Annotated in this window: 50 protein-coding genes (2 of these 50 running past the window's edge); 29 read left to right on the forward strand and 21 right to left on the reverse strand. The window is 71.9% G+C overall.

Annotation, left to right across the window (positions count from 1 at the left end; all coding sequences use genetic code 11):
* The 12 genes from ACFYX0_RS24005 to cobC all read left to right on the forward strand — a co-directional run.
* Positions 1-1,410, forward strand: the 3' portion of a protein-coding gene (locus ACFYX0_RS24005) for a cobyric acid synthase (protein WP_388972967.1). Its footprint begins 99 nt before the window's first position; the window shows 1,410 of its 1,509 coding nt (coding positions 100-1,509); its start codon lies off the left edge, out of view; its stop codon occupies positions 1,408-1,410.
* Positions 1,407-5,111: a cobaltochelatase subunit CobN gene (gene cobN / locus ACFYX0_RS24010; protein WP_388972969.1), complete on the forward strand. Its 3,705-nt coding sequence runs from the start codon at positions 1,407-1,409 to the stop codon at positions 5,109-5,111. The genes ACFYX0_RS24005 and cobN overlap by 4 nt, the downstream gene beginning before the upstream one ends.
* Positions 5,108-7,114, forward strand: coding sequence for a putative cobaltochelatase (locus ACFYX0_RS24015; RefSeq protein WP_388972971.1), 2,007 nt, complete (start codon positions 5,108-5,110; stop codon positions 7,112-7,114). Before cobN ends, ACFYX0_RS24015 begins: the two co-directional genes overlap by 4 nt.
* Positions 7,114-7,713 (forward strand): cob(I)yrinic acid a,c-diamide adenosyltransferase, encoded by a 600-nt coding sequence (gene cobO, locus ACFYX0_RS24020; protein ID WP_388972973.1) that lies wholly within the window; start codon positions 7,114-7,116, stop codon positions 7,711-7,713. Before ACFYX0_RS24015 ends, cobO begins: the two co-directional genes overlap by 1 nt.
* On the forward strand, positions 7,713-9,068 hold the full coding sequence (locus tag ACFYX0_RS24025; RefSeq protein ID WP_388972975.1) for a cobyrinate a,c-diamide synthase: 1,356 nt from the start codon (positions 7,713-7,715) through the stop codon (positions 9,066-9,068). Before cobO ends, ACFYX0_RS24025 begins: the two co-directional genes overlap by 1 nt.
* A complete protein-coding gene (gene cobI, locus ACFYX0_RS24030) occupies positions 9,065-9,814 on the forward strand; it encodes a precorrin-2 C(20)-methyltransferase (RefSeq protein WP_388972977.1) in 750 nt (249 codons plus the stop codon). The genes ACFYX0_RS24025 and cobI overlap by 4 nt, the downstream gene beginning before the upstream one ends.
* 177 nt (positions 9,815-9,991) lie before the next feature.
* Positions 9,992-10,810, forward strand: a complete 819-nt coding sequence (gene cobM / locus ACFYX0_RS24035) for a precorrin-4 C(11)-methyltransferase (RefSeq protein WP_311698138.1) — start codon at positions 9,992-9,994, stop codon at positions 10,808-10,810.
* On the forward strand, positions 10,807-12,048 hold the full coding sequence (cbiE, locus tag ACFYX0_RS24040; RefSeq protein ID WP_388972979.1) for a precorrin-6y C5,15-methyltransferase (decarboxylating) subunit CbiE: 1,242 nt from the start codon (positions 10,807-10,809) through the stop codon (positions 12,046-12,048). The genes cobM and cbiE overlap by 4 nt, the downstream gene beginning before the upstream one ends.
* Positions 12,045-13,727: a precorrin-3B C(17)-methyltransferase gene (gene cobJ / locus ACFYX0_RS24045; RefSeq protein WP_388972981.1), complete on the forward strand. Its 1,683-nt coding sequence runs from the start codon at positions 12,045-12,047 to the stop codon at positions 13,725-13,727. Before cbiE ends, cobJ begins: the two co-directional genes overlap by 4 nt.
* Positions 13,724-14,308: a precorrin-8X methylmutase gene (locus tag ACFYX0_RS24050; RefSeq protein ID WP_355903307.1), complete on the forward strand. Its 585-nt coding sequence runs from the start codon at positions 13,724-13,726 to the stop codon at positions 14,306-14,308. The genes cobJ and ACFYX0_RS24050 overlap by 4 nt, the downstream gene beginning before the upstream one ends.
* Positions 14,305-15,243 carry a sirohydrochlorin chelatase gene (locus ACFYX0_RS24055; RefSeq protein WP_388972983.1) on the forward strand — a complete coding sequence of 313 codons (939 nt, stop codon included), beginning with the start codon at positions 14,305-14,307 and terminating at the stop codon, positions 15,241-15,243. Before ACFYX0_RS24050 ends, ACFYX0_RS24055 begins: the two co-directional genes overlap by 4 nt.
* A complete protein-coding gene (cobC, locus tag ACFYX0_RS24060) occupies positions 15,233-16,306 on the forward strand; it encodes an Rv2231c family pyridoxal phosphate-dependent protein CobC (RefSeq protein WP_388972985.1) in 1,074 nt (357 codons plus the stop codon). The genes ACFYX0_RS24055 and cobC overlap by 11 nt, the downstream gene beginning before the upstream one ends.
* Positions 16,307-16,356: 50 nt before the next feature.
* Here the strand turns inward: cobC and ACFYX0_RS24065 are convergent, their stop codons facing one another.
* From ACFYX0_RS24065 to ACFYX0_RS24085, 5 genes are all read right to left on the reverse strand, one after another.
* Positions 16,357-17,319 (reverse strand): SCO1860 family LAETG-anchored protein, encoded by a 963-nt coding sequence (locus ACFYX0_RS24065; RefSeq protein WP_388972987.1) that lies wholly within the window; start codon positions 17,317-17,319, stop codon positions 16,357-16,359.
* Between the two features lie 247 nt (positions 17,320-17,566).
* Positions 17,567-18,658 carry an amidohydrolase family protein gene (locus ACFYX0_RS24070; protein ID WP_388972988.1) on the reverse strand — a complete coding sequence of 364 codons (1,092 nt, stop codon included), beginning with the start codon at positions 18,656-18,658 and terminating at the stop codon, positions 17,567-17,569.
* 22 nt (positions 18,659-18,680) lie between these two features.
* Positions 18,681-19,490, reverse strand: coding sequence for an amino acid ABC transporter ATP-binding protein (locus ACFYX0_RS24075; RefSeq protein WP_388972990.1), 810 nt, complete (start codon positions 19,488-19,490; stop codon positions 18,681-18,683).
* A complete protein-coding gene (locus ACFYX0_RS24080; RefSeq protein ID WP_355903325.1) occupies positions 19,487-20,332 on the reverse strand; it encodes an amino acid ABC transporter permease in 846 nt (281 codons plus the stop codon). Before ACFYX0_RS24080 ends, ACFYX0_RS24075 begins: the two co-directional genes overlap by 4 nt.
* Positions 20,329-21,177, reverse strand: coding sequence for a transporter substrate-binding domain-containing protein (locus ACFYX0_RS24085; protein WP_388972991.1), 849 nt, complete (start codon positions 21,175-21,177; stop codon positions 20,329-20,331). The genes ACFYX0_RS24080 and ACFYX0_RS24085 overlap by 4 nt, the downstream gene beginning before the upstream one ends.
* A 229-nt stretch (positions 21,178-21,406) precedes the next feature.
* On the opposite strand from ACFYX0_RS24085, the gene ACFYX0_RS24090 reads away from it, so the two are divergent.
* The 5 genes from ACFYX0_RS24090 to thpD all read left to right on the forward strand — a co-directional run bounded on the left by ACFYX0_RS24090 (position 21,407) and on the right by thpD (position 26,197).
* Positions 21,407-22,513, forward strand: a complete 1,107-nt coding sequence (locus tag ACFYX0_RS24090; RefSeq protein ID WP_388973062.1) for a pyridoxal-phosphate-dependent aminotransferase family protein — start codon at positions 21,407-21,409, stop codon at positions 22,511-22,513.
* 447 nt (positions 22,514-22,960) lie between these two features.
* Positions 22,961-23,503 (forward strand): diaminobutyrate acetyltransferase, encoded by a 543-nt coding sequence (gene ectA / locus ACFYX0_RS24095; protein WP_388972992.1) that lies wholly within the window; start codon positions 22,961-22,963, stop codon positions 23,501-23,503.
* A gap of 108 nt (positions 23,504-23,611) precedes the next feature.
* Positions 23,612-24,883, forward strand: a complete 1,272-nt coding sequence (gene ectB / locus ACFYX0_RS24100) for a diaminobutyrate--2-oxoglutarate transaminase (RefSeq protein WP_388972993.1) — start codon at positions 23,612-23,614, stop codon at positions 24,881-24,883.
* A 20-nt stretch (positions 24,884-24,903) separates the two neighbouring features.
* Positions 24,904-25,302 (forward strand): ectoine synthase, encoded by a 399-nt coding sequence (locus ACFYX0_RS24105; RefSeq protein WP_388972994.1) that lies wholly within the window; start codon positions 24,904-24,906, stop codon positions 25,300-25,302.
* Between the two features lies 1 nt (position 25,303).
* Positions 25,304-26,197 (forward strand): ectoine hydroxylase, encoded by an 894-nt coding sequence (thpD, locus tag ACFYX0_RS24110; protein WP_388972995.1) that lies wholly within the window; start codon positions 25,304-25,306, stop codon positions 26,195-26,197.
* Between the two features lie 72 nt (positions 26,198-26,269).
* Here thpD and ACFYX0_RS24115 read toward each other — a convergent pair whose 3' ends face one another.
* From ACFYX0_RS24115 to ACFYX0_RS24135, 5 genes are all read right to left on the reverse strand, one after another.
* Positions 26,270-27,319 carry an aminotransferase class V-fold PLP-dependent enzyme gene (locus tag ACFYX0_RS24115; RefSeq protein WP_388972996.1) on the reverse strand — a complete coding sequence of 350 codons (1,050 nt, stop codon included), beginning with the start codon at positions 27,317-27,319 and terminating at the stop codon, positions 26,270-26,272.
* A 99-nt stretch (positions 27,320-27,418) separates the two neighbouring features.
* A complete protein-coding gene (locus ACFYX0_RS24120; RefSeq protein ID WP_388972998.1) occupies positions 27,419-28,135 on the reverse strand; it encodes a DsbA family oxidoreductase in 717 nt (238 codons plus the stop codon).
* Positions 28,136-28,212: 77 nt separating this feature from the next.
* A complete protein-coding gene (locus ACFYX0_RS24125; protein WP_355903343.1) occupies positions 28,213-28,716 on the reverse strand; it encodes a GNAT family N-acetyltransferase in 504 nt (167 codons plus the stop codon).
* An 88-nt stretch (positions 28,717-28,804) separates the two neighbouring features.
* On the reverse strand, positions 28,805-29,410 hold the full coding sequence (locus ACFYX0_RS24130; RefSeq protein WP_388973000.1) for a DUF1349 domain-containing protein: 606 nt from the start codon (positions 29,408-29,410) through the stop codon (positions 28,805-28,807).
* A 97-nt stretch (positions 29,411-29,507) separates the two neighbouring features.
* A complete protein-coding gene (locus ACFYX0_RS24135) occupies positions 29,508-31,037 on the reverse strand; it encodes an aldehyde dehydrogenase (NADP(+)) (protein WP_388973002.1) in 1,530 nt (509 codons plus the stop codon).
* 141 nt (positions 31,038-31,178) lie between these two features.
* Between ACFYX0_RS24135 and ACFYX0_RS24140 the strand changes: the two genes are divergently transcribed.
* The 3 genes from ACFYX0_RS24140 to ACFYX0_RS24150 all read left to right on the forward strand — a co-directional run bounded on the left by ACFYX0_RS24140 (position 31,179) and on the right by ACFYX0_RS24150 (position 34,022).
* Positions 31,179-31,952, forward strand: coding sequence for an IclR family transcriptional regulator (locus tag ACFYX0_RS24140; protein ID WP_311700487.1), 774 nt, complete (start codon positions 31,179-31,181; stop codon positions 31,950-31,952).
* A 19-nt stretch (positions 31,953-31,971) separates the two neighbouring features.
* Positions 31,972-32,445: a GNAT family N-acetyltransferase gene (locus ACFYX0_RS24145; RefSeq protein ID WP_355903963.1), complete on the forward strand. Its 474-nt coding sequence runs from the start codon at positions 31,972-31,974 to the stop codon at positions 32,443-32,445.
* A gap of 119 nt (positions 32,446-32,564) precedes the next feature.
* Positions 32,565-34,022 (forward strand): peptidoglycan D,D-transpeptidase FtsI family protein, encoded by a 1,458-nt coding sequence (locus ACFYX0_RS24150; protein WP_388973004.1) that lies wholly within the window; start codon positions 32,565-32,567, stop codon positions 34,020-34,022.
* 43 nt (positions 34,023-34,065) lie between these two features.
* Here the strand turns inward: ACFYX0_RS24150 and ACFYX0_RS24155 are convergent, their stop codons facing one another.
* From ACFYX0_RS24155 to ACFYX0_RS24190, 8 genes are all read right to left on the reverse strand, one after another.
* Positions 34,066-35,517, reverse strand: a complete 1,452-nt coding sequence (locus tag ACFYX0_RS24155; protein WP_388973006.1) for an NCS2 family permease — start codon at positions 35,515-35,517, stop codon at positions 34,066-34,068.
* Positions 35,518-35,708: 191 nt separating this feature from the next.
* Positions 35,709-36,503, reverse strand: coding sequence for an HAD family acid phosphatase (locus tag ACFYX0_RS24160; protein ID WP_388973008.1), 795 nt, complete (start codon positions 36,501-36,503; stop codon positions 35,709-35,711).
* 74 nt (positions 36,504-36,577) lie between these two features.
* Positions 36,578-38,311 carry an L-arabinonate dehydratase gene (gene araD, locus ACFYX0_RS24165; RefSeq protein WP_388973010.1) on the reverse strand — a complete coding sequence of 578 codons (1,734 nt, stop codon included), beginning with the start codon at positions 38,309-38,311 and terminating at the stop codon, positions 36,578-36,580.
* Positions 38,308-39,216: a dihydrodipicolinate synthase family protein gene (locus ACFYX0_RS24170; RefSeq protein WP_388973012.1), complete on the reverse strand. Its 909-nt coding sequence runs from the start codon at positions 39,214-39,216 to the stop codon at positions 38,308-38,310. Before ACFYX0_RS24170 ends, araD begins: the two co-directional genes overlap by 4 nt.
* Positions 39,213-39,875 carry a GntR family transcriptional regulator gene (locus ACFYX0_RS24175; RefSeq protein ID WP_388973014.1) on the reverse strand — a complete coding sequence of 221 codons (663 nt, stop codon included), beginning with the start codon at positions 39,873-39,875 and terminating at the stop codon, positions 39,213-39,215. Before ACFYX0_RS24175 ends, ACFYX0_RS24170 begins: the two co-directional genes overlap by 4 nt.
* Before the next feature lie 113 nt (positions 39,876-39,988).
* Positions 39,989-40,390, reverse strand: coding sequence for a DUF6010 family protein (locus ACFYX0_RS24180; RefSeq protein WP_388973016.1), 402 nt, complete (start codon positions 40,388-40,390; stop codon positions 39,989-39,991).
* A 134-nt stretch (positions 40,391-40,524) separates the two neighbouring features.
* On the reverse strand, positions 40,525-41,709 hold the full coding sequence (locus ACFYX0_RS24185; protein ID WP_388973018.1) for a hypothetical protein: 1,185 nt from the start codon (positions 41,707-41,709) through the stop codon (positions 40,525-40,527).
* Entirely contained in the window at positions 41,706-42,647 is a 942-nt protein-coding gene (locus tag ACFYX0_RS24190) for a 5-dehydro-4-deoxyglucarate dehydratase (RefSeq protein ID WP_388973020.1), read from the reverse strand. The genes ACFYX0_RS24185 and ACFYX0_RS24190 overlap by 4 nt, the downstream gene beginning before the upstream one ends.
* A 250-nt stretch (positions 42,648-42,897) precedes the next feature.
* Here ACFYX0_RS24190 and ACFYX0_RS24195 point away from each other — a divergent pair, with 250 nt between their 5' ends.
* The 7 genes from ACFYX0_RS24195 (at position 42,898) to ACFYX0_RS24225 (ending at position 50,387) form a co-directional block, all read left to right on the forward strand.
* On the forward strand, positions 42,898-43,707 hold the full coding sequence (locus tag ACFYX0_RS24195) for an NAD-dependent epimerase/dehydratase family protein (RefSeq protein WP_388973021.1): 810 nt from the start codon (positions 42,898-42,900) through the stop codon (positions 43,705-43,707).
* Positions 43,708-44,034: 327 nt separating this feature from the next.
* Positions 44,035-44,805, forward strand: coding sequence for a DeoR/GlpR family DNA-binding transcription regulator (locus ACFYX0_RS24200; RefSeq protein ID WP_311700498.1), 771 nt, complete (start codon positions 44,035-44,037; stop codon positions 44,803-44,805).
* A 91-nt stretch (positions 44,806-44,896) separates the two neighbouring features.
* The gene (locus tag ACFYX0_RS24205) at positions 44,897-46,270 is read left to right on the forward strand and encodes an ABC transporter substrate-binding protein (RefSeq protein WP_388973023.1); all 1,374 of its coding nucleotides are present in this window, start codon (positions 44,897-44,899) and stop codon (positions 46,268-46,270) included.
* Positions 46,267-47,205 (forward strand): carbohydrate ABC transporter permease, encoded by a 939-nt coding sequence (locus ACFYX0_RS24210; protein ID WP_388973025.1) that lies wholly within the window; start codon positions 46,267-46,269, stop codon positions 47,203-47,205. Before ACFYX0_RS24205 ends, ACFYX0_RS24210 begins: the two co-directional genes overlap by 4 nt.
* A complete protein-coding gene (locus tag ACFYX0_RS24215; protein WP_311700501.1) occupies positions 47,202-48,077 on the forward strand; it encodes a carbohydrate ABC transporter permease in 876 nt (291 codons plus the stop codon). Before ACFYX0_RS24210 ends, ACFYX0_RS24215 begins: the two co-directional genes overlap by 4 nt.
* On the forward strand, positions 48,074-49,063 hold the full coding sequence (locus tag ACFYX0_RS24220) for a zinc-dependent alcohol dehydrogenase family protein (RefSeq protein ID WP_355903393.1): 990 nt from the start codon (positions 48,074-48,076) through the stop codon (positions 49,061-49,063). The genes ACFYX0_RS24215 and ACFYX0_RS24220 overlap by 4 nt, the downstream gene beginning before the upstream one ends.
* Before the next feature lie 118 nt (positions 49,064-49,181).
* Positions 49,182-50,387 carry a TerD family protein gene (locus ACFYX0_RS24225; protein ID WP_388973064.1) on the forward strand — a complete coding sequence of 402 codons (1,206 nt, stop codon included), beginning with the start codon at positions 49,182-49,184 and terminating at the stop codon, positions 50,385-50,387.
* A gap of 57 nt (positions 50,388-50,444) precedes the next feature.
* On the opposite strand, the gene ACFYX0_RS24230 is transcribed toward ACFYX0_RS24225, so the two are convergent.
* Positions 50,445-51,011: a TetR/AcrR family transcriptional regulator gene (locus ACFYX0_RS24230; protein ID WP_355903396.1), complete on the reverse strand. Its 567-nt coding sequence runs from the start codon at positions 51,009-51,011 to the stop codon at positions 50,445-50,447.
* Positions 51,012-51,155: 144 nt separating this feature from the next.
* Between ACFYX0_RS24230 and ACFYX0_RS24235 the strand changes: the two genes are divergently transcribed.
* Entirely contained in the window at positions 51,156-51,623 is a 468-nt protein-coding gene (locus tag ACFYX0_RS24235; RefSeq protein ID WP_388973027.1) for a nuclear transport factor 2 family protein, read from the forward strand.
* A gap of 82 nt (positions 51,624-51,705) precedes the next feature.
* On the opposite strand, the gene ACFYX0_RS24240 is transcribed toward ACFYX0_RS24235, so the two are convergent.
* Both ACFYX0_RS24240 and ACFYX0_RS24245 read right to left on the reverse strand, forming a co-directional pair.
* Positions 51,706-53,151 (reverse strand): alkaline phosphatase PhoX, encoded by a 1,446-nt coding sequence (locus tag ACFYX0_RS24240; RefSeq protein ID WP_388973029.1) that lies wholly within the window; start codon positions 53,149-53,151, stop codon positions 51,706-51,708.
* A 504-nt stretch (positions 53,152-53,655) separates the two neighbouring features.
* Positions 53,656-55,083 (reverse strand): hypothetical protein, encoded by a 1,428-nt coding sequence (locus ACFYX0_RS24245; RefSeq protein WP_388973031.1) that lies wholly within the window; start codon positions 55,081-55,083, stop codon positions 53,656-53,658.
* A 466-nt stretch (positions 55,084-55,549) separates the two neighbouring features.
* On the opposite strand from ACFYX0_RS24245, the gene ACFYX0_RS24250 reads away from it, so the two are divergent.
* Positions 55,550-56,923, forward strand: partial view of an endonuclease/exonuclease/phosphatase family protein gene (locus ACFYX0_RS24250; protein ID WP_388973033.1) — the 5' portion only. The gene runs 453 nt beyond the window's last position; only the first 1,374 of its 1,827 coding nucleotides appear in the window; its start codon is at positions 55,550-55,552; its stop codon lies beyond the right edge, outside the window.

Below are 56,923 nucleotides of genomic sequence, written 5' to 3' on the forward strand. Positions count from 1 at the left end.
GTCGCGCCCTTCAAGGCGCAGAACATGTCCCTGAATTCGTTCGTCACGCGGGAGGGCGCCGAGATCGGGCGCGCGCAGGCCATGCAGGCGCAGGCCTGCCGCATCGAGCCGACCGCGCTGATGAACCCCGTGCTGCTCAAGCCGGGCGGTGAGCAGAGCAGCCAGGTCGTGCTGCTCGGCAAGCCGGTCGGCGAGCTGAGCGCGCGCGGCTACCACGGAGGCCGGCAGCAGCGGCTCCTCGGCACGGTCCTCGACTGTCTGGCCGAGTTGCGGGGCACGTATGACGCGGTGATCTGTGAAGGGGCGGGCAGTCCCGCCGAGATCAATCTGCGGCGGACGGACATCGTGAACATGGGCATCGCGCGGGGCGCGCGGCTGCCCGTGCTGATCGTCGGCGACATCGACCGCGGCGGGGTGTTCGCCTCCTTCTTCGGGAGCGTCGCCCTGCTCTCCCGCGAGGACCAGGAGCTGATCGCGGGGTTCCTCGTGAACAAGTTCCGCGGGGACGTCTCCCTGCTGGAGCCGGGGCTCGACATGCTGCACGGGCTCACCGGGCGGCGGACGTACGGCGTGCTGCCGTTCCGGCACGGCCTCGGGATCGACGAGGAGGACGGCCTGAGGGTGTCCCTGCGGGGCACCGTGCGCGAGTCGGCGGTGGCCGCGCCCGTCGGCGAGGATGTGCTGCGGGTCGCCGTGTGCGCGATCCCGCTCATGTCCAACTTCACCGATGTCGACGCCCTCGCCGCCGAACCGGGCGTCGTCGTGCGGTTCGTGGACCGGCCCGAGGACCTGGCCGACGCCGACCTCGTCGTCGTCCCCGGCACCCGGGGCACCGTCAGGGCCCTGGAGTGGCTGCGCAAGCGCGGTCTCGCAGGGGCCCTTGCCCGCAGGGCCGCCGAGGGGCGCCCGATCCTCGGCGTCTGCGGCGGTTTCCAGATCCTCGGCGAGCACATCGAGGACGAGGTGGAGAGCCGCAGGGGTGCCGTGGACGGGCTCGGAGTGCTGCCCGTACGGGTGCGGTTCGCCCGTGAGAAGACCCTGACCCGCCCGGTGGGCGAGGCGCTCGGCGAGCGCGTCGAGGGCTACGAGATCCACCACGGTGTCGCCGAGGTGACGGGCGGTGAGCCCTTCCTCGACGGCTGCCGGGTCGGCCAGAGCTGGGGCACGCACTGGCACGGTTCCCTGGAGTCGGACGGTTTCCGGCGGGCGTTCCTGCGCGAGGTGGCCGCCGCCGCGGGCCGCCGCTTCGTGCCGGCCGCCGACACGTCGTTCGCCGCGCTGCGCGAGGAACAGCTCGACCGGCTCGGCGACCTGATCGAACAGCACGCGGACACGGACGCGCTGTGGCGGCTCATCGAGTCGGGCGCGCCGCAAGGACTGCCTTTCATTCCCCCGGGAGCGCCCGCATGAGCACAGTGTTGTTGTTGTCGACCGCCGACACCGATCTGCTGGCGGCCCGCGCCTCCGGCGCGCCCTACCGGATCGGCAACCCGGCCCGCGTGGACGTCGCGGCGGAGCTGCCGGAGCTGGTCCGGGGCGCGGACATCGCCGTGGTACGGCTGCTGGGCGGAAAGCGCGCCTGGGAGGACGGGCTCGCCGCCCTCAGGGCCGCCGGCATCCCCACCGTCCTGCTCGGCGGAGAGAGCGTGCCGGACGCCGAGTTGATGGCCGAGTCGTCGGTGCCCGCGGGTGTCGTGGCGGAGGCGCTGCGGTATCTCGTCGAGGGCGGTCCCGCCAACCTCACCGAACTGGCCCGCTTCCTGTCCGACACCGTGCTGCTGACCGGCGAGGGCTTCACCGAGCCGCAGAAGATGCCCGAGTACGGCGTCCACGGGGAGCGTGCGTACACCGAGGGCCGTCCCACCGTGGGCGTGCTCTTCTACCGCGCCCATGAACTCAGCGGGAACACCGCCTTCGTGGACACGCTGTGTGACGCGATCGAGGAGCGGGGCGCCAACGCCCTTGCGGTGTACTGCGGTTCGCTGCGCGGCGCCGACCCGGGGCTGTACGAGCTGCTCGCGAAGGCCGACGCGCTCGTGGCGACGGTGCTCGCCGCGGGCGGCACGCACGCCTCGCAGGCGTCGGCGGGCGGCGACGAAGAGGCCTGGGACATCGGGGCGCTCGCCGACCTGGACGTTCCCGTGCTGCAGGGCCTGTGCCTGACCTCCTCGCGCGCCGCGTGGGAGGAGTCCGACGCCGCGCTCTCACCCATGGACGCGGCGATGCAGGTGGCGATCCCGGAGTTCGACGGCCGCCTCATCACGGTTCCGTTCTCCTTCAAGGAGCACGGCCCCGACGATGTGCCGGTGTACGTCGCCGACCCGGAGCGGGCCGCGCGCGTCGCCGGAATCGCCGAGCGGCACGCCCGGCTGAGGCACAAGCCGAACGCCGAGAAGAAGCTCGCACTCGTCTTCACCGCCTACCCGACCAAGCACTCGCGGGTCGGCAACGCGGTCGGCCTGGACACGCCCGCGTCCGCGGTACGGGTGCTGGACGCGCTCCGGGACGCCGGGTACGGCCTCACCGAGTACCCGTCGGGCGGCGACGAGCTGATCCACCGGCTCATCGAGGCCGGCGGCCACGACGTGGAGTGGCTGACGGAGGATCAGCTGGCCGCCGCGCCCGCGCGGGTGCCGCTGGCCGACTACCGGGCGTGGTTCGACACCCTCGACCCCGAGCTGCGGGACGCGATGCTCCAGGCGTGGGGCGAGCCGCCGGGCTCGCTGTACGTCGACGGCGACGACATCGTCCTCGCCTCCCTGCGGTTCGGGAACGTCGTCGTGATGATCCAGCCTCCGCGCGGCTTCGGCGAGAACCCGATCGCGATCTACCACAACCCCGACATGCCGCCGTCGCACCACTACATGGCGGCGTACAGGTGGCTGGAGAACTCGTTCGGCGCCGACGCGATCGTCCACATGGGCAAGCACGGCACCATGGAGTGGCTGCCGGGCAAGGGCCTCGGTCTGTCACGCGGGTGCGCCCCGGACGCCGTCCTCGGTGAACTGCCCTTGATCTACCCGTTCATCGTCAACGACCCCGGCGAGGGCACCCAGGCCAAGCGGCGCGGGCACGCCACGGTCGTCGACCACCTCGTGCCGCCGATGGCGCGCGCCGACACCTACGGCGACCTGGCCAAGCTGGAGCAGCTCCTCGACGAGTACGCGCTCGTCTCCGATCTGGACCCGGCCAAGGCGCCCGCCGTACGGGCCCAGATCTGGACCCTGGTCAAGGCCGCGGAGCTGCACCACGACCTGCATGTGGACGAGCAGCCGGAGGACGGCGACTTCGACGAGTTCGTCATGCACATCGACGGCTATCTGTGCGAGATCAAGGACGTGCAGATCCGCGACGGTCTGCACATCCTGGGCGGCGGCCCGGTCGGCGAGCCCCGGGTGAACCTCGTGCTCGCCGTGCTGCGCGCCTCGCAGGTGTGGGGCGGGCAGGCGAACGCCCTGCCGGGGCTGCGGGCCTCGCTCGCCGAGCACTTCGGGCTGGTGGAGAAGGAGCTGCTGGCCGAGCCGGGCGCGCCGGTGAAGGTGCCGGTGGAGCTGACGGACCTCGTGGACGTCCCGCCCGTCTCCCACCACCCTTCCAAGGAAGGCGCTCCGCGCCCCTTCGTTCCGTCGCGGAGCGCCGCCGACGCCGTAGATCTGCTGGAGCAGCTGTGCCGGCGGATCGCGGAGGGCATGGAGGAGCGGGCCTGGGACGCGGCCGCCGCGCCCGCGCTGGTGCGTGAGGTCCTGGGCACCGAACTGCCGGACGCCGTGACCGTCCTGGAGTTCGCCTGCACCGAGGTCGTGCCCCGGCTCGCCCGTACCACCGACGAGATCGGGCACATCCTCAAGGCGCTCGACGGCGGTTATGTCCCGGCCGGTCCCTCCGGCTCCCCGACCCGCGGTCTCGTCAACGTGCTGCCGACCGGCCGCAACTTCTACTCCGTCGACCCCAAGGCCATTCCGTCGCGGCTGAGCTGGGAGGTCGGGCAGTCGCTGGCCGACTCGCTGGTCGCGCGCTACCTCCAGGACACCGGCGAGTACCCCCGGTCGGTCGGCCTCACCGTCTGGGGCACGTCGGCCATGCGGACCCAGGGCGACGACATCGCCGAGATCCTCGCGCTGCTCGGGTGCCGCCCGGTCTGGGACGACGCCTCGCGCCGGGTGACCGGCTTCGAGGTGATCCCCCCGGCGGAGCTGGGCCGTCCCCGGATCGATGTCACGGTGCGCATCTCCGGCTTCTTCCGGGACGCCTTCCCGCATGTCGTCGGTCTCATCGACGACGCCGTACGCGCCGTCGCCGAGCTGGACGAGCCCGCCGAGCAGAACTTCGTCCGCGCCCACGCCGACGAGGACACCGCCGAGCACGGCGACCGGCGGCGCGCGACGGCTCGTATCTTCGGCTCCAAGCCGGGCGCGTACGGCGCCGGTCTGCTGCCGCTGATCGACGCCCGCAACTGGCGCTCCGACGCCGACCTCGCCGAGGTCTACGCGGTGTGGGGCGGCTATGCGTACGGGCGCGGGCTGAACGGGCGGGCAGCGCGCGGGGACATGGAGACCGCGTTCCGGCGGATCGCCGTCGCGGCGAAGAACGTGGACACCCGTGAACACGACCTCGTCGACGCCGACGACTACTTCCAGTACCACGGCGGAATGGTCGCGATGGTCAGGCATCTGACCGGCGCGTCCCCCGAGGCGTACGTCGGCGACTCGGCCGTGCCCGACCAGGTGAAGACCCGCACCCTGGGCGAGGAGACCCATCGCGTCTTCCGCGCCCGTGTGGTCAACCCGCGCTGGATGGCGGCCATGCGGCGCCACGGCTACAAGGGCGCCTTCGAGATGGCGGCGACCGTCGACTACCTGTTCGGCTACGACGCCACGGCCGGGGTCGTCGACGACTGGATGTACGAGAAGCTCAGCGCGGAGTACGTCTTCGACGCCGAGAACCGCGACTTCATGAAGAAGTCCAACCCATGGGCGCTGCGCGGCATCACCGAGCGGCTGCTGGAGGCCGCCGACCGCGGCCTGTGGGCCGAGCCCGACGCGGACACGCTGGAGCGGCTGCGCGCCACCTATCTGGAGCTGGAAGGCGACTTGGAGGGCGACGAGAAGTGAGTACCCCCTTTCCGTTCACGGCCGTCGTCGGCCAGGACGACCTGCGGCTCGCGCTGCTGCTGAACGCCGTGTCACCGGCGGTCGGCGGAGTGCTGGTGCGCGGTGAGAAGGGCACCGCCAAGTCCACGGCGGTCAGGGCGCTGTCCGCGCTGCTGCCGCGGGTGGACGTCGTCGTCGGCTGCCGGTTCTCCTGCGCCCCCGCCGCACCCGACCCGGCCTGCCCGGACGGGCCGCACGAGCCGGGGCCGGGCGCCCGCCGGCCCTCCCGCATGGTCGAACTCCCCGTCGGCGCCTCCGAGGACCGGCTCGTCGGGGCCCTCGACATCGAACGTGCGCTGGCCGAGGGCGTGAAGAGCTTCGAGCCGGGGCTCCTGGCGCAGGCGCACCGCGGCATCCTCTACGTCGACGAGGTCAACCTCCTCCACGACCACCTGGTCGACCTGCTGCTGGACGCGGCCGCCATGGGCGCGTCGTACGTCGAGCGCGAGGGCGTCTCCGTACGGCACGCCGCCCGTTTCCTGCTCGTCGGCACCATGAACCCGGAGGAGGGCGAGCTGCGGCCGCAGCTGCTCGACCGGTTCGGGCTGACCGTCGAGGTGTCCGCCTCGCGGGAGCCCGACCAGCGCGTGGAGGTCGTACGGCGGCGGCTCGCCTACGACGACGACCCCGCCGGCTTCGCGGCGCGCTGGGCCGAGGAGGAGGCCGCCGTACGGGCGCGGATCGTGGCGGCCCGGGAGCTGCTGCCGTCCGTGCGGCTCGGGGACGGGGCGCTGCGGCAGATCGCGGCGACCTGCGCCGCGTTTGAGGTGGACGGCATGCGCGCCGACATCGTGATGGCGCGCACGGCGACCGCGCTGGCCGCGTGGGCCGGGCGGACCGAGGTGCTCGCCGAGGACGTACGGCAGGCCGCGCTGCTGGCGCTGCCGCACCGGCGGCGGCGCAACCCCTTCGACGCGCCGGGGCTCGACGAGGACAAGCTCGACGAGACGCTGGAGCAGTTCGGGGACGGCGACGAGGACGACGACCCGGATCCGGACGGGCCCGGCGGCGGGGGCGGGCAGCCCACGCCGGACGACGGTCCCGAGAGCGGCGGTGACACGGCCGCACAGCCCGAGGCCGGGGAGAGCGGGCAGCCGCAGTCCTCGGGCGCCGGGGAACAGCAGGCCGTGCGCGCCGCAGAGCCCTTTCGCACCAAGGTGCTGACCGTGCCGGGGCTCGGCGACGGCGCCGCGGGGCGGCGCTCGCGGGCGCGCACCGAGCACGGACGCACCACCGGGGCCCGGCGGCCCCGGGGCGCGCTGACCAAGCTGCATCTGGCGGCCACCGTGCGGGCCGCCGCGCCGCACCAGCGGGCGCGGGGACGTTCGGGGCCCGGGCTCGTGGTACGCCGGGACGATCTGCGGCAGGCGACGCGGGAGGGGCGCGAGGGCAATCTCGTGCTGTTCGTCGTCGACGCCTCCGGATCGATGGCGGCCCGGCAGCGGATGAGCGCCGTCAAGGGCGCCGTGCTGTCGCTGCTGCTCGACGCCTACCAGCGGCGGGACAAGGTGGGTCTGGTGACCTTCCGGGGCACGGCGGCCGAGGTGGCGCTGCCGCCGACGTCGTCGGTGGACGCGGCGGCGGCCCGGCTGCAGTCGCTGCCGACGGGCGGCCGGACGCCGCTGGCCGCCGGGCTGCTCAAGGTCCATGACGTGCTGCGGGTCGAGCGGCTGCGGGATCCCGCGCGGCGCGCCCTGGTCGTGGTGGTGACCGACGGACGGGCCACCGGGGGCGCCGAACCGGTGGCGCTCGCGGGACGGGCGGCCTCCTTGCTGGCCGCCGAGGGCGTCGCGTCCGTGGTCGTGGACTGCGAGTCGGGACCGGTGCGGCTGGGACTCGCCGGGCGGCTCGCCGAGGAGCTGGACGGTACGGCGGTGACGCTGGACGAGCTGCGCGCGGACAGCATCGCCGGGCTCGTACGCCATGTGCAGGGGACGCAGGGGACCGCAAGGAGGGCCGCGTAATGCCGCAGGGGCAGCCGAGTGTCGTACCGGACGACGGACTGACGACCCGTCAGCGCCGCAACCGTCCGCTCGTCGTCGTGCACACGGGCATCGGCAAGGGGAAGTCGACCGCCGCCTTCGGGCTCGCGCTGCGCGCGTGGAACCAGGGCTGGCCGATCGGGGTGTTCCAGTTCGTCAAGTCGGCCAAGTGGAAGGTCGGCGAGGAGAACGCGCTGCGGGTGCTGGGGGCGTCCGGGCAGGGCGGGACCGTCGACTGGCACAAGATGGGCGAGGGCTGGTCGTGGGTGCAGCGCGATGAGCAGATGGACAACGAGGACAAGGCCCGGGAGGGCTGGGAGCAGGTCAAGCGTGACCTGGCCGCCGAGACGTACCGGCTGTACGTGCTGGACGAGTTCGCGTACCCGATGCACTGGGGCTGGGTCGACACCGACGAGGTCGTCGAGGTGCTGCGGAACCGCCCCGGCACCCAGCATGTGGTGATCACCGGGCGGAACGCGCCCGAGAAGCTGGTGGAGTTCGCCGATCTGGTGACCGACATGTCCAAGGTGAAGCACCCGATGGACGTGGGCCAGAAGGGCCAGAAGGGCATCGAGTGGTGATGCTCTCCCCTTCCTCCGTCCCCCGGCTGGTCGTCGCCGCGCCCTCCTCGGGCAGCGGCAAGACCACCGTGGCCACGGGTCTGATGGCGGCCTTCGCCGAGCGGGGCCTCGCCGTGTCCCCGCACAAGGTGGGGCCCGACTACATCGACCCCGGCTATCACGCGCTCGCGACCGGGCGCCCGGGACGGAACCTCGACGCGTACCTGTGCGGACCGGAGCTGATCGCTCCGCTGTTTCTGCACGGCGCGCGCGGCTGCGACCTGGCCGTGGTCGAGGGCGTGATGGGGCTCTACGACGGGGCCGCCGGCGAGGGGGAGCTGGCCTCCACGGCGCAGGTGGCGAAGGCGCTGAGGGCGCCGGTGGTCCTGGTCGTCGACGCGTCCTCGCAGTCGCGGTCGGTGGCGGCGCTGGTGCACGGGTTCGCGTCCTGGGATCCGCAGGTGCGGATCGGGGGCGTGATCCTGAACAAGGTCGCCTCGGACCGGCACGAGGAACTGCTGCGGGACGCCCTGGACGCGTCCGGGGTGCCCGTGCTGGGGGTGCTGCGCAGGGTGGCCCAGGTGGACACTCCGTCGCGGCATCTGGGGCTGATACCGGTGGCCGAACGGCGGGCGGAGGCGGTCGACGCGGTCGCCGCCATGGCCGCGCAGGTGCGCCGAGGCTGCGACCTGGACGCGCTGTGGGCGCTGGCGCGAAGTGCGGGCGCGCTGCCGGACGAGCCCTGGGAGCCGCCGGCGTACGACACCGGCGCGCGGGCGGTGGTCGCCGTGGCCGGCGGTCCCGCCTTCACGTTCTCCTACGCCGAGCACACCGAGGTGCTCACCGCCGCCGGAGCCGAGGTCGTCGTGTTCGACCCCCTGCGGGACGAGCGGCTGCCGGAGGGTACGGCGGGGCTGGTGATCGGCGGCGGCTTCCCGGAGGTGTACGCAGCCGAGCTGTCCGCGAACGAGCCGCTGCGCAAGGCGGTGGCCGAGCTGGCGCTCGTCGGCGCGCCGGTCGCCGCCGAGTGCGCCGGACTGCTGTACCTGTGCCGGGAGTTGGACGGGCAGCCCATGTGCGGGGTGCTCGACGCGAGCGCCCGGATGAGCGAACGGCTGACCCTCGGCTACCGGGACGCGGTGGCCGTGAGCGACAGTGTCCTCGCCGCGGCCGGGACACGGATGCGCGGCCACGAGTTCCACCGGACCGTGGTGGAGCCCGCGGCGGGGGCGGCTCCCGCCTGGGGGGTTCGCGCCCCCGAGCGGCGCCTCGAAGGTTTCGTACAACTAGGTGTGCACGCCAGTTATCTGCACACGCACTGGGCCGCCGCGCCCGGTGCGGCCCGTCGGTTCGTGGAGAGGTGCCGGACGTCATGAGCAGCAGGCTGATCGGAGTCGGGGTGGGCCCCGGCGACCCCGAGCTGGTGACCGTCAAGGGCGTCAACGCGCTGCGGGAGGCCGACGTGGTCGTCGTGCCCGTGATGGGCGACACCGAGGGACGGGACGGCGGGGAGCGCGGGCGCGCCGAGGCGACAGTGCTGCACTACGTGCCCGAGGAGAAGGTCGTCCGGGTCGTGTTCGCGCTCAACGAGCGCAGCGACCGGGCGCGGCGCGAGGCGGCCTGGGACGTGGCCGGGGAGCGTGTGGCCGGGCTTCTCGGGCGGCACTCCGCCGTCGCCTTCGCCACCATCGGCGATCCCAACGTGTACTCCACGTTCACGTATCTCGCGCACACCGTCCAGGCGTCGGTGCCGGACGTCCGTATCGAGACCGTGCCCGGCATCACCGCCATGCAGGACCTGGCCGCGCGGTCGGGTGCCGTGCTGACCGAGGGCACCGAACCGCTCACGCTCGTCCCCGTCACGGCGGGTTCCGCGGTGCTCAAGGACGCCCTCGGCGGTCCGGGGACCGTCGTCGCCTACAAGTTCGGGCGGCAGGCGCACGAGGTGGCCGATGCACTGCGGGAGACCGGGCGCATCGACGACGCGGTGTGGGGGGCGTCGCTCGGGCTGCCGGAGGAGACCGTCGGACCGGCCACCGACCTCGACGAGGGTCCGCTCCCCTATCTGTCCACCCTGATCTCGCCGGCCCGCCGTGACGGCACCCGCGGCGGCAAGCTGTGACCGGCGACAGACCGGCCCGGTCACGGGGTCCTCGAGCCGCAGGGGCGGACCGCTCGCGGAGAACGCCGCCCTGACCCTTCGCCGCCCGATCGCCCCCGCTGCGCGCCGGATGGGCGGCCGAGTGCGCACCCGCTGTTCCGCACCGCCCGCGTTCCCGTAGGAGAGGACCGATTCCCCATGGCCGATGCCCCCACCGGCAAGGTGACCTTCGTCGGCGCCGGCCCCGGCGCCGCCGATCTGCTGACGTTCCGTGCCGCGCGTGCCATCGCCGAGGCCGACGTCGTGATCTGGGCGGCCAGCCTGGTGCAGGCGGAGGTCCTCGACCACGCGCGCGAGGGCGCCGAGATCCTGGACTCGGCGACCATGTCCCTGGAGGACGTCGTCGCCGTGTACGAGCGGGCCCGTGCGCAGGGCCTGCGGGTGGCCCGGATCCACTCCGGCGACCCGGCCCTGTGGGGCGGTACGCAGGAGCAGTTGGACCGGTGCGCCGGGATCGGCATCGAGACCGAGGTCGTACCGGGTGTCTCCGCCTTCTCCGCGGTCGCCGCGCTCGCACAGCGGGAGCTGACGATCCCCGAGGTCGCCCAGTCCGTCGTACTGACCCGGCTCGGCGGCGGCAAGACGCCGATGCCGCCCGGCGAGGAGGTGCGCGAGTTCGCCCGGCACGGCACCACGATGGCGATCTTCCTGTCGGCGGCCCGCAGCGGTCAGCTGGTGCGGGAGCTGCTGGAGGGCGGCTATCCGACGAGCACCCCGGTCGTGGTCGCGTACCAGGCGACCTGGCCGGAGGAACTGGTGGTCCGGTGCACCCTCGGCACGCTGGAGGAGACCGTCAAGGAACACAAGCTGTGGAAGCACACGCTGTTCCTGGTCGGCCCGGCGCTGGACGCGCACGGCACCCGTTCGCATCTGTACCACCCCGGTCACTTCCACGGTTTCCGCAAGGCCGATCCCGAGGCCCGCAAGGCGCTGCGCTCCCGGGGCGCGAGCACATGATCACGGTCGTCGGTACGGGCACGGGGGCGCCCCTTCCCGCCGAGGCGGTCGCCGGGGCGGACCTGGTGGTGGGCGCCCGGCGGCATCTGGCGGCGGCCCGGCTGCCCGAGGAGGCGGAGCGGATCGTCCTCGGGCCGCTGGCGCCCGCTCTCGACGCGATCGAGCGGTACCTCGACAAGGGGCGGCGGGTGGCCGTGCTCGCCTCCGGGGACCCCGCCTTCTTCGGCATCGTCCGTGCGCTGGCCGAACGGTTCGGGCCCGAGCGGCTGGACGTGCGGCCCGGAGTCTCCTCCGTGGCCACCGCCTTCGCGCGGCTCGGGCTGCCGTGGGACGACGCGGTGGTGGTGAGCGCCCACGGCCGTGCGCTGCGGACGGCGGTGCAGGTGTGCCGGGCGCGGCCGAAGGTCGCCGTGCTGACCGGTCCGGGGGCCGGCCCCGCCGAGCTGGGGACGGCGCTCGCCGGCGGCCCCGGCGAGCGGGTCCTCGTCGTGGCGAGCGCGCTCGGCGATCCGGAGCACGAGCGCGTGGAGCGGGTGACGCCCGCCGAGGCCGCGGAACGTGACTGGGGTACGGCGGTCAGCGTGGTGCTGTGCCTGGATCCGGCCGCGGCGCTCGGACCGGTCCGTACGGTGGCGGGGCCCCAGCCCGGGCCGAGCGCCTGGGCCCTGGAGGAGAGCGCGTTCACCCACCGCGACTCGATGATCACCAAGTTCGAGGTCCGTGCGCTGGCGCTGGCCCGGCTGGGGCCGCGCCTCGGCGATCTGGTCTGGGACATCGGCTCGGGCTCGGGCTCGGTGGCCGTGGAGTGCGCACGGCTCGGTGCGGCCGTCACCGCGGTCGAGAAGACGGCGGACGGGGTCGCCCGGATCCGCGCCAACGCCACGGCGCACGGCGTCGACGTCCGGGTGGTGCACGGCGTGGCGCCCGACGCGCTGGCCGGTCTGGACGAGCCCGACGCCGTGTTCATCGGGGGCGGCGGACGCGAGCTGCCCGCCATCGTGACCGCGTGCGCGCGGCGGGCCCGGCGGGCGGTGGTGATCGCCATGGCCGCGTTGGACCGCGTGCCCGCGGCGCGCGAGGCGCTCGTCGCCGCCGGGTTCGGCTGCGACGGGGTGCTGTTGCAGTCGTCGCGGCTCGCTCCGCTGCCGGGGGACGTGACCCGGCTCGCGGCGACCAACCCTGTTTTTCTGCTGTGGGGCACGCGGCCTCCGGCGCGTAGCGAAGGAGTTGCTCAGTGATCGGCCTCATTTCCGCCACCGCGGCGGGGGCGGCTGCGCGGGACCGGCTGGCGGCGGCCTGGCCCGGCCGGACGCGGGTGTACGACGGCCCGGTCGGGGACGCCGTACGGACCGCGTTCGCGGAGTGCGAGCAGCTCGTGTGCTTCCTGGCGACCGGCGCGGTCGTCCGGCTGCTCGCCCCGCTGCTGGCCGACAAGGTGTCCGACCCGGGCGTGGTGTGCGTCGACGAGGGCGGGCGGTTCGCGGTGTCCCTGGTCGGCGGGCACGCGGGCGGGGCCAATGAACTCGCCCGGGCGGTGGGCGAGGTGCTGGGGGCCACGCCCGTGGTGACGACCGCGACGGACGCGGTGGGACTGCCGGGCCTCGACACGCTCGGGCTCCCGGTCGAGGGCGATGTCGCCGGGGTCTCCCGGGCGCTGCTCGACGGGGAGCCGGTGGCCCTGACGGCGGAGGTGGACTGGCCGCTGCCGCCGCTGCCCCTCGCCGCGGAGGGCGCGTACACGATCCGGGTCACGGACCGGGCCGTCGTACCCGCCGGGCGTGAGGTGGTGCTGCGGCCGCCGACCCTGGTCGTCGGCGTCGGCGCCTCCCGGGGCGCTCCCGTCGCGGAGGTCCTGGAGCTCGTCGAGGGCGCGCTGCGGGACGCCGGGCTCAGCGCCGCGTCGCTCGCCGCGTTCGCCACCGTCGACGCCAAGGCCGGCGAGCCCGGCATCGTGGCGGCGGCCGAGCGGCTCGGGGTGCCCGTGGTGACGTATCCCGCCGAGGAGCTGGCGAGGGTCGAGGTGCCCAACCCCTCCGACGCGCCGCTCGCCGCGGTCGGCACCCCGTCCGTCGCGGAGGCCGCCGCGCTGGCGGCGGGCGGTGAACTCCTGGTCCCCAAGCGCAAGTCGGCCGGGACCCCGGCGACGGCGACCTGTGCCGTGGTCCGCAGGCCGGGGCGCGGGCGGCTCGCCGTCGTCGGCCTCGGCCCCGGTGCCCGGGACCTGCTGACGCCGCGCGCGAAGGCGGAACTGCGGCGCGCCTCGGTGCTGGTCGGGCTCGACCAGTACGTCGACCAGATCCGCGATCTGCTGCGGCCCGGCACCCGGATCCTGGAGTCGGGGCTCGGCGCCGAGGAGGAGCGGGCGCGCACGGCGGTCGCCGAGGCCCGCAGGGGCCGGGCGGTGGCGCTGATCGGCAGCGGGGACGCCGGGGTGTACGCGATGGCGTCGCCCGCGCTGGCCGAGGCGTCCGACGACATCGACGTGATCGGGGTGCCCGGGGTCACGGCGGCGCTCGCGGCCGGGGCGATCCTCGGCGCGCCGCTGGGCCACGACCATGTGTCGATCAGCCTCTCCGACCTGCACACCCCCTGGGAGGTCATCGAGCGACGGGTACGGGCCGCGGCCGAGGCGGACCTCGTGGTGACGTTCTACAACCCGCGCAGCCGGGGCCGCGACTGGCAGCTGCCCAAGGCGCTCGCGATCCTCGCCGGGCACCGGGAGGCGACGACGCCGGTCGGTGTCGTACGCAACGCGTCCCGGCCCGACGAGTCGAGCCGGGTGACCACCCTGGCCGGTCTCGACCCGGCGACGGTCGACATGATGACGGTCGTGACCGTGGGCAACACGGCGACCCGTGAGATCGCGGGGCGCATGGTCACGCCGCGCGGCTACCGCTGGCAGGAGGAGCCCCGGTGAACCGTGTGGTCCACCCGATCGAGCAGGAGTCGTTCCGGCGGCTGCGCGCCCGCCTGGACACCTCGCACTTCCCCGCGCTGACGCGGGCGGTGGTGGAGCGGGTCATCCACTCGGCCGCCGACCTGGAGTACGCGAGCGATCTCGTCCTGGACGAGGCCGAACTGGTCCGGGCGCACGCCGCGCTGCACGACGGGGCGCCGGTGGTCGTGGACGTGGAGATGGTGGCCGCCGGGATCACCCGGCGCGAGACCGTCTGCCGGCTGAAGGACGCCAGGTCCGGCCCCGGGATGACGCGTTCGGCGCATGCGATCCGGCTGGCGTACGAGGACGTGGGCCCCGGAGCGATCTGGGTGATCGGCTGTGCGCCGACCGCCCTGGAGGAGCTGCTGACCCTGGACGCCTCCCCCGCGCTCGTCATCGGTCTGCCCGTCGGCTTCGTCGGCGCGGCCGAGTCCAAGGCCGCACTGCGCGAGAGCGGGCTGCCCGCCGTGAGCAACGTGTCCGAGAAGGGCGGCTCGGCGGTCGCCGCCGCCGCGCTCAACGCCTTGCTGTACCACCCCACTTCGAAGGAGACCCTGTGACCACCCCGCCGCCCGCCCTGCTCATCGCCGGCCATGGCACCCGGGACGAGGCCGGAGCCGAGGCGTTCCGCGACTTCGTACGGGAGCTGGGCCACCGCCACCCCGAACTGCCCGTCGCCGGCGGCTTCATCGAGCTGTCGCCGCCGCCGATGGGCGAGGCCGTGGCCGAGCTGGTGGAGCGGGGGGTGCGCCGGTTCGCCGCCGTGCCGCTGATGCTGGTGTCCGCCGGGCACGCCAAGGGCGACATCCCGGCGGCGCTGGCCCGCGAGAAGGAGCGGCACCCGGGGATCTCGTACACCTACGGCCGTCCGCTCGGCCCTCACCCGGCGCTGCTGTCGGTGCTGGAGCGGCGGCTCGACGAGGCGCTGGGCGGCTCGGCCCGCTCTCCCGAGGACCGGGCCGAGGTGACCGTGCTGCTGGTCGGCCGGGGCTCCACCGACCCCGACGCCAACGCCGAGGTGCACAAGGCGGCGCGGCTGCTGTGGGAGGGGCGCGGGTACGCGGGCGTGGAGACGGCGTTCGTGTCGCTGGCGGCGCCGGACGTGCCGAGCGGCCTCGACCGGTGCGCGAGGCTGGGCGCCGAGCGGATCGTCGTGCTGCCGTACTTCCTGTTCACGGGCATCCTGCCGGACCGGGTGCGGCAGCAGGCCGAGGGCTGGGCGGCGGCGCACCCGGACGTCGAGGTGCGCTCGGCGGATGTCATCGGGCCGGAGCCGGAGCTGCTCGATCTGGTGATGGAGCGGTACCGGGAGGCGGTGCGGGGCGATCTGCGGATGAACTGCGACTCGTGTGTGTACCGGATCGCGCTGCCGGGCTTCGAGGACAAGGTGGGGCTGCCGCAGCAGCCGCACTTCCACCCCGACGACGACGGCCACGACCATGGTCATGGGCATCACCACCACCACGGTGGGCACACCCACTCCCATGCACACTGAACACGACGGCGGCCCACATGATCTGCGGCACCACGGGGACGCCGAGGTCCGGGACGACGGGGCGGCGCTGACCGACCTCGCGGTGAACGTGCGCGCGGACACGCCTCCGGCGTGGCTGCGCGAGGTGATCGCCGGGTCGCTGGACGGGCTCGCGGCGTACCCCGACGGGCGGGCCGCCCGCGCGGCGGTGGCGGCGCGGCACGGCCTGCCCGTCGAGCGGGTGCTGCTCACGGCGGGCGCGGCCGAGGCGTTCGTCCTGCTCGCACGGGCCCTGAAGGTGCGTCAACCGGTGGTGGTGCACCCGCAGTTCACCGAGCCGGAGGCGGCGCTGCGGGACGCCGGGTATGCGGTGGGCCGGGTCCTGCTGCGGCAGCGGGACGACTTCCGTCTGGATCCGTCGCTGGTGCCGGAGGACGCGGACCTGGTGGTGATCGGCAATCCGACGAACCCGACGTCGGTGCTGCACCCGGCGGCCTCGATCGTCGAACTGGCCCGTCCCGGGCGCACCTTGGTGGTCGACGAGGCGTTCATGGACGCGGTGCCCGGGGAGCGGGAGGCGCTGGCGGGCCGCACGGACGTGCCCGGTCTGGTGGTCCTGCGCAGCCTCACCAAGACCTGGGGACTGGCGGGCCTGCGCATCGGCTATGTCCTGGCCGACCCGGGAACGATCGCCGAGCTGGAACAGACGCAGCCGCTGTGGCCGGTGTCCACGCCCGCGCTCGCGGCGGCCGAGGCGTGTGTGTCCCCCCGGGCGCTGGCGGAGGCGGCGCACGCGGCGCACCGGGTGGCGGCGGACCGGGCCCATCTGGTGGCGGGGCTGCGGGAGTTCGGGCCCGACGGACTGCAGGTGGTCGAGCCGGCCGAGGGCCCGTTCGTGCTGATCCGTCTGGCGCGGGCGGCGGCCGTGCGCCGCCATCTGCGGGACCTGGGCTTCGCGGTGCGACGCGGGGACACGTTCCCGGGCCTGAACGAGGAGTGGCTACGGCTGGCGGTACGGGACCGCACGACGGTGAACCGCTTCGTGCAGGCCCTGGACCGTGCGGTGACACTGGCGGGGCGGTGACACTGGCGGGGCCCTGGTCCGGCGCCGGACCTGCCGGCGCCGGCACCGGGTCAGCCGCGTCGGCGGCGTGCCAGGCCCACCGCTCCCCCGCCCGCCACGAGCAGGACGACCGCGCCGCCCAGGACGTACGGGGTCACCGTGCTCGCTCCGGTCTCCGCGAGCCCGGACTTCTTCACGGGCGCCCCCTGCGGCTTCAGGTCCTCGGCGGGGTGGGTGCCGGAGTCGGTGGGGGCCGCCGATGCGCCGCCGTCCGCGGTCGGGGCCGCGGGGGCGCCGCCGTCCGTGGCAGGGGCCCCGGGCGCATCACAGGTGACACCGCCCAGCATCATGGTGCCCTGCACCTCCGCCACGTTCAGCTTCAGCGGGTTCACGGTCACCGTCAGCCGCAGCGCGGCGGCCGCCGCCGTCCGTGAGGTCGTGCTGGTCGGCGCCACCTCCAGCCGGACCTCTCCGACACCGGGGACCTTCACGTCCGAGGGGCCGCCCGCCGTCACCTTCACCTTGCGGCCGAGCACCGTCACCGCGCCCAGGAGGTTCGCGGTGGCGACCGGCTTCTTCCCGGCCTCGCACACGGCCTTCGAGGTGACGCCGTCGACCTCGATCAGGGACAGCAGGGGCAGGCCGGGCACATGGACCCGGGCGTGCGCGAGACGGGTGGAGCCCTCCGCCCTGGCCACGGTCACCGTGGCGTTCGCCGTGGCGACGTCGGCGGTGAGCACATTGAACGGTTGTCCGCCGTCCACGCCGTCGAGCCGGGCCGACAGGGCGGTGCGGTCCGCGCTGGCCGGCGCCTCCACGGCGTTGAGGGAGACGGTGAGCGGGACGTTCACCGTCTTGTTGACCAGGGACACCTCCAGTCCGGTGCGCAGGACGGCCGCGCTCGCCCTCCCGTGGTTCTCGGTGGCGGCAGCGGAACCGGCGCCGACGAGCACGGTGGGACCGGCGGCCAGGGCGGTGGTCAGTGCGACGGTGGCCAGTCGGCGGGCGGGCAGGCGGGAAGTGGTGCCGTTCACGGGTGGGACCCCCAGGTAAGTCAGGTTTGGGACCCGGAAAGAATCGCGGCACCGCGAGCACATCGTCAGCAATACGAGACGACTTCACCCCATCGTGGATGTTTCGCGCGTTTTTTCGAAAACGACGACACGTCTGTTCACCCGCGCCTCCCGGGCATCCCCCACACCGGGGGCGCGAGGGGGCGCGCACGGTCGCCGGCGCCCAGCCCCGCTCAGACCCCCTGGCCCCCTAGGCCCCCTAGGCCCCCTAGCCGACGATCCGCCCGTTCAGCACCACGCGCCGCGGCGCCGCCAGCACCCGGACGTCCGCGCGGGGGTCCGCCTCGTACACCACGAGGTCCGCCGCCGCCCCTTCCTCCAGGCCGGGCCGGCCCAGCCAGCGCCGGGCGCCCCACGCGGTCGCGGACAGCGCGGCCACCGGCGGGATGCCCGCCGTCACCAGCTCGGCCACCTCGCCGGCCACCAGACCGTGCGCCAGCGAACCGCCCGCGTCGGTGCCGGCGTACACGGGGATCCCGGCGTCGTAGGCGGCGCGCACGGTGTCGTAGCGCCGCTCGTGGAGCTGCCGCATATGGGCCGACCAGCGCGGGAACTTGCTCTCCCCGCCCCGGGCGAGCTGCGGGAAGGTCGCGATGTTCACCAGGGTCGGGACGATCGCGACGCCCCGCTCCGCGAACAGCGGGATCGTCTCCTCGGTGAGGCCCGTCGCGTGCTCGATGCAGTCGATGCCCGCCTCGACCAGATCGCGCAGCGAGTCCTCCGCGAAACAGTGCGCGGTGACCCGCGCCCCCAGCCGGTGCGCCTCCGCGATCGCCGCCCGGACCGCCTCGCGCGGCCAGCAGGCGGTCAGGTCCCCGGCGTCCCGGTCGATCCAGTCGCCGACGAGCTTGACCCAGCCGTCACCGCGCCGGGCCTCCTGGGCGACATAGGCGACCAGGTCCTCGGGCTCGATCTCCCAGGCGTAGTTGCGGATGTAGCGGCGGGTGCGCGCGATGTGCCGGCCGGCCCGGATGATCTTCGGCAGGTCCTCGCGGTCGTCGATCCAGCGGGTGTCCGACGGGGACCCCGCGTCCCGGATCAGCAGGGTGCCGGCGTCCCGGTCGGTCAGCGCCTGCTTCTCGGCGACGTCCTCGGAGACCGGCCCATGGGTGTCGAGGCCGACATGGCAGTGCGCGTCGACGAGACCGGGCAGCGCCCAGCCCTCGACGGTACGGACGTCCCGGGCCCCGGACGGCCGGTCGTAGGAGACCCGGCCGTCGATCACCCACAGCTCGTCCCGGACCTCCTCCGGCCCGACGAGCACCCGCCCCTTCACGTGCAGTACCGCGTGATCGCTCATGTACCGCACCCTAGTCCGCCCGTCAGGCCTTCCCACCGGCCCGGTCGGAGATCCCCCGGCCGGAGATCCCTTCCTCCACCTCGGCCATCGCGGGGTCGAGCAGCCGGGCCAGGAAGTGGCGGGTGCGCTCGTGCCGGGGGGCGCCGATGACCTGGTCCGGGGTGCCGTCCTCGACGACCACACCGCCGTCCATGAACACGACCCGGTCGGCGACCTCCCGGGCGAAGGACATCTCGTGGGTGACGACCATCATCGTCATGCCCTCGTGCGCGAGCATCCGCATCACGGCGAGCACGTCGCCCACCAGCTCGGGGTCGAGCGCGGAGGTCGGCTCGTCGAAGAGCATCACCTCGGGGCCCATGGCGAGCGCGCGGGCGATCGCCACGCGCTGCTGCTGGCCGCCGGAGAGGGAGGAGGGGTAGGCGTCCGCCTTCTCGGCGAGGCCCACGCGCCGCAGGTTCTCGGCGGCGATCCGCGCGGCCTGCGCCTTGTCCCGCTTGAGGACGCGGCGCTGCGGCAGGGCGAGGTTCTCGGTCACCGTGAGGTGCGGGAACAGGTTGAACTGCTGGAACACCATGCCGATGCGGCGGCGTGCGGCGTCGATGTCCACGTCGGGGTCGGTCAGCTCGGTGCCCCCGACGAAGACCTGCCCCCGCGTGGGCTCCTCCAGGAGGTTCACACAGCGCAGCAGGGTGGACTTGCCGGAGCCGGACGGGCCGATGACGCAGACCACCTCGCCCTGGCCGATCTCCAGGTCGATGCCGCGCAGCACCTCGTTGTCGCCGAAGGACTTGTACAGGTCCTGGATCCGGATCTCTGGGGTAGGGCTCACTTCACGGCCTCCTGGGCCTTGGCCTCCATACGGCGTACGACGAAGCCGAGCGGGATCGTGACCAGCAGGTAGCACAGGCCGGCCACCAGGATCGGGGTGGAGTTGGCGGTCTGGCTGGCCAGGTCGCGGCCGAACTTGGACAGTTCGCGCTCCTCCAGGGTGACGCCGAGGAACAGCACCAGCGAGGAGTCCTTGAAGAGCAGGACCAGCTCGTTGGTCAGCGGCGGCAGGATGATCCGGAACGCCTGGGGAATGATGATCGAGACCATGGCCCGGGCGGGCGAGAAGCCCAGCGAACGGGCCGCCTCCATCTGCCCCTTGGGCACCGCCTGGATGCCCGCGCGGATGGTCTCCGCCATATAGGCCGCCGACACCAGGCCGAGCGCGAGGGCCACCTTGCCGTAGGTGCCGCCGACGATCTCCGTTCCGGGGAAGGCCAGCGGCACGGCGACACCCACGAAGATGAAGATCAACAGGGCGGGCAGACCGCGGAAGATCTCGATGTAGATGCCGGCGACCCACCGGTAGGGACCCACGGACGACAGCCGCATGAGCGCGATGACCATGCCGAGCACCAGGCCGACGACGAAGCCGGACAGGGTGTAGAGCACGGTGTTCTTCAACGCCAGCGTGATGACGTCGGGGAACATCTGCTTCGCGATGTCCGCCTGCGCGAACTGGTTCTGCAGCCGCCCCCAGTCCGCCGAGACCGCCAGAGCGATCACGGCGGCGACGAAGACGGTGTACTGCAGGCCGCGCGAGAGCCTGCGCTTCTGGCGCCGGCCCAGGCCCGTCCTGCGCGGCGCGACGGTCGGGACGGCCGTGTCCGTGGTGTCGCTCATGAGGCCGACGGCGAGGCGGCGGACGGGGTGTACGGGCCGATCCACTGCTCGTACAGCTTCTTGTACGTGCCGTCGGCCTTGGCGTCGGCGATCGCCTTGTTCACGGCGGCGAGGAGCTTCTTGTTGCCCTTCTTCACCGTGAAGCCGTACTGCTCACCGGTGTTGAGGTTGTCGACCACCTTGAAGGCGTCCGCGTTGGCCTTGTCCTTGAGCCAGCCCTGGACGACCGGGTAGTCGATGATGACGGCCTGTACCTGGCCGGTGCGCAGACCGTTGATGACGGCGTCGGAGGACTCGAAGGAGATGGGGTCGAAGCCCTGCTTCCTGGCGTAGTCCTCACCCGTGGTCTGGGCCTGGGTGCCGAGCTTCTTGCCCTTGGCCTTCAGGTCGGCCAGCGAGCTGATGCCGCTCTTCTTGTCGACCAGGACTGCCTGGGTGGCGTCGAAGTACGGGTCGGAGAAGTCGACGTTCTTCTTGCGCTCGGCGGTGATGGTCATACCGGCCGCGGCCAGGTCGCACTCGCCGGAGTTGAGGAACGCGCCGGTCTTGAAGTTCTCGAAGGGCGTGTCGAGGATCTGCTGCTTCACCCCGAGGTCCTTGGCGACCAGGTCGATCAGCGAGACGTCGAAGCCCTGCACCTTGCCGTTGATCTCCGACTGGAAGGGCGGGTACGGCAGGTGCGTGCAGGTGGTGATCTGACCCGCCTTGACGAGGTCGACCCCGCCGGCGGCCGACTTGCCTGCGCCGCCGCTGCCGCTCGAGGTGCAGCCGGCCACGAGCACGGCGCCGGCCGTCGCGGTGATGGCGGCCAGGAAGCGGGCCCGGCGCCCGGGGAGCGTCTTCACGGGGGACCTCTCTGAGGGGGTGTGGGGTGATGTGCGGGTTCCGATTATAAGGAGAAGTTTGGGTCTCTCAAATTAAAGCGATGGTTCCAGGGTCGTTCGACCTAAGAACCAACCAGCCGAAAGGGTGAAAGACCCGCCGGTACGCTCGACTCGTCCACTCCGCGATCTACCCCGTGATCCCTCTGGTGATCCACACCGCGATCCACCCGTGACCGAAGAGAGCACCGCCGTGACGCACCCCTTCCTGGACCTCCCTCCGCTGAGCGCCGACCGCTTCGCCTCGATCGAGGACCGTGTGGCACGGCTCATGTCCACCGAGCAGAACGTCGTGATCATGCAGGGCGAGGCACTGCTGCCGCTGGAGGGCGCGATCCGCGGATGCGCCGGTCCCGGCACCACGGCGCTGAACGTGATCACCGGCCCCTACGGGCAGACCTTCGGCAACTGGCTGCGGGACTGCGGGGCGACCGTGCACGACCTGGCCGTGCCGTTCCACACGGCGGTCACGGCGGCGCAGGTCCGGGACGCCCTCGCCGAGCACCCGGAGATCGACTTCGTGTCGCTGGTGCACGCGGAGGCGGCCACCGGCAACACCAACCCGGTCGAGGAGATCGGCGCGGTGGTGCGGGAGCACGGCGCACTGTTCTATCTGGACGCCGTCGCGTCCATCGGCGCGGAGCCGGTGCTGCCGGACGCCTGGGGCGTGGACCTGTGCGTCATCGGGGCGCAGAAGGCCATGGGCGGGCCCGCCGGAGTCTCGGCGGTGTCGGTGAGCGAGCGGGCGTGGGCCCGGATGGCGGCGAACCCGGGGGCACCGCGCCGCTCGTATCTGTCGCTCCTGGACTGGAAGGAGCGCTGGATCGACGGCGGCCGCACCGCGCTGCTGCACGCGCCCGCCCAGCTGGAGATGCTGGCCCTGGAGGCGTGCGTCGAGCGGATCGAGACGGAGGGTCTGGACGCCGTGACGGCCCGGCACCGGTCCGCCGCCACGGCCACCCGGGCCGGCGCGCTGGCGCTGGGCGGGGGCCTGGAGCCGTTCGTGCACCAGGACGCGGAGGCGGCGCCGGTCGCCACGACGCTGCGGACCCCGTCCGGGGTGGTGGCGTCGGAGCTGGTCGCCGCGGCACTCAGGGCGGAGCCCGCGCTACCACTGGCCGCGGGCGGGGGCGCGCTGGCGAAGGAGATGATCCGGGTCAACCACTACGGGGCCGACGCGACGCCCGAGGTCGTCCGGGCGAGCCTGGCCGCACTGGGGGCCGCGCTGCGCGAGTCCGGGGCCGCGGTGGACCTGGCGGCGGCCCGGCAGGCGGCGGCCGAGGCCTGGCCGCAGGACTGACGACGGACGGCACGCCTCCCGTATCCACCTCCGTTCCGTGCCCCCTCCCCGAGCGAGGGGGCACGGAACGGAGGCGCGTTTTCCCGAGTATGTCGCCTCCCCCGGACGACGCGAACCGAATAGGCATTGCACCCGGAATCCTTACGCGCAATTATCGAATTCACGCGAAGATAGAACCCAGCATTCTTCTGCCCGCTCTTCCCGAACCTAAACGCGAAGATTCTGCGAACGCAGAGCGGCACAATTCGAGCAGATCCCGTGATGATTACATGGGTGTGACCGACTCCACATGCCACCCTTTTCGTCCCGGTATTTTCCGAACATACCGGGCAAAAACACCCTCGATCTCGCACGCCCGCACGCGCCCGCGTGATAACACATGCGCCTCCCGTCCGTAACCGCATTCGGCGATGCAATTTTCCATTTCACTGGGTAAGTTCCAACGGCATGACCGCCGCACAAGCAGCCCTGAAAGCGGAATTTCTGGAAAAGCCGGAGGAGCCCCGGATCGACCGTCCGGAGGTGGCGGACGGGGCCGCGCTCTGGCGCATCGCCAGGGACTCCGGACAACTCGACCTGAACTCCTCCTACAGCTATCTGCTGTGGTGCCGTGACTTCGCCGGCACCTCGGCCGTGGCACGCAGCGGCCCCGACGGCCGCCCGGTCGGCTTCGTCACCGCCTACCTCCGGCCCGACCGCCCGCGCACCCTTCTGGTGTGGCAGGTGGCGGTGGACGCCGGCCAGCGCGGGCGCGGACTCGCGGCACGGCTGCTGGACGGGCTGACGGAACGGGTCGCGGCCGAGCACGGGGTCACCGCGATCGAGACGACGATCACCCCGGGCAACACCGCCTCCGAGCGCCTGTTCAGCTCGTACGCCCGGCGCCACGGGGCGGCCGTCGAGACGGAGGTCCTCTTCGAGAGGGGCCAGTTCCCCGACGGACCCCACGACCCCGAGGTGCTCTACCGCATCGGTCCCCTCTCCGTCTGACTCCGTCACGATCCCGGACCGCCCACCGGTGCCCCGGGCCCTGTACTCCGCACACCCCACTCCCCGGACACACTCCCTCCCCCCCCACGCACGAGGAGCGATTTCGCCGTGACCATCACCCAGCCGGACCTCAGTGTCTTCGAGACTCTCGAGTCGGAGGTGCGCAGCTACTGCCGCGGCTGGCCCACCGTCTTCGACCGCGCGCAGGGCAGCCGTATGTACGACGAGGACGGCCGCGAGTACCTGGACTTCTTCGCCGGCGCGGGCTCCCTCAATTACGGCCACAACAACCCCGTCCTCAAACGGGCGTTGATCGACTACCTGGAGCGGGACGGCGTCACCCACGGTCTGGACATGTCCACCGTCGCCAAACGGTCGTTCCTCCAGACGTTCCAGGACCTCGTGCTGCGCCCCCGCGATCTGCCGTACAAGGTCATGTTCCCGGGGCCCACGGGCACCAACGCGGTCGAGTCCGCCCTCAAACTGGCCCGGAAGGTGAAGGGGCGCGAGGCCATCGTGTCCTTCACCAACGCCTTCCACGGGATGTCCCTGGGCTCCCTGGCCGTCACCGGCAACGCCTTCAAGCGCGCCGGGGCCGGGATCCCGCTGGTGCACGGGACCCCCATGCCCTTCGACCACTACCTGGACGGCAGGGTCCCGGACTTCCTGTGGTTCGAGCGGCTGCTGGAGGACCAGGGCTCGGGGCTCAACCGCCCGGCCGCCGTGATCGTCGAGACCGTGCAGGGCGAGGGCGGCATCAACGTGGCCCGGCCCGAGTGGCTGCGGGGGCTCGCCGATCTGTGCGCACGCCGGGACATGCTGCTGATCGTCGACGACATCCAGATGGGCTGCGGCCGTACCGGCGCCTTCTTCTCCTTCGAGGAGGCCGGGATCGTGCCGGACATCGTCACCGTGTCCAAGTCCATCAGCGGCTACGGGCTGCCCATGTCGCTGTGCCTGTTCAAGCCCGAGCTGGACGTCTGGGAGCCGGGCGAGCACAACGGCACGTTCCGCGGGAACAACCCCGCCTTCGTGACGGCCACCGCCACCCTGGAGACGTACTGGGCCGACGGATCCGCCATGGAGAAGCAGACCCGGGCGCGCGGCGAGCAGATCGAGCAGTGGCTGATCTCGATCACCGAGGAGAACCTCGCCGACGTCAAGGAGTACCGCGGGCGCGGGCTGGTGTGGGGCCTGGAGTTCCACGACAAGCAGCGCGCCGGGCGGGTCGCGCACCGCGCCTTCGAGCTCGGGCTGCTCGTGGAGACCTCGGGCCCCGAGAGCGAGGTCGCCAAGCTGCTGCCCGCCCTCACCATCAGCCCGGAGGAACTGGACGAGGGCATGAGCGTCCTCGCCCGCGCCGTCCGGGAAACCGTCTAGCAAGAAGGAAGAACACCACCGTGATCGTCCGCTCGTTCAAGGACATCGAAGGCACCGACCGGCATGTGAAGGCGGCGTCCGGGACCTGGGAGAGCAAGCGCATCGTCCTCGCCAAGGAGCGGGTCGGCTTCTCCGTCCACGAGACGGTCCTGTACGCGGGCACGGAGACGTCGATGTGGTACGCCAACCACGTCGAGGCCGTCGTGTGCGTCGAGGGGGAGGCCGAACTCACCGACCACGAGACCGGGAAGTCGTACTCGATCACTCCCGGCACCATGTACCTCCTCGACGGACACGAGCGGCACACGCTGCGCGTCAAGGAGGACTTCCGCTGCATCTGCGTGTTCAACCCTCCCGTCACCGGACGGGAGGACCACGACGAGAACGGCGTCTACCCGCTGCTGACCGAGGAGGTGTGAAGTGACCGTGACCACCATCACCGATCTGTACCCCAGCCGCGGCACCACCGAGGTGTCCGTCCCCCGTCAGGACCCGGTCCTCTGGGGCTCCCCCGACACGCCCGGCCCGGCCTCGACCACCGACCTCCAGGCGTACGAGCGTGACGGCTTCCTCGCCGTCGACCAGCTGATCACCCCGGACGAGGTTGAGGTCTACCACCGGGAGCTGGAGCGGCTCGTCACCGACCCGGCGATCCGCGCCGACGAGCGGTCGATCGTGGAGCCGAAGTCGAAGGAGATCCGGTCCGTCTTCGAGGTCCACCGGATCAGCGAGGTGTTCGCGCGGCTGGTCCGCGACGAGCGCGTGGTCGGGCGGGCACGGCAGATCCTCGGCTCGGACGTGTACGTCCACCAGTCGCGGATCAACGTCAAGCCGGGCTTCGGCGCCAGCGGCTTCTACTGGCACTCCGACTTCGAGACCTGGCACGCCGAGGACGGTCTGCCGAACATGCGGACGGTGTCCGTCTCGATCGCCCTGACCGAGAACCACGACACCAACGGCGGCCTCATGATCATGCCGGGCTCGCACCGGACGTTCCTGGGGTGCGCCGGGGCCACGCCGAAGGACAACTACAAGAAGTCGCTGCAGATGCAGGACGCGGGCACGCCCTCCGACGAGGCGCTCACCGAGATGGCGGGCCGGTACGGCATCAAGCTGTTCACGGGCAAGGCCGGTTCGACGACCTGGTTCGACTGCAACTGCATGCACGGCTCGGGGGACAACATCACCCCGTTCCCGCGCAGCAACGTCTTCATCGTGTTCAACAGCGTGGAGAACGCGGCGGTGGAGCCGTTCGCGGCACCGGTGCGACGTCCCGAGTTCATCGGCGCTCGGGACTTCACTCCGGTGCGCTGAACCGATGTCCGCGCCGCTCTGACCGCCGGGCCGGGGCCTCCTCGTGTGGGACGGGAGGCCACGGCCCGGTTCTCATCCGGCCAGCGCCGTCAGCAGCCGGTCGACGTCCTCCGGCGTGTTGTACAGGTGGAAGGCGGCGCGCAGATTGCCCGCGCGGTCGGAGACCTCGATCCCCTTCCCGCTCAACTCGCCCTGCCTCCGGCCGAGTCCCGGTACGGAGACGATCGGGGAGGCCGGCGCGGGGAGCGGCTCATGGCCGAGCGAGCCGAGGCCGGTGCGGAAGCGCTCGGCGAGGGCGAGGTCATGGGCGCGTACGGCGTCCACCCCGAGTTCCTCCAGGAGTTCGAGGGAGCGGCGGGCGCCGGCGTAGGAGAAGAGCGCGGGGCTCTCGTCGAACCGCCGGGCGGAGTGGGCGAGTTCGTCGATCGGGCCGTAGCAGCTGTCCCAGGGATGCTCCCCCGCGACCCAGCCGGCGAACAGCGGGCTGAGGCCGCCGAGGTCCTCCGGGACGACCAGGAAGGCCACGCCCCGCGGGCACAGCAGCCACTTGAAGGCGACGGCGGCGACGTAGTCGTGCGCGCCCGCGTCGAGGTCCAGCCAGCCGGCGGCCTGCGACGCGTCGATGTACGTGCGCGCCCCGTGTTCCCGGGCCGCGGCGCGGATCGCGGGCAGGTCCGCGATCCGGCCATCCGCCGACTGGGCGGCGCTCACGGCGACCAGCGCCGTGCCGGGCCGCACGGCCTCGGCGATCTGCTCCAGGGGCACACTGCGCACCTTCAGATCGCGGCGGACGTGGAAGGGGTTCACCACGGAGCTGAAGTCGCCCTCGGCGGTGAGCACCTCGGCCCCCTCGGGCAGCGAGGCGGCGATCAGGCCGGTGTAGACGGCGACCGAGGCCCCGGCCGCCACCCGGCCGGCGGGGACCCCGGCCAGCCGGGCGAAGGAGGCGCGGGTGGCCTCCACGTCGGCGAACATGTCGGTCGGCTGCCCGGCGGCCGACGACTCCACGGCGGTGTGCATGGCGGCCACCGTGCGGGCGGGCAGCAGCCCGGTGCTCGCGGTGTTCAGATAGGTGTTCTTCGGGGCGAACTCGGTCCGGACGAGGGTCTCGAAGGTCTCCATGGGACCACTCTGCGGCCCAGGGAAGTCACAGTCCATCGCGGATTCCTACGCAGTTCCCCGAAGGAACGCTTATGCGACCGCCGTGACCTGCGTCTTCGCTCAGCTCTGCGGAACCGCGCACCCGTCCGGGCCGCAGGCCTCCGCTCCGCCGTCCTCGATCAGCCGAAGCGGGGAGCGCTCGCCCCAGGCCTGGGTGAGCGCCTGGGCGAAGAGCTCGGTGGGCTGGGCACCGGAGACGCCGTACTTGCGGTCCAGGACGAAGAACGGCACACCGTTCGCGCCCAGCTCGGCGGCCTCGCGCTCGTCGGCGCGCACGTCGTCCGCGTAGGCGGTGGGGTCGGCGAGCACCCGGTGGACGTCCTCGGTGTCGAGTCCGGCCTCCAAGGCCAGCTCCACCAGCCGCTCGTCGCCCTCGGAGAAGACGGAGCGCTCCTCGGCGAAGTTCGCCCGGTACAGGATCTGGATCAGCTCGTCCTGCCGGCCCCGCTCCTTGGCGAGGTGCAGCAGCCGGTGCATGTCGAAGGTGTTGCCGTGGTCACGGCCGGTGGTGCGGTACTCAAGGCCCTCGGCGGCGGCCTGCGCGCCCAGGTTGTCCTCGCCGGCCTGCGCCTGCGCCTGGCTCATGCCGTACTTCTTGGACAGCATCGTGAGAACCGGCTGGACGTCGTCCTTGGCGCGGTGCGGATCCAGTTCGAAGGAACGGTGCACCACCTCGACCTCGTCGCGGTGGGGGAAGGCCTGGAGCGCCTTCTCGAAGCGGGCTTTTCCGACATAACACCAGGGGCAAGCGATGTCGGACCAGATCTCCACGCGCATGTCTTCGGCTTCTCTCCAGGTCGTACGGCCGCGGAGACCTCCCCCGCGAACGTAAGTGAACGTTCAAGCGTCCACTTTCATTCCCCTGGCACGGCGTAGCGGAGGAACAGGTGGTGGTCGCCCTCGGCGGGCGGGTTCTCCGGGTCGGGGAGCCAGCCGTGGCGGGCGTAGAAGGCCTGGGCGCGCCGGTTGTCCACGTGCACGTCGAGGACGGCCGTGCGCCTGCCGTCCGCCTGCCACGCCTCGACGCAGGCCGCGTGCAGTTCACTGCCGATGCCCCGGCGCCAGTGGTCGGGGTCGACATGGAACTGGAAGAGCTTGACGGTCCGCGCGGGAGAGCCCTCCGGGATGCGGAAGGAGGCGACGGCGACGATACGGCCCTGTTCCACGGAGCACAGCACCTGGCCGTCCGTCCGCCGGACGGCGCTCAGCCAGGCCGCGGGCCAGTCGATGCCGTCCTGCGGCAGTCCGTCCGGGTAGTACGTCGCCCGGGCCCGTGCGTGCAGTGCGGCGACGGCCTGCGTGTCGGCGGACAGCGCGGTACGGATCACCCGGCGTCCGGTCACACGGTCTTCGATCATGCAACGGAGGACGTGCCGCGGCCGGGGAAGGTTCCACGCCGGGTCACCGTCCACCGGCCGGCCCACCCTCGAGGGGCGCGGCGCGTCATCAACCGTCCCGCAGGCTCTCCGGCCAGGAGTCCCGGTATTCCAGGTGGTCGAAGGTGACCACGCACCCCTCCCCCACCGGCGACTGCGTCATGAAACCCACCAGGGCCGCACCCGTCTCCTTCTCCTCCGCCAGGGTGAACAGCCTGACGAACGTCCACCGCCGCCCGTCCCGGGAGGCGTGGAAGGCGAACGCCCGGCCCGTGCGGCTGACCCGGAGCCACACCGAACTGCCCTCCACGGTGAAGGAGTTCGCGTCGTCGGAGTGGCCTCGCGTCACCACGGTGCAGACCGTGGGCACGTCCGGCGAGTACTCCAGGCACAGCTTGGCCCACGCCCGTTCCCGCACATGCACATAGAGGACGCCCGCGTCGAAGGACGCGTTGAAGCCGACGGTGACCCGGGCGATCAGCTGGAAGTCGCCCTCGGGCGCGCCGAGCAGCCGGGGCGCGTCCGAGGCCGGGTCCAGTCCCTCACCGGTGGGCGGAACGAAACGATCCTGCCGGGCCCCCGCCCAGCCGGTGAGGACCCCGTCCTCGTAGGACCAGTTGCCACTGGGCCCATAGGTGCGCAGCAGGAAGGGGAGTTCGGGAAGTTCGAGGTCCATGGGCGGAAGTCTCCCAGGTCCTGACGGGGAGCTCGTCCTTTCGGGAAGGCGGGGCGCCACGCGGAGGACCGCGCACGCCCCACCCGTCCGAGACCGGTCAGCGCTCCAGCCGCCCGTCGAACCGCCGGGGCAGCCCCAGCGGGTTGTCGTCCCGCAGCTCCGGCGGAAGCAGCGCCTCGGGGGCGCCCTGGTACGCGACCGGCCGCATCCAGCGCTCGATCGCCGTGCCGCCGACCGAGGTGGAGGTGGAGGTCGTCGCGGGGTAGGGGCCGCCGTGGTGCTGGGCGGGCGCCACCGCCACCCCGGTGGGCCAGCCGTTCACCAGGACACGGCCCGCGAGCGGGGTCAGCTCCGCGAGGATCTCCGCGCCGCGTCCCTCACCGGCGGCCTCCTGCGTGGACAGATGCACGGTCGCCGTGAGGTTGCCGGGCAGACGGGACAGCACGGTGTGCGCCTCGGCGTCGTCCTCGTACCGGGCCACCACGGTGACCGGCCCGAAGCACTCCTCCAGCAGCAGGTCGTAGGCGCCCTCGGCGGTCAGCTTCTCGGCCGCCACGGTCAGGAATCCCGGGCTCACCGTGTGCTCGCCGCCCGCGCCCGGCGTCACCGGGGTCTCCACGTCCGGCAGTCCGGCGCGCTCGGCGATGCCGCTGAGGAAGTTGTCCCGCATACGGTGGTCCAGCAGGACTCCGGCCCCGGCGCCGCCGACGGCCTCCGTCAGGGACTTCACCAGCCGGTCGCCCGCCGCGCCCGTGGGGGCGAGGACCAGACCGGGCTTCACACAGAACTGACCGACGCCCAGGGTCATGGAGCCCGCGAGTCCCGCCCCGATCGCCTCGGCGCGCTCGGCGGCCGCCGCCTCGGTGACCAGGACCGGGTTGAGCGACCCCAGTTCGCCGTGGAACGGGATAGGCACGGGGCGCGCGGCCGCCGCGTCGAAGAGCGCCCGGCCGCCGCGCACGGACCCGGTGAACCCGGCCGCCGCCACCAGTGGATGCCCGACCAGCTCGACACCCGCCTCGAAGCCGTGCACGAGCCCGATGGCACCCTCCGGGATGCCGTGCTCGGCGGCGGCCTCGCGCAGGGCCGCCGCGACCTGCTCGGACAGGGCCGGGTGGTCCGGGTGGGCCTTGACGACCACCGGGCAGCCGGCGGCCAGCGCGCTCGCGGTGTCCCCGCCGGCGACCGAGAAGGCGAAGGGGAAGTTGGAGGCGGAGTAGACGGCCACGACGCCGAGGGGGACCTTGTAGCGGCGCAGGTCGGGGATCGGCGGGGTCGCGGTGTCGTCGGGGTGGTTGATGATCACGTCGAGGAAGGCGCCCTCGTCGACGATGTCCGCGAAGGCCCGCAACTGGTAGCAGGTGCGGGCGAGTTCCCCGGTGAGGCGGGTCGGCCCGAGCGCGCTCTCGGCGTCGGCGGTCTCGACGAGCCGGTCCCCCGCGGCCTGCAACCGATCGGCCGCGGTGCGCAGAAAGGCGGCTCGGACCGTGCGGTCGGCGAGGGCTCCTCGTGCGGCGTGGGCCGCGCGGACGGCGGCGTCCACCGCCTCGGCGGTGGCCTCGATCGCAACCTGTTCCCGCTGCTTCCCGGTTCGGGGGTCGACGCTCCAGACTGGTGCTGCTGCCACGGCGGGTCCTCCAGTTGTCATGCCGCAGTTCGTCCGTCAGCCATCAGCGGCGTTCGATATACTGAACGCTGTCTCTGATGATGAATATGCTGCTCGGAGACTATATCTCCGGCTTCCCGTCGAACGAAGGGGTCAAGGGCGATGTCGGCAGGCGAGACAGGCGGCGGAGCACAGGTCAAGTCCGCGGTGCGGACGGTCGAGTTGCTCGAATATTTCGCCGGACGCCCCGGAATGCACTCCCTGGCCGCGGTGCAGGAGGCGGTGGGCTATCCGAAGTCCAGCCTCTACATGCTGCTGCGCACGCTCGTGGAGCTGGGCTGGGTGGAGACGGACGCGACCGGCACGCGCTACGGCATCGGGGTGCGGGCGCTGCTGGTGGGCACGTCGTACATCGACGGCGACGAGGTGGTGGCGGCGGCCCGTCCCACCCTGGACCGGCTGTCGGACGACACGACGGAGACGATCCACCTGGCGCGGCTGGACGGCACGAACGTGGTGTACCTCGCGACCCGCCAGTCGCAGCACTATCTGCGCCCGTTCACCCGGGTCGGCCGCCGGCTGCCCGCCCACTCGACCTCCCTGGGCAAGGCGCTGCTGAGCACCTACCCGGACGAGCAGGTGCGCAAGATGCTCCCCGAGACGCTCCCCGCGCTGACCGAGCACACCATCACGGACCGTGAGAAGCTCATCGAGGAGCTGCACCAGGTCCGTGAGCAGGGCTACGCGGTCGACCGCGAGGAGAACACGCTCGGGCTGCGCTGCTTCGGGGTCGCCATCCCCTATCGCACCCCGGCCCGCGACGCGATCAGCTGCTCGGTGCCCGTGGCCCGGCTGACCCCGGCGCACGAACAGATGATCAAGGACGCTCTGTTCGACGCCCGGGACCGGCTGACGCTGGCGACGCGGAGGCTGTGACATGCGCGGAGGCTGCGACATGGAGGTCGTGCTGCGCGAGGTCCACGACAGCGATCTACCGGTCTTCTATCGGCAGCTGAACGACCCCGTGGCGCTCCGGATGGCCGCGTTCACCCCCGAGGACCCGGCCGACCGGTCCGGCTTCGACGCCCACTGGGCACGGCTGCGGGACTCCGGTGACGTCGATGTGCGCACGGTCCTGGCGGACGGTGACGTGGTGGGCACGGCGGCGGTGTACGGCGAGCCGGGCGAGCGCGAGGTGACGTACTGGATCGACCGCGCCCTGTGGGGCCGGGGCATCGCGACGGCCGCCCTGCGGATGCTGCTGGAGGAGATCCCGGAGCGTCCGCTGTACGCCCGTGCCGCCGCCGACAACGTGGCCTCCGCCCGGGTCCTCGGCAAGTGCGGCTTCGAGGAGACGGCCCGGGCCAGGGGGTACGCCCACGCCCGCGGGGAGGAGATCGAGGAGATCGTCCTCGTTCTGAAGGCGTGAGGACGTGCGGACCGGCCCCTTGTTCCGAAGGGGTGAGGGCCGGTCCCTTGATGAAGTCCCGATGAAAAAACCGGGCGGAAGGGAACGTGCCACCCGATCCTGTTCGTCTTCCGGGCGAGATGAACAAGACGATCAGACGCGCATCCGTCTTCGCGCTGCTCCTCGTGGTCTCTCTGATGCTCAGGGCCACGTGGGTGCAGTTCTACGACGGCAAGGCGCTTGCAGACGACAAGAACAACCGGCGGAACGCGATCCAGACCTACGCGGGGCCGCTCGGAAACATCATCGTGGGCGGCCGGTCGGTCACGGGCTCGACGCGGACCCACGGCAGTGACCTCGCGTACCGACGCACCTACACGGACGGCAAGCTGTACGCGGCGGTGACGGGCTATGCCTCGCAGAGTTACGCGCCGACCCAGCTGGAGGGCATCTACCAGGACGTGCTCAACGGCACGGACACCCGCCTCAAGACCGTCCTGGACACGGTCACCGACAAACGGGCCGACCCGGGCAACGTGGTGACGACCATCGACCCAGACGTCCAGAAAGCGGCCTACCGGACGCTGGGCGACAAGAAGGGCGCGGCCGTCGCGATCGACCCCGCCACCGGCCGGCTCCTCGCGGTCGTGTCGACCCCGTCCTACGACCCGTCCTCGCTCACCGACGCCAACACCGCCGGAGCGGCCTGGAAGCAGCTGACCAGCGACCCGGACAAGCCCCTCACCAACCGTGCGCTGCGCCAGCCGCTGCCGCCGGGCTCGACGTTCAAGCTGGTCGTCGCGGCGGCCGCGCTGGAGGACGGGCTGTACTCCTCGGTGGACCAGAGGACGGACAGCCCGAACCCCTACCGGCTGCCGGGTTCGACCCACCCCCTGGCGAACGAGAACCCCGCCGCCCCGTGTGCCGACGCCTCGATCCAGGTCGCCCTGCGCTACTCGTGCAACAACGTCTTCGGCAAGATGGCCGTCGACCTCGGCCAGGACAAGGTCCGCGCGATGGCCGACAAGTTCGGCTTCGACGACGACCAGCAGGACGTGCCGGTGCGGGCGTATCCGAGCGTGTACCCCAAGGGCATGGACCAGGCGCAGACAGCCCTGTCGGGCATCGGGCAGTTCGATGTCACGGCCACCCCGTTGCAGATGGCCATGGTGTCGGCGGCGATAGCCAACGATGGAAAGCTGGTCTCGCCGCACCTGGTCGCGCAGATCACCGACAGCAGTGACGATGCGCTCAAGAACTACGACGACGACCCGGGGAACCGGCGGATCATCAGCTCGTCGACCGCCAGGCAGCTGCAGTCCGCGATGCAGACGGTCGTCGAGCAGGGCACCGGCACGAACGCCCGGATCCCGGGCGCGACGGTGGGCGGCAAGACGGGTACGGCCCAGCATGGCGAGAACAACAGCAAGACGCCGTACGCCTGGTTCACGTCGTACGCCAAGTCCGACACGAACGGCAAGGAGGTCGCCGTCGCGGTGCTGGTCGAGCAGTCGGACGCGGCCCGCTCGGAGGTCAGCGGCAACGGGCTGGCGGCGCCGGTCGCCAGGGCCATGATGCAGGCGGCGCTCAAGAAGTAGGACTCCGGTGGGACGGTCCCGGCCGGGGGCCGTCCCACCCGTCTCACCTGACACCCAGCAGCTGCTCCACCGGATCGATCGCGAAGTACACGAGGAACAGCGCCGACACTCCCCACAGCAGCCAGTTGACCTCCTTGGCCTTGCCGAGGACCGTCTTGACGACGACGTACGACAGGAACCCGGCACCGATGCCGTCGGTGATCGAGTACGTGAACGGCATGGCGGCGATGGTCAGGAAGGCCGGGACGGCGATCTCGTACCGGTCCCAGTCGATGTGCTTGACGTGCGTCATCATCAGAAAGCCCACGGCGATCAGGGCGGGTGCCGCCGCCTGGAGCGGCACGATCGTCAGCAGCGGGGTGAGGAAGAGCGCGAGCCCGAAGAGGCCGCCGGTGATCAGATTGGCGAAGCCGGTGCGGGCGCCCTCGCCGACGCCGGCGGCGGACTCGATGTAGGCGGTGTTGGACGAGCCGGAGGCGACACCGCCGGCCACCGCGGCGGCGCCGTCGATGAACAGGACCCGGCCGATGCCCGGGACCGTGCCGTTCTCGTCGAGCAGCCCCGCCTCCGCGCTGATGCCGACGATGGTGCCCATCGCGTCGAAGAAGTCCGACAGGATCAGGGTGAAGACCAGCAGGACGACGGTGAGCGCCCCGGCCTTCCCGAAGGCGCCGAACAGGCTGAAGTGACCGAGGAGCCCGAAGTCGGGAGTGGCCACGATCGTGTCGGGCACCTTCGGGGTGGTCAGGCCCCAGCTCTTGATGTCCGCCGCGGAGTCGATGACGACGGCGACGACCGTCATGGTCACGATGCTGATCAGGATCGCGCCCTTGACCTTGCGGGCGAGCAGGGCGATGGTCAGCAGCACACCGAGGCAGAACACCAGCACGGGCCAGCCGGTCAGCCGTCCGACGGCACCCAGCTGCACCGGCACCGTGGTGTCGGCGGCGTCCGGGATACGGCTGACGAACCCGGCGTCCACGAAGCCGATGAAGGCGATGAAGAGGCCGATGCCGACACCGATGGCCTGTTTGAGCTGCTGGGGGATCGCGTTCATGATCGCCTCCCGGAGCCCGGTGACGACCAGCACACAGATCAGCACACCCTCGATGACCACCAGGCCCATGGCGTCGGGCCAGCTCATCAGCGGGGCGATCTGGAAGGCGACGACGGCGTTGAGACCGAGGCCGGCGGCGATGGCGAGCGGCAGATTGCCGCCGACGCCCATGATGACGGTCATCACACAGGCGACCAGGGCGGTCGCGGTGACCAGTTGGCCCGCGTCCAGATGGTGCCCGAACTTGTCCTTGCCGCTCCCGAGGATGATCGGGTTCAGCACGAGTATGTAGGCCATGGTGAAGAACGTGGCGAAGCCGCCGCGTATCTCACGGCCGAAGGTGGAGCCCCGTTCCGAGATTCTGAAGAACCGGTCGACAGCGTTCCCTTCGGGGGGCGCTGCGTTCGACTGTTCGGCCACCTGCTGTCCGTCGGACATGACGACACTCCTCGTTGCCTGGTGAACCGGTGCGGATGTTGGCTGGATTGTTCCCTCGGAGCATCGGTTTCAGGTTTTCGGCGTGTTACGGAATCGACGCGGGTGGCCGGGCGATCCCTCAGCCTCGGCCGGAGAGCAAGAACGCCCCCGCCGGTGAGCGGCGGGGGCGTTCGCCGAGGCGAGCCGGAGAACTAGCTGACGAAGTACGTCGGGTTCGGCAGCTTGTACGTGCGGTCGGCGTGGCCCCCGTCGAGGTCCGAGTACTGGTCGCCGAAGTTGGCGATGATGTCGTACCCGAGGTCCTCGATGTGCCCGCGCGTGCCGGACTTGTACTGGACGGTCGTGCACTTCCAGCTGCCCGGGGCGGCGCAGTCCTTCAGGTACGACGGCGGGTTGGCCGCGTCCTTGAGGAACATGTGGGCGGCGTCGAGGTTGACGTCGGCGCCGACCTTCTTCAGGTTCTCGACCGCGGCGGAGCGCTGGGCCTCCGTCAGACCCGAGTTGTAGAAGACCTCGACGCCCTTGGACTCGGCGTACCGGACGAGTTCCGGGGTGCCGGGGACGGCCGGGCGGTCGGCCTTGCCCACGTACGCGGCCCAGGTGGCCGAGTTGTACGTGTAGTTGGTCTTCTTCTCGTAGTCGAGGCTGAGCAGCAGCGTGTCGTCGATGTCGAACACGACCGCGGGCTTCTCGCCGTGGCGGTGCGCCTTGCGGGCCGCCCTGTCGATGTAGCGCTCCGCGGACGACTCGATGTGCGCCAGGTCCTTGGCGTACGGGCTGTCGGCGGACGCCTGGTAGACGCCGTTGCTGTCGAGCGTGGCCCCGTAGTAGGTGTCGATGTCCTTGACCAGGAGCCCGATGTTGTACGGCTCGTGGGTGGAGTTCGCCGTCGACTGACCGGCGGTGGCCGCGCCGGCACCGTACAGGGCCCCGCCGGCGACGGCACAGGCGGCAACGAGGGCCGCGATGCGAAGTGACTTATGCATGACAGGAGTTCTACGCGCGTCATCCCTACGAGCGCGAGGTCCGTTGCGCGATCGATACCTTCCGTGAGGGGTATTCACCCCGCGTACGGATCGGGCACGTTGCCGGGCCGCGCCAGGAACGCGAAGTCGCATCCGGTGTCCGCCTGGGTGATCTGGTCGGCGTAGAGCGCGCCGTAGCCCCGCTCGTACCGCTCGGGCGGCGGCGTCCACCGTGCCCTGCGGCGCTCCAGCTCCGCGTCGTCCACGTCGAGCCGCAGGGTGCGTGCCTCGACGTCCAGGGTGATCGAGTCCCCCGTGCGCACCAGCGCCAGGGGTCCCCCGACATACGACTCAGGGGCCACGTGCAGCACACACGCGCCGTAACTGGTGCCACTCATCCGGGCGTCGGAGATCCGCACCATGTCCCGCACCCCCTGTCTGAGCAGATGGCCCGGGATGGGCAGCATGCCGTACTCGGGCATTCCCGGGCCGCCCTTGGGGCCGGCGTTGCGCAGCACCAGCACGCTGTCGGCGGTGATGCCGAGGGAGGGGTCGTCGATGGTCCGCTGCATGGTCCGGTAGTCGTCGAAGACGACCGCGGGTCCGGTGTGCCGGAGCAGCCGTGGCTCGGCGGCGATGTGCTTGATGACGGCGCCGTCCGGGCAGAGGTTGCCGCGCAGCACGGCCACCCCGCCCTCGCTCGCGACCGGGTTGTCCCGGGGCCGGATGACGTCGTCGTCATGCACCCGCGCACCGGCGATCTGTTCGCGCAGGGTGTCGTGCGACACGGTCGGCCGGTCCAGGTGCAGCAGGTCCGGGATGCGGGAGAGGAACCCGGGCAGCCCGCCGGCGAAGTGGAAGTCCTCCATCAGATGGATGCGGCCGCCCGGGCGGACGTTGGCGAGCACCGGGACCGTACGGGCGATGCGGTCGAAGTCGTCGAGGGCGAGCCGGACCCCGGCGCGGCCCGCCATGGCGATCAGATGGATCACGGCGTTGGTCGACCCGCCGAGCCCCAGGACGGTGGTGACCGCGTCCTCGAAGGCCTCGCGGGTCAGGATCCGGCTCAGCCTCCGGTCCCGGTGGACCAGTTCCACGATCGTCGTCCCGGCCCGTGCGGCCATCCGCTCATGGCCGGAGTCGACGGCCGGGATGCTGGACGCGCCGGGCACGGTGACGCCGAGCGCCTCGGCGGCGGCCGTCAGCGTCGAGGCCGTCCCCATGGTCATGCAGTGCCCCGGCGACCGCGCGAGTCCGCTCTCCAGCTCCGCCATCTCGCAGTCGCCGAGCAGGCCGGCGCGCTTGTCGTCCCAGTACTTCCACATGTCGGTGCCGGAGCCGAGGGCCTCGCCCCGCCAGTGGCCGGGCAGCATGGGACCGGCCGGCACGAGGACCGTGGGCAGGTCGACGGAGGCGGCGCCCATCAGGAGGGCGGGCGTGGACTTGTCGCAGCCGCCCATCAGCACGACCCCGTCGACCGGGTAGGACCGCAGCAGTTCCTCGGTCTCCATCGCGAGCAGATTGCGGTAGAGCATCGGGGTCGGCTTCTGGAAGGTCTCGCTGAGTGTGGCGACCGGGAACTCCAGCGGGAAGCCGCCCGCCTGCCACACTCCCCGCTTCACGGCCTGCGCGCGCTCGCGGAGGTGGACGTGACAGGGGTTGATGTCGGACCAGGTGTTGAGGATCGCGACGACGGGCTTGCCGAGGTGCTCCTCGGGCAGATAGCCGAGCTGACGGGTGCGGGCCCGGTGGCTGAAGGAGCGCAGCCCGTCCGTGCCGTACCACTGGTGGCTTCGGAGGTCCTCCGGGCGCCTCCTCGAAGGGCTCATACCGGCCACCCGGCGACGATGGCGGCGACCTCGGCGCGCGTCTCCTCGGGCAGCGGTGTGCTCGGCGGGCGCACATCGCGGCGGCACAGTCCGAGCGAGGCGAGGGCCTCCTTGACTACGCTGACGTTGTCGGCGGAGCCGTTCGCGGCACGCAGTTCCTCGAAGCGGCGGATCCGCTCCCAGACCTTCATGGCGCCCGGGTGGTCACCGGACCGCAGCGCGTCGAGCATGGCGAGGGAGAGGGCCGGGGCGACGTTCACGAGCCCGGAGGTGAATCCGCCCGCGCCGGCCGAGAAGTACGAGGGCGCGTACGGCTCGGCGAGGCCAGCCACCCAGGTGAAGCGCTCCAGCCCGGCGTCCCGGGCGAAGGCGGCGAAGCGGACGGCGTCGGGGACGGCGTACTTCGCGCCGATGACGTTCGGGCAGTGGTCGGCCAGCTCGGCGAGCCGGGCGCCGGGCAGTTGCGCGGCACGGATGTAGGGGACCACGCCCAGCTCGGGCACGGCCTCGGCGACGGCCCGGTGGTAGTCCACCCAGCCGCCGGGCGCGAGGTAGGGGTGGACGGGCTGGTGCACCATCACCATCGACGCGCCCATCTCGCGGGCGTGCCGGGCGGAGGCGACCGCGGTGGGCACGTCGTGCCCCACTCCGACGAGGACCTCGGCCCGTTCCCCCGCCTCCGCCATGGTCAGTTCCGTGACCAGGCGCCGTTCCTCTGCGGTGAGGGCGTAGAACTCACCGGTGTTGCCGCCCGGGGTCACGGTGGTGATCCCGGCGTCGAGCAGCCGGCGCAGCAGGGTGCGATGGGCGTCCCGGTCCACGGAGCCGTCCTCGGCGAACGGGGTCACCGGGATCGCCACCACGCCGGCCAGGGCCGCGCGCCGGGTGGTGAACGTGGTCGTCATGCCGGACCGTCCTCTCCCTGGGCCCCGGCCTCGGGGAAGGCCCGTCGGACGAACGAGGCGATATGGGCGTGCAGGGCGGTGGCCGCTCCCTCGGCGTCGCCCTCCAGGGCCAGCCGCAGGATCCGCCGGTGCTCGGCGGCCTCCCGCTGCCAGGAGGGGTCGGCGGCCCAGGCGACGGCGGAGACGAGGGCGGCCTGGTCGCGGACCTCGTCGAGCATCCGGCCGAGCAGCGGGTTGCCGCACGGTGCGTACAGGGCGCGGTGGAACTCCCTGTTGGCCAGGGAGCGTTCGGCGGTGTCGGCGGCCGCGTCCGCCCGGTGCAGCGCGTCCAGTGCGGCGTCCAGCGGGGCGCCCCGGCGCACCGTCCGGCGCAGCGCCTCCGGCTCCAGCAGCAGCCGGACGTCGTAGACCTCGCGGGCCATGTCGGCGTCCACCGTGCGCACCGTGACGCCCTTGTACTGGCTCATCACGACGAGCCCGGTTCCGGCCAGGGTCTTCAGCGCCTCGCGCACGGGGGTCTTGGACACCCCGTACTGCACGGCGAGTTCGGTCTCCACCAGCGCCTGGCCGGGCGTGAGCCGGCCGGTGAGGATGCGGTGCTTGATCCCCTCCAGCACGAACTGGGTGCGGGAGGGGATCGGGGTGGGCACAGAGGTCATCGCGCGCCTCTCGTATGTCGCGTATCGCGTCTCATATATGACGTATGAAGTACGGCGTGACGACGGTAGGCGTGTGCCGATGCTCCGTCAATGCCCCTGTCATGAGGAGTCGTTCAGGGGGCGGCGGTCCGCCCGCCGCGGACGGGTTCGCGCAGCGAGGGTCCGCCGCGCAGGCACCACAGGGCGATCACCGGGTCACAGATCGCGCAGCCCAGCGACGAGCTGTGGGCGAAGGGGATGATGGGGCTGCCCTTGAAGTGGTGCACGATGTCCCACGCGGTGTGTAGCAGCCAGCCGATGCCGATGAAGGTCCAGGGCTCAAGGCCCCGGTAGGCGACGTAGGTGAGAAGCGCGGTGAACGGGAACTCCCAGCCCCCGAGCCCTCCGCCGCTGATGTAGACGGCGCCCGCCCCGGCGATCATCAGCGCGTTGACCCGCCGTCGGTGCGGTTCGCGGAGCAGGGAGTTCAGGAGCGCGTAGAGGACGCCGATGACGACCGGCATGACGTACTCCATGGGGGTGCCTCTTCCTGGAGTGCTACGGGCTGCGCGGCCGGCCGGCGCGGGAACGGACACCCACGCTAGGACCGCGCGCCCGCACACCCCAGGGGCATCACCGACAGGTTCCAACGGGTTCCCGTCGGGCCGGGTCAGAGCGCGGCGAGCGCCTTCCGTACGGCCTCCAGGTCGCCGTCGGAGGCCAGCCCGGCGTGATAGAGCCGCAGGTGCGTGGCACCCCGCTCCACCGCCGCCCGAGCGTCCCGCTCCAGGGTCGCCGGGCTGCCGCCCATGCCGGAGACCACGGTGAAGTTGGCCGCGAGGACGGCGTCCGCCCGGCGCTGCTCCGCGAACGGCGTCAGCGGGCCCGGGCCGCCCGTGCAGGGCACGACCACCCCGTCCGCGACGGACAGGATGTGCGCGGGGTCCACGCCGGCGTTCGCCCCGCAGTGGTACGACACCGGGTCCGCGTGCAGCAGCACCTGGAAGCCGTCCGGTGCGGCCGCGCGGACCGCCGCCACGGCCGCCTCCTGGAGGCTGCGGGCGGTGTCGTCGCGCCACGCGCGCGTGGCGGACGCCCGGTCCTCGCCCAGGAGCTTCTCGATCTCCGCCCAGCCTGCCCCGGCCCCGCCCTCGCCGCCGGCGGCGGACGCACCGCGCCACAGCGGCTCCAGGGCGGCCCGTACCGCCGCCGCCAGCTCGTCGGCGTCCAGGCCCCGCGCCGCGTAGCCCCTACGGCACACGGCGCAGAAGCACAGCGACATCAGGTACTGCCCGGCCTCCCCGAGCCCCACCCCGCCGATCTTGTCGTGGGCGTGCAGATGCGCGAGGCCGTACCAGCCGAGCGACTCCAGTTCGGTGCCCCTGACGCCCGGCCGCACGGCCGCCTCGGCGGCGAGGTCCACGAGGTACGCGCGCGTGGCGGGCTGTGCGATGCAGGGAGCCCAGGGGTAGCGGTCGCCGTGGGCGTTGACGACCGAGGTGTCCGGATGCTCCTCACCGAGGCGGGAGTTGTGGGCGAGGACCACCCAGGAGTGCACCTCCAGGCCGGCGTCGGTGAGCGCCTTCGCCGCCTCGCCGAACGCGTCGCCCGGGGCCCAGTCCCCGGCCTGGTAGGGCCGCAGCTCGCGGCCGTCCCAGCGCCCGTCCGGCGGATAGAGCACGGCGGCGTGGCGGGCCGTCACGACGCGGTGGCGCGGGTGGCGGGGCGTGAGCGCGCGCGTGGAGTGGTACGCGGACGCGAGGGTCGCCTGGCGTACGCCGAGCGCGGCGACGCGGCCGGCCGCCTCCGGGTCCCCGACGACGTCCCAGGGGTAGAGGAACGCCGACGTCCTCACATGCCCTCCCGCAGCAGTACGTGGCCCCGGTCGATGAGGCGGGCGAGCCGTTCGACGTGCTCCGGCGCCGGCTCGTGCAGCGGCGGCCGTACCTCGCCGACGTCGAGGCCGCCCAGCCGGACGCCCGCCTTGACGAGCGAGACGGCGTAGCCACGGCCCTCCGCGCGCAGTTCGACGAACGGGCGGTAGAAGCCGTCGAGAAGGCGGTGGACGGTGGTGTCGTCGCCGGCGTTGAGCGCCTTGTGGAAGGCGAGGGCGATCTCCGGCACGAAGCAGAACACGGCGGAGGAGTACAGCGTGATGCCGATGCCGCGGTAGGCGAGCTGGGTCTGCTCGGCGGTCGGCAGACCGTTGAAGTAGAGGAAGTCACCGGGGGCCTCGGTCCGTACGGCGCTGACGATGCGCTGCATCAGGTCCAGGTCGCCGAGTCCGTCCTTGAAGCCGATGATGCCGTCCGTGCGGGCCAGTTCGACCACCGTCTCCGGGGTGAAGACCGCGTTGTCGCGCTGGTAGACGACGACCGGCAGCGGGGTCGCCGCGGCCAGTTCCCGGTAGTGCCGCAGCAGGCCCTCCTGACCGGCGACCACCAGGTAGGGCGGCATGGCGAGCAGTCCGTCGGCCCCGGCCTCCTCGGCGAGCCGGGCGTAGCGCACCGCGAGCGCGGTCCCGTATCCGGCGCCCGCTACGACCGGCACCCGCCCGTCGGCCGCCTCGACGGCGGCCCGTACGCACTGCTCGAACTCCTCGGGCGTGAGCGCGTGGAACTCGCCGGTGCCGCAGCAGGCGAAGACGGCGGCGGCACCCGCCTCCACCCCCTTGCGCACATGCGCGCGATAGGCGTCCAGCGCGAGGAAGCCGTCGGGCCCGTAGGCGGTCACGGGGAAGAACAGCGGCCCGCTGGGGATGCTGAGTCGAGCGGCGAGAGGGGCTGACGTCACGGGCTCTCCCTTGGACAGGCGCTGACACACGGACCGGTCCACATCAGTGCATGTTTCTGATCCACGTCCATGTTTCTGAACGCGCCCACGCTAAGGCGCCACCTCAGGGCGGGTCAAGCGCGCAAACCGGCAACACAGAGGCGGATTCCGCGTCGGCGCGCGACACTTGACGGGCGAGACCAGAGATCCCTAGCGTGTCCATGAATGTGAACGCTGTATACGAATGCGATCGACCAGAGGAGAACCGAGGATGCCCGCTCCCCGCACCGTCCTGCTCACCGGCGCCGCCGGCGGACTCGGCACCCTGATGCGGGAACTGCTGCCCAAGTACGGCTACCGGCTGCGCCTCCTCGACCTGCGCCCCATCGAGGACGAGCCGGACGCGATCACCGCGGACCTCGCGGACCGGGGGGCCCTGCGGGAGGCCGTGCGGGGTGTCGACGCGATCATCCACCTCGCGGGCATCTCCCTGGAGTCCACGTTCGAGAAGATCCTGAAGTCCAACATCGAGGGCACGTACCACCTGTACGAGGCGGCGCGCGAGGAGGGCGTACGCCGGATCGTGTTCGCCTCCTCCAACCACGCGGTCGGCTACACCCCGCGCCCCCAGGGCGACGACCCGCTGATCCCCGTCGACACCCCGCGCCGCCCGGACACCTTCTACGGGCTGTCGAAGTCCTTCGGCGAGGACCTCGCCCAGTTGTACTGGGACAGGCACGGCCTGGAGACGGTCTCCGTGCGCATCGGCTCCTGCTTCCCCGAGCCGACCAGCGTGCGCATGCTCTCCGTCTGGATGAGCCCCGACGACGGCGCCCGCCTCTTCCACGCCGCCCTGACCGCCGAGAAGGTCGGACACACCGTCGTCTACGGCTCCTCTGCCAACACCCGCCTGTGGTGGGACCTGACCGCCGCGCGGGCGCTCGGCTACGACCCGCAGGACGACTCCGAGCCCTACGCCGCGGCGCTCATCGCCGAGCAGGGCGAGCTGGCCCCGGACAACCCGGCCCATGCGTGCCTCGGCGGCCACTTCGTCACCGACCCGCCGATCTGGCCGTACTGACGGAACGCGCCGAGACGGGCGGGCGGGCACCGAACGGGCCCGCCCGCTCCGCTTTTCGGGCACCAAATGCGCCCGATCCCACCGATCACCCCGCTCCGCCGCAGGTCCGAGGCGAACACACTTTCAGCCACACGGGCCCGATCGGGCACAGTCGGGCAAGCAACAGACCTGGTCAGCGCCGCACGACCGCTGTAGAACTTCCCCCATGGCCCCCACCGGGCCCGTTCGGGCCTGTTCGGGCCCGAACGGGCAGCACCGGTCAGGGCGCCGCGAAGACGCCCTGGCACAGGGCGCACAAGCACAGGGCACAGCAGGGAGGTGTCGGCGGTGGCCGCGAAGAGTGCGGAAGAACGCCAACGCGAGATCGTCAAGGCCGCCCGCCGCGCGGGCTCGGTCGACGTCAGCGCACTGGCCGCCGAGCTGGGCGTGGCCAAGGAGACCGTACGCCGTGATCTGCGCGCCCTGGAGGACCACGGGCTGGTCCGCCGCACCCACGGCGGCGCGTATCCCGTGGAGAGCGCCGGCTTCGAGACGACCCTCGCCTTCCGCGCCACCAGCCATGTGCCCGAGAAACGCCGGATCGCGGCCGCCGCGGCGGAGCTGCTCGGGGACGCCGAGACCGTCTTCGTGGACGAGGGCTTCACCCCGCAGCTGATCGCCGAGGCCCTGCCCCGGGACCGCCCGCTGACCGTGGTCACCGCGTCCCTGGCCACCGCGGGCGCGCTGGCGGAGGCCGAGAACACCTCGGTCCTGCTGCTGGGCGGCCGGGTGCGGCCGGGCACCCTCGCCACCGTCGACCACTGGACGACGAAGATGCTCGCCGGGTTCGTCATCGACCTGGCGTACATCGGCGCCAACGGCATCTCCCGCGAACAGGGGCTCACCACGCCCGACCCGGCGGTCAGCGAGGTCAAGGCCCAGGCGATCCGCGCCTCGCGCCGGACGGTCTTCGCGGGGGTGCACACCAAGTTCGGGGCGGTGAGCTTCTGCCGGTTCGCGGAGGTCGGCGCCCTGGAGGCGATCGTCACGAGCACGCTGCTGCCCGCGTCCGAGGCCCACCGCTACTCGCTGCACGGCCCGCATGTCATCCGCGTCTGAAACAGACCGTCAAACGATCCGACACCGTCCCCCAGTGGGCACACCCACGCCTGTGTGACCCCGTACCTCCCCATATGTCCAGGAGCACTTCATGGGAACCCAGAGCCGACGCACCCCCCGAACCCTGTACGCCGTGGCCGCCGCAGGGACGCTGATCACTCCACTGCTCACCGGCTGCTCGGGCGCCGGCGGCGCAGGCGGAGGCTCCTCCGCCCACACGGTCAACGTCCTGATGGTGAACAACCCGCAGATGGTGGAGCTGCAGAAGCTCACCGCCGACAACTTCACCAAGGACACCGGGATCAAGGTGAACTTCACCGTCCTCCCGGAGAACGACGTCCGAGACAAGATCAGCCAGGACTTCGCCAACCAGGCGGGCCAGTACGACGTCGCCACGCTCAGCAACTACGAGATCCCGATCTACGCCAAGAACGGCTGGCTCCACCCGATCGACTCGTACGTCAAGAGCGACACCGCCTTCGACCAGCAGGACATCCTCGCCCCCATGCGGCAGGCCCTCACCGCCGCGGACGGCAAGCTCTACGGCGAGCCCTTCTACGGCGAGTCCTCCTTCCTGATGTACCGCAAGGACGTCTTCCAGAAGAAGGGCCTGACCATGCCGGCCAAGCCCACCTGGCAGCAGGTCGCCGACCTGGCCGCCGAGGCGGACGGCGCCGAGCCCGGGATGAAGGGCATCTGCCTGCGCGGGCTGCCCGGCTGGGGCGAGGTCATGGCGCCGCTGACCACGGTCGTCAACACCTTCGGCGGCACCTGGTTCGACAAGGACTGGAAGGCACAGGTGGACTCCCCGGAGTTCAAGAAGGCCACGCAGTTCTACGTCGACCTGGTCCGCAAGCACGGAGAGTCCGGGGCCGCGCAGTCCGGCTTCGCCGAGTGCCTGAACAACATGACGCAGGGCAAGACGGCCATGTGGTACGACGCCACCTCGGGCGCGGGCTCGCTGGAGGCCGCCGGCTCCCCGGTCAAGGGCAAGATCGGCTACGTCCCGGCCCCGGTCGACAGGACGGAGAGCTCCGGCTGGCTCTACACCTGGGCCTGGGGCATCCAGAAGGCGTCCCAGCACCCCGACGACGCCTGGAAGTTCATCTCCTGGGCGTCCGGCAAGGGCTACGAGAACCTCGTCGGCAAGAAGGCGGGCTGGTCCAACGTGCCGGCCGGCAAGCGCTCGTCGACCTATGACATCCCGGAGTACCGCAAGGAGGCCTCCGCCTTCGCGGACGTCACCCGGAACGCCATATCCGGTGCCAAGCCGAACGACCCGGGCGTGCAGCCCCGTCCCGCCCCCGGCATCCAGTTCGTCGGCATCCCCGAGTTCACCGACCTGGGCACCAAGGTCTCCCAGGAGATCAGCTCCGCCATCGCCGGCCGGGAGTCCGTGGACAGCGCGCTGAAGAAGTCGCAGGCGCTCGCCGAGGCCGTCGCCAAGAAGTACGAGGGATCATGAGCATCACCACCTCCGCCCGGATCGCCGCCGCCCCCGCGCGGCCGGCGACCCGGCCGCCGAACCGTATGCGCGCGTGGGCCACCCGAGCCCCGCTGCTGCCCGCGCTGGTCTTCATGATCGTGGTGACCCAGCTGCCGTTCGTGGCGACCCTGGTGATCTCGTTCTTCGACTGGAACGCCCTCTACCCGAAGGACCGGCACTTCACCGGTGTCGACAACTACCGCCAGGTCCTGACCGACCCCGATCTGCGCCACTCGGTGTGGACGACGGTCCTGCTGACGGCCACGGTGGTCCTGGTCAGCCTGGTCCTGGGCCTGGTCATCGCGTTGCTGCTCAACCGGAGGTTCCGGGGCCGCGGCGTGGTCCGCACCCTGCTGATCGCCCCCTTCCTGGTGGTCCCGGTCGCCGCGGCCCTGCTGTGGAAACATGTGCTCTACAACCCCGAATACGGTCTGCTCAACGGGCTGTTGCACTATGTGGGCGGCCCCCAGCCCGACTGGATCTCGAACACCCCGCTGCTCGCGGTCGAGGCCTCGCTGGTCTGGCAGTGGACGCCGTTCATGATGCTGATCCTGCTGGCCGGCCTGCAGAGCCGGGACCAGCAGCAGATCGAGGCCGCGCGGGTGGACGGCGCGAGCGACTGGCAGATCTTCCGCCATCTCACCCTTCCGCACCTGCGCCGCTACCTGGAACTCGGCGCCCTGCTGGGTTCGATCTACATCGTCCAGAACTTCGACGCGGTGTTCACCCTCACCTCCGGCGGGCTGGGCACCGCGAACCTGCCCTACACCGTCTACCAGAGCTTCTACCAGGCCCACGAGAACGGTCTGGCCTCGGCCGCCGGCGTCCTGGTCGTCATCGGCTCGATCATCATCGCGACCTTCGCCCTGCGCGTGGTGTCGTCCCTGTTCCGCGAGGAGGTGTCCCGCGCATGAGTGCCGTCGCCGAACGAACCGCCGTCCGTCGTACCGCCACCGTACGCACCCGGCGCCGCCGGGGAGCGGGGCTCGGCCTGCTGGCCTGGCTGATCGCCGTGGTGTTCTTCCTGCCCATCGCCTGGATGGCCCTGACGTCGTTCCACTCGGAGACCGACGCCGCGACCAACCCCCCGTCCTTCGGGGCCGCCCTGACCCTGGACGGCTACCGCGACTTCTTCGGCGCGGGCGGCGGCGCGAGCCCCTGGCCCGCGCTCATCAACTCGATGACGGCGTCCCTGGTGTCGACGCTGTGCGTCCTGCTGCTGGCCCTCCCGGCGGCATACGCGCTGTCCGTCCGCCCGGTGAAGAAGTGGACGGACGTCCTGTTCTTCTTCCTGTCCACCAAGATGCTGCCGGTGGTGGCGGGACTGCTGCCCATCTATCTGTTCGCGAAGAACACCGGGATGCTCGACAACATCTGGCTGCTGGTCATCCTCTACACCTCCATGAACCTGCCGATCGCGGTGTGGATGATGCAGTCGTTCCTCGCCGAGGTCCCGGTGGCGGTGATCGAGGCGGCGCAGATCGACGGCGCCCGGCTGCCCACGATCCTCGCGCGCGTGGTGGCCCCCATCGCCCTGCCCGGCATCGCCGCCACCGCCCTGATCTGCTTCATCTTCAGCTGGAACGAGCTGCTCTTCGCCCGGGTGCTCACGGGTGTGGTCGCCGAGACCGCCCCCGTCTTCCTGACCGGCTTCATCACCAGTCAGGGCCTGTTCCTGGCGAAGGTGTGCGCCGCGTCGCTCGTCATCTCCCTGCCGGTGCTCGCCGCGGGATTCGCCGCCCAGGACAAGCTGGTCCAGGGCCTGTCGTTGGGAGCCGTGAAATGAAGGCCGCCGTCATCGAGTCCGTGGGCCGCGCCGTCGTCACCGAGGTCCCGGACCCGACGCCCGGGCCCCGCGAGGTCGTCGTCGAGGTCGCGGCCTGCGGGCTGTGCGGCACCGATCTCCACATCCTCCAGGGCGAGTTTGCGCCCAAGCTGCCGATCGTGCCCGGACATGAGTTCGCGGGTGTGGTGGTCGGCGTGGGCACGCAGGTCACCGAGGTGTCGGAGGGCGACCGGGTGGCGGTCGACCCGTCCCTGTACTGCTTCGAGTGCCGCTACTGCCGTAGGGGACACAACAACCTCTGCGAACGCTGGGCGGCGATCGGGGTGACGACGGCCGGCGGGGCGGCGCAGTACGCGGTCGCGCCCGTGGCCAACTGTGTGAAGCTCCCCGAGCACGTCCGCACCGAGGACGCGGCGCTCATCGAGCCGCTGTCCTGCGCGGTGCGCGGCTACGACGTGCTGAAGTCGCAGCTGGGCGCGCATGTGCTGATCTACGGCTCCGGGACGATGGGCCTGATGATGCTGGAGCTGGCCAAGCGCACCGGCGCGGCGAGCGTGGACGTGCTGGACGTGAACCCGGCGCGGCTGGAGACCGCGCGCCGGCTCGGTGTCACGGCGTCCGCGGCGAGCGCCGACGAACTGGACCGCCCGCAGGGCTGGGACCTGGTGGTGGACGCCACGGGCAATGCGGCGGCGATCCAGGACGGCCTCGGGCGGGTGGCCAAGGCGGGCACGTTTCTTCAGTTCGGCGTCGCGGACTACGCGACCCGGGTCTCGATCGATCCGTACCGCATCTACAACCAGGAGATCACCATCACCGGTTCGATGGCGGTGCTGCACAGCTTCGAGCGGGCGGCCGAGCTGTTCGCGGGCGGGGTGCTCGACCCCGGCGTGTTCATCAGCGACCGCATCCCGCTGGAGCGGTACCCGGACGCGCTGGGGCAGTTCGCGGCGGGCGTGGGACGGAAGATCGTGGTCGTGCCGTAGGGGCGGGGGATCGTGGCCCTGCCGTAGCGGTGCGGCCCGGGGGTCGGCCGTCTCAGCCATACGGTCGTCGGTAAGGGAACGGTAAAGCGGCGTCGTTCGTTCACGAGGCATGACAGCTATGACCCCCGGCTCGAACATCCCGCTCGGAGCCACCCGCGTGACGGTCGACGTGGCCGCCCCGGTGCGGCTCGATGTCTCGGCCCTGCTGCTCACCGCCGACGGCAAGGTGCGCTCCGACGACGACTTCATCTTCTACAACCAGCCCTCGGGCCCCGGTGTCACCTACCGCTCCGGCGGGGGTACGAGCCCCGACTCGATCATGGTGGACACGACCGGCGTCCCCACGGGCATCGAGAAGATCGTCGTCACGGCGAGCCCCGACGCCGCCGGCCAGACCTTCCAGGGCATCGAGCCGACGGCCACGATTCGCAACGCGGACGACAACACCGTCCTGGCCACGTTCACTCCGCCGCAGCTGGGCACGGAGACGGCCCTGGTGGTCGTGGAGGTCTATGCGCGAGGCGGCGCGTGGAAGGCCCGCGCGGTCGGGCAGGGGTATGCGAACGGGCTGGCGGGCATCGCCACGGACTTCGGTGTCACGGTGGAGGAGCCGGCCGCGCCCCCACAGTCGGTGGCCGCCCCGGCACCCGCGGCACAGCCCCCGGTCGCCCCGCCCGCCGCGGCCGTCGTCGCTCCCCCGGCGCCGGCCGCGCCCCCGGCTCCGCCCGCCCCGGCTCCCGGCGCGGGGAAGATCAACCTCGACAAGGGCCGGGTCAGCCTCCGGAAGAACCAGACCGTGTCCCTGGTCAAGGCCGGCCGTCCGCTGCTGTCCCAGGTCAGGATGGGTCTCGGCTGGGAGCCCGCGTTCCGGGGCAAGGACATCGACCTGGACGCGTCGGTCATCGCCTACGGTCCGCAGCGCAACCACGTCGACAGCTGCTACTTCGGCAAGCTGAGCATTCTCAACGGCGCGGTCAAGCACTCCGGCGACAACCTCACGGGCGAGGGCGGAGGCGACGACGAGGTCATCACGGTCGACCTCGGACGCCTTCCCCAGGAGGTCACGGGCCTGGTCTTCACCGTGAACTCCTTCTCCGGGCAGAAGTTCACGGAGGTCGCCAAGGCGTACTGCCGGCTCGTGGACGCCGCGACCGACGAGGAACTGGTGCGCTTCGACCTCACGAACGCCGAGGCGCGGACGGGCGTGATGATGGCCAAGCTGATCCGGCAGTTCTCCGGGGAGTGGGACATGACCGCCATGGGCGACTTCGTCGAGGCGCGCACGGTGCGCAACATGGTGGAGCCGGCGGCGGGAGCCCTGTAGACATTCGTACGGCACCTGCGGACCCTCGGCCGGGGCCCGCAGTTCCGCAGCGGAGCTCTAGGGCCGCAGCCCCTCCGTGAGCAGCGAGAGATAGCGGCGGATGTGCGTGCCCTCGCCGTCCGCCAGTTCCGACGCCGTCGTCACGCCGTGCGCCAGTCTCAGCACCTCGATCGGCTCGATGTCCGCGCGCAGGGTCCCCTCTCGCTGCGCCGCCTCCACCAGGCGCGTCGCCGCCCCCTTGATCGAGGTGCCGCAGACCGTGAGCGCCGCCGAACCGCCGTCCGCGACGGCCGACCCCACGAGGGCCTTGAGCCCGCGCACCTGGATCGTCCCGACGCACAGTTCGTGCAGCCACTGCGTCAGGGCCTCGCCCGGCGGCAGTTCGGCCGCGAGCGCGTCGGCCCTGGCCGCGATCGCCTCGATGCGGTCGACGTAGGCCGCCTCCAACAGCGCCTGCCGCGTGGGGAAGTGCCGGTACAGGGTGCCGGATCCGACGCCCGCCCGCTTGGCGATGTCATCGAGCGACGCGTTCTCGCCGTGCTCGGCGAAGGCGGCGGCCGCCGCCTTCAGCAACCGTTCGTAGTTGCGCCTGGCGTCCGCTCGCATGGGCCTGACCTGTGCCATCCGGACACTCCTTGCGAACCGGGGATCCCTTCCGTACTTTAACGGGAATCAACCGGAGACAGTCCCCGCTTATTTCCCGGGACCGCACGCCACCGCCCCGGGACGGGACCGCTCCGCCACGGCGACCGAAGGGAACCCGACGGCATGTCCCCCACTCCCCCGGCCGAGCCCGGCCCTCTCGGCGTACTGGCCCGCTACCGCCGCGCGATCCTCGACCGGTCCGCGGACGACCTGGCCGATCTTTACGCGGTCGACGGCGTGCACGAGTTCCCGTTCCTCTTCCCGGGCATGCCCGCCCGCTTCCACGGACGCGAAGAGGTGCGCGCGGGATACAGGGCCGCCTGGGACGCGAGCCCGGCGCTGCCCGAGCGGATCCTGGAGGTGGCCGTCCACACGTCCACCGACCCCGAGGTGATCACCGTCGAGCAGACCGTCACAGGGACCGTGACCGGCACGGGAGAGCCGTTCGCGTTCCCCGGGCTTCTGGTGATGCGGGTCCGCGACGGTGCGCTCGTACAGGTGCGCGACTACATGGACGGTCTCGGCGTGTCCCGGGCGCTCGGGCGGCTGCCCGCCGTGGCCGCCCTGCTCGACGGCCGCCGGTCCGGGTGACCGGGTCAGAGCGGGTCGCCCCCTCTCACGGGGCAGGGCCCGCAACGAAGCGCGGGCCCTGCGGGGAACGGTACGCCGGAGGTCAGTGGCGCTTCTGGCGCTTCCAGGGGCCGGTGACGGCCAGCATGATGCCGGGCTCCTGGATGTTGGCGAACAGGGTCTTCCCGTCGGGGGAGAAGGTGACGCCCGTGAACTCGCTGTACTCCGGCTCCTCCGCGGAGCCGATGTTCAGCTCGTTGCGGGCTATCGGATAGGTGCGGCCGCTGTCGGTGGCGCCGAAGAGGTGCTGGACGCCCGCACCGTCCTCGGCGATGACCAGGCCGCCGTACGGCGAGACGGTGATGTTGTCCGGACCGTCGAAGCCGCCCTCCTTCGCCGGGTCCGGGTTCACACCGAGCAGGACCTTCAGCGTCAGGGTGCGGCGCCGGGGGTCGTAGAACCAGACCTGGCCGTCGTGCTGGACGGGGCTCTCCTCGCGGGCGTAGGACGAGACGATGTACGTGCCGCCGTCGCCCCACCACATGCCCTCTAGCTTGCGGGCGCGGGTGACCTCCCCGGACGCGAACTGCTTGCGCACGGAGACGGTAGTGGCGTCGCGGTCCGGGACGTCGATCCAGTCGACGCCGTAGACCGTGCCGATCTTCGTGGCCCGGGAGAGGTCGTCGACGAACCGGCCGCCGGAGTCGAAGCACTTGAAGGCTTGGAGGCGGCCCGCGTCGTCGGCGAGGGTGCGCAGCCTGCCGCGGCCGTGGTGGAAGCCCTCGGGCGTGGTCCAGCGGTAGAGCAGGCCGTTCGGGCCGGAGGCGTCCTCGGTCAGATAGAGGTGGCCACGCTTGGGGTCGACGACGACGGCCTCGTGGGCGTAACGGCCCAGCGCCTTGAGGGGCTTGGGGTCGCGGTTGGCGCGGCGGTCCTCCGGGTCGACCTCGAAGACGTAGCCGTGGTCCTTGGTCATGCCGTTCTTGCCGGCCTTGTCCTCGGTCTCCTCGCAGGTGAGCCACGTGCCCCACGGGGTGTTGCCGCCCGCGCAGTTGGTGGAGGTGCCCGCGATGCCGACCCACTCGGCGACATGCTCGTGCCGGACCTCGACCACTGTGCAGCCGCCGGACGCGGCCGGGTCGTAGACGAGTCCCTCCGTGAGCGGCACGGGGTGGGCCCAGTCGGCGCGGGGGCCCTTCAGCTCATGGTTGTTGACGAGGAGGGTGGCGCCGCGCGGTCCGTCGAAGGCGGAGGTGCCGTCGTGGTTGGAGGGGGTGAACTCGCCCGTCTCCAGCTTGGTCTTCCCGCTGTAGGTGACGATCCGGTAGGAGAACCCGGCGGGCAGCGCGAGGATGCCCTGGGGGTCGGGGATCAGCGGTCCGTAGCCGAGGCCGGAGTGCCGGTCCTCCGTCTCGTCGCCCGCTGTCTCGGTGTCCGTGGAGGCGAGCGCGCCCGGCGCGGTGGCGAGGGCACCGACGCTGCCGGCCAGGGCGATGCCCGCGCCGGTGAGCGCGGAGCGTCTGGCGAAGTCCCTGCGGGTGAGCGACATGCTGGCTCCTGGGAGAGAGGCGGTCGGGGGGTGGCTCGGCGGACCTCGTCGCCGGGCACACAGTTCCCCCCGGCCGTGAACTCCGCCTGAACACCGGCCGACGCCCGGGGACGCTGTTCCATGAATCCCCCAAGCCCTGCCCAGGAACAGGGCCCGCGTCTCAACGGCGAGCCATGACAGGGCAATGACGACGGGCCCCGCCGCCCTCGCCTCCACGGCGTCCGCCGACGCCGCCGGACCACGGACTCACCCGATCCTCGGACTCACCCCGACCGCGACCTCAGCCGCTCCTCGGACTCACCCGGACCGCGACCTCAGCCGCTCCTCGGACTCACCCCGACCGCGGGCTCAGCCGCTCCTCGGACTCACCCGGACCGCGACCTCAGCCGCTCCTCGGACTCACCCCGACCGCGACCTCAGCCGCTCCTCGGACTCACCCGGACCGCAGCTTCCATCGGACCGCGGACCCACCGGGCACCCGCCCGCGGCCGAACCCTCCGCTTCTCAGTTCCCTTGCTGGCTGCGCGCCTTGAAGGCCGCCTTCCGGGCCTCCTTCGCCAGCTTCTTGTCCGGGTGCAGGCGTCCCATCGCCTCCAGGACGTCCGGGGTCGCGGGGTGGTCCACCCGCCACGCCGTGGCGAAGAAACCGCTGTGCTGCGCCGCCAGACCCTCCACCAGGCCCTGCAGCTCTGCGGAGTTGCCCTCCGCCGCAAGCTGCGCGGCCACGGTGTCGATGGTCAGCCAGAAGATCATCGACTCCGGCGGCGCGGGCACATCGGCCACCCCGCGCTCGGCGAGCCAGACCCGTGCCAGGCCGCCCAGCTCCGCGTCATCCAGCACCTCGCGCAGCGCGGGCTCCGCCTCCGGCCCGACCAGCGACAGCGCCTGCTGACAGCGCAGCCGGCGCAGCGGCGCACCCGCGTCCGAACCGCGCGCCGCGTCCAGCAACTCCCGTGCGGCCGTGAGCGGTTCGCGGCGGGCGAGCCACTGCTCGATCTCGGCCTGCGCCGCCGCCGGGGGAAACACCGAGGTGCCGTCGAGCAGCGCGTCCGCGCCCTTGTCCGCCAGTTCGCCGACCGCGGGGGCGGCCATCCCGGCCTCCAGCAGCCGCGCGCGCATCCCGTACAGACCGAGCGGGGTCAGCCGTACCATCCCGTACCGGCTGACGTCCGTCTCGTCGACGGCCGCGGCCGGGTCCTCCTCGGGGTCGGCCATCAGCGCCTCGTCGACCGGCTGGAAGTCGACGAGTCCGATCGGTTCGAGGATCCGGAACTGGTCGTCGAGCCGCATCATGGCGTCCGACACCTGCTCGAGGACGTCGTTGGTGGGGTCGCCCATGTCGTCGGGCACGATCATCGACGCGGCGAGCGCGGGCAGCGGCACCGGGCCGTCGCCGGGCCCCTCCTCGCTGACCGTCAGCAGATAGAGGTTGGCGAGCACGCCGTCGAGGAAGTCGGCCTCCGCCTCCGGGTCCCAGTCGAGGGACGAGAAGTCGATCTCGCCGCCCTCGTCCATGGCGTCGACGAGGTCGTCGAGGTCGGGCACGCTCGCGTCGGCGAGCACGGTCTCCAGCGCGCCGAGCCACACGGCGAGCACGTCGTTCGGGCTGCCGGAGGTGAGCAGCGCCAGGTCGGCGCCCCGGGTGACCGTCCCCTCCTCCTCGTCGACGATCTCGACCAGTCCGGTGTCCACGGCGACCCGCCAGGCCTCACTGGCCAGAGCGGCGGCGTCCTCGCCGGTCAGGCCGAGGACCTCGGCCGCGGCGGGCAGCTGCTCCTCGACGAGTTCGCCCCCGCCGCCGACACGGATGTCCGGCCCGGCCCAGCGGGCGAGCCGGGCGGCGCGGGAGAGCAGCGGTGCGGCGAGCGCGTCCCGTGCGAGCTCCGCTTCGGAGCGCAGCCGAACAGGCGGCAAGGGGGAGCTGTCTGACATCGGCTGGGTCTCCTTGGGACGTACGTAGGGCCGAGGGGGCGCCCCGAAACACACGGCTCAGCCTAGACGGATTTCCACCCATGCCGCCCGGTTCATCTCTCAGCCGGGCACCGTACATGGCCGAAACCTTGACAACTGGCCCGGAAACACAGGAGATTGACGCGCGTAGAAGTCGGGGGACACCTGTTCACCAAGATGCGTTCGGTGATCGTGAGCGTGCGGTCTGTGCACACCGGCGATCACAGGCCTCGTCGGTGGTCATGACGTTCACCGGTGCTCGCCGTGCGCTCACCGGCGCTCACGCGTGCTCATCGGCGCCCTTCGCCTTCCACACGTTCAACATGCGCAACCTGTGCCACTTGTGCAACCTGATGTCAACGTGTGCCGCCGCCCACCGGTCGCGGCCGCCACTGTTCCACGCTCCACTCACGTCCCGGCACCCACGTATGTCCCCGGAGGGATCCCGTTGCCGAGCAAGTCTTCCGCGCGTCTCGCCGCGCTCACCGTCGCTGCCGTCTGCTCCGCGCTGTCCGGTGTGGTGCTCACCGCGCCGGCCCACGCGGACACCGTGCGTATCCATGACATCCAGGGCACCACCCGGATATCTCCGCTCGCGGGCCAGAAGGTCACGGATGTGGCCGGAATCGTCACGGGTGTGCGGACGTACGGCTCGTCGAAGGGGTTCTGGATGCAGGACCCGAACCCGGACGACAACCCGGCCACCAGCGAGGGCGTCTTCGTCTTCACCAGCTCCACCCCGAAGGTCGCCGCGGGCGACTCGGTCACGGTGACGGGCACGGTCTCGGAGTACGTCCCGGGCGGTGCCTCGTCCGGCAACCAGTCGGTGACGGAGATCACCAAGCCGACGGTGACGGTCCTCTCCAGCGGCAACGCCGTTCCGGCGCCCGTCGTCATCGACGCGAGGTCGGTGCCCGCCGCGTACACCCCGGCGGGCGACACCGCCGCGGGCGGCTCGGTCAACGGACTCACCCTGGAACCGTCGAAGTACGCCCTGGACTACTACGAGTCCCTGGAGGACATGAACGTCCAGGTCGCCGACGCCCGTGTGGTCACCGCCACCGACCCGTACACCGAGCTGTGGGTCACGGTGAAGCCGCATGAGCACGCCGACCGCCGCGGCGGCACGGTCTACGGCTCCTACACGTCCCAGAACTCGGGCCGGCTGCAGATCCAGTCGCTCGGCTCGACCGCCGACTTCCCGGCCGCCGACGTCGGTGACACGCTCACCGGGCAGACCACGGGTCCGCTGGACTACAACCAGTTCGGCGGCTACACCCTGGTCGCGAGCAAGCTCGGCACCCTCGAGAGCGGGGGCCTCAAGCGCGAGACGACCCGCAAGCAGGGGCGCGGCGAGCTGGCCGTGGCGACGTACAACGTGGAGAACCTGGACCCGTCCGACGGCACCTTCGCGGCCCACGCCGCCGCGATCGTGAACAACCTGCAGTCGCCGGACATCGTGTCCCTGGAGGAGATCCAGGACAACAACGGTGCCAAGGACGACGGCACGGTCGACGCGAGCCAGACGGTGAACAAGCTGATCGACGCGATAGTCGCGGCGGGCGGCCCGAAGTACGAGTGGCGCTCGATCGACCCGGTCAACGACCAGGACGGCGGCGAGCCCGGCGGCAACATCCGTCAGGTCTTCCTCTTCAACCCCGAGCGGGTCTCGTTCACCGACCGCCCGGGGGGCGGCTCCACGACCGCCGTGGGCGTCACCAAGGTGCACGGCAAGGCGCAGCTGACGGCCTCCCCCGGCCGGATCGACCCGGGCAGCGACGCCTGGAAGGCCAGCCGCAAGCCGCTCGTCGGCGAGTTCGCC

Source organism: Streptomyces sp. NPDC002573 (genome assembly GCF_042889625.1).
Taxonomy (GTDB): Bacteria; Actinomycetota; Actinomycetes; order Streptomycetales; family Streptomycetaceae; genus Streptomyces; species Streptomyces gibsoniae.

Excerpts from the sequence above, each read along its gene's own strand:
- ACFYX0_RS24225 (WP_388973064.1), top strand. The coding sequence starts at position 49,182 with ATGACCCCCGGCTCGAACATCCCGCTCGGAGCCACCCGCGTGACGGTC.
- ACFYX0_RS24115 (WP_388972996.1), bottom strand. The coding sequence starts at position 27,319 with ATGGAGACCTTCGAGACCCTCGTCCGGACCGAGTTCGCCCCGAAGAAC.
- ACFYX0_RS24120 (WP_388972998.1), bottom strand. The coding sequence starts at position 28,135 with ATGCGCGTGGAGATCTGGTCCGACATCGCTTGCCCCTGGTGTTATGTC.
- ACFYX0_RS24210 (WP_388973025.1), top strand. The coding sequence starts at position 46,267 with ATGAGCATCACCACCTCCGCCCGGATCGCCGCCGCCCCCGCGCGGCCG.
- araD (WP_388973010.1), bottom strand. The coding sequence starts at position 38,311 with ATGAGCCCTTCGAGGAGGCGCCCGGAGGACCTCCGAAGCCACCAGTGG.
- ACFYX0_RS24080 (WP_355903325.1), bottom strand. The coding sequence starts at position 20,332 with ATGAGCGACACCACGGACACGGCCGTCCCGACCGTCGCGCCGCGCAGG.
- cobC (WP_388972985.1), top strand. The coding sequence starts at position 15,233 with ATGCACACTGAACACGACGGCGGCCCACATGATCTGCGGCACCACGGG.
- ACFYX0_RS24215 (WP_311700501.1), top strand. The coding sequence starts at position 47,202 with ATGAGTGCCGTCGCCGAACGAACCGCCGTCCGTCGTACCGCCACCGTA.
- ACFYX0_RS24220 (WP_355903393.1), top strand. The coding sequence starts at position 48,074 with ATGAAGGCCGCCGTCATCGAGTCCGTGGGCCGCGCCGTCGTCACCGAG.
- cobM (WP_311698138.1), top strand. The coding sequence starts at position 9,992 with ATGGCCGATGCCCCCACCGGCAAGGTGACCTTCGTCGGCGCCGGCCCC.
- ACFYX0_RS24230 (WP_355903396.1), bottom strand. The coding sequence starts at position 51,011 with ATGGCACAGGTCAGGCCCATGCGAGCGGACGCCAGGCGCAACTACGAA.
- ACFYX0_RS24170 (WP_388973012.1), bottom strand. The coding sequence starts at position 39,216 with ATGACGACCACGTTCACCACCCGGCGCGCGGCCCTGGCCGGCGTGGTG.
- ACFYX0_RS24155 (WP_388973006.1), bottom strand. The coding sequence starts at position 35,517 with ATGTCCGACGGACAGCAGGTGGCCGAACAGTCGAACGCAGCGCCCCCC.
- ectA (WP_388972992.1), top strand. The coding sequence starts at position 22,961 with ATGACCGCCGCACAAGCAGCCCTGAAAGCGGAATTTCTGGAAAAGCCG.
- ACFYX0_RS24125 (WP_355903343.1), bottom strand. The coding sequence starts at position 28,716 with ATGATCGAAGACCGTGTGACCGGACGCCGGGTGATCCGTACCGCGCTG.
- cobI (WP_388972977.1), top strand. The coding sequence starts at position 9,065 with ATGAGCAGCAGGCTGATCGGAGTCGGGGTGGGCCCCGGCGACCCCGAG.
- ACFYX0_RS24070 (WP_388972988.1), bottom strand. The coding sequence starts at position 18,658 with ATGAGCGATCACGCGGTACTGCACGTGAAGGGGCGGGTGCTCGTCGGG.
- cobN (WP_388972969.1), top strand. The coding sequence starts at position 1,407 with ATGAGCACAGTGTTGTTGTTGTCGACCGCCGACACCGATCTGCTGGCG.
- ACFYX0_RS24145 (WP_355903963.1), top strand. The coding sequence starts at position 31,972 with ATGGAGGTCGTGCTGCGCGAGGTCCACGACAGCGATCTACCGGTCTTC.
- ACFYX0_RS24160 (WP_388973008.1), bottom strand. The coding sequence starts at position 36,503 with ATGCATAAGTCACTTCGCATCGCGGCCCTCGTTGCCGCCTGTGCCGTC.
- ACFYX0_RS24195 (WP_388973021.1), top strand. The coding sequence starts at position 42,898 with ATGCCCGCTCCCCGCACCGTCCTGCTCACCGGCGCCGCCGGCGGACTC.
- ACFYX0_RS24240 (WP_388973029.1), bottom strand. The coding sequence starts at position 53,151 with ATGTCGCTCACCCGCAGGGACTTCGCCAGACGCTCCGCGCTCACCGGC.
- ACFYX0_RS24205 (WP_388973023.1), top strand. The coding sequence starts at position 44,897 with ATGGGAACCCAGAGCCGACGCACCCCCCGAACCCTGTACGCCGTGGCC.
- ACFYX0_RS24130 (WP_388973000.1), bottom strand. The coding sequence starts at position 29,410 with ATGGACCTCGAACTTCCCGAACTCCCCTTCCTGCTGCGCACCTATGGG.
- cobO (WP_388972973.1), top strand. The coding sequence starts at position 7,114 with ATGCCGCAGGGGCAGCCGAGTGTCGTACCGGACGACGGACTGACGACC.
- ACFYX0_RS24140 (WP_311700487.1), top strand. The coding sequence starts at position 31,179 with ATGTCGGCAGGCGAGACAGGCGGCGGAGCACAGGTCAAGTCCGCGGTG.
- ACFYX0_RS24245 (WP_388973031.1), bottom strand. The coding sequence starts at position 55,083 with ATGTCAGACAGCTCCCCCTTGCCGCCTGTTCGGCTGCGCTCCGAAGCG.
- ACFYX0_RS24175 (WP_388973014.1), bottom strand. The coding sequence starts at position 39,875 with ATGACCTCTGTGCCCACCCCGATCCCCTCCCGCACCCAGTTCGTGCTG.
- ACFYX0_RS24235 (WP_388973027.1), top strand. The coding sequence starts at position 51,156 with ATGTCCCCCACTCCCCCGGCCGAGCCCGGCCCTCTCGGCGTACTGGCC.
- ACFYX0_RS24025 (WP_388972975.1), top strand. The coding sequence starts at position 7,713 with ATGCTCTCCCCTTCCTCCGTCCCCCGGCTGGTCGTCGCCGCGCCCTCC.
- ACFYX0_RS24180 (WP_388973016.1), bottom strand. The coding sequence starts at position 40,390 with ATGGAGTACGTCATGCCGGTCGTCATCGGCGTCCTCTACGCGCTCCTG.
- ACFYX0_RS24150 (WP_388973004.1), top strand. The coding sequence starts at position 32,565 with ATGAACAAGACGATCAGACGCGCATCCGTCTTCGCGCTGCTCCTCGTG.
- cbiE (WP_388972979.1), top strand. The coding sequence starts at position 10,807 with ATGATCACGGTCGTCGGTACGGGCACGGGGGCGCCCCTTCCCGCCGAG.